This is a genomic window from Kocuria atrinae (assembly GCF_039531425.1).
GTDB lineage: Bacteria > Actinomycetota > Actinomycetes > Actinomycetales > Micrococcaceae > Kocuria > Kocuria atrinae.
Window position 1 is genome coordinate 62,309 of record NZ_BAAAQA010000015.1, and the last position, 57,671, is coordinate 119,979.

Here is a 57,671-nt window from a genome sequence, read left to right on the forward strand (position 1 = left end):
TCCGAGGGGCGCCGTTCTATCAGCGATTACTGCTCGTTGCCGCCGCCGAGCTTGTCACGCAGCGCATCCTGGCCCTTGTCGACGTGCTCCGCGTGCTGACCGCCGGTGCGGTCATCCACGGTGTCTCCGGCCTTCTCGATGCCCTGGTCAACCTTGTCCGGGTTGTCCTCAGCGAACTGCTTTGCCTTGTCTCCAAGTCCTCCGATGTCCACCATGACGGTCTCCTTTCGGTAGATCGAGCCACCCCGATCGGGGCGCTGATGTGACCATCATGACCTCACACGTGTGTATCTGAAAAGGGTTTCTTGGGAACTTCGCCGAGAGAAAACAACCCGTGACAAGGGGCGACCGGTGTGGGATTCTCCTGAGCCGTACGGGGGAACAAGACGTGCCGGTGACTTGGGCCATCGCCCGAATTGAACCGTGTGGGCTACTCTTGAAGCGCCGTCGTCCCGGCCCCACGCGAGCGTGAGGAACCCCCGGGTAGTTTGACGGCCCCCTCACTAAGCGAAGGAGCCAGCGCGCGCCATGACACCTGAAAAGGTTGAACTGCTCCGCCACCCGGCGGAGGCCATTAACTGGAACCGCATTCAGGACGACAAGGACCTTGAAGTCTGGGATCGCCTGACCTCCAACTTCTGGCTCCCCGAGAAGGTGCCGCTGTCCAACGACGTCCAGTCCTGGAAGACCCTGACCGAGCAGGAACAGGACCTCACCATGAAGGTCTTCACCGGTCTGACCCTGCTGGACACTATTCAGGGCACCGTGGGCGCCGTGTCGCTGATCCCGGACGCCAAGACCCTGCACGAGGAAGCGGTGTACACCAACATCGCGTTCATGGAGTCGGTGCACGCCAAGTCCTACTCGTCGATCTTCTCCACGTTGTCGTCCATGAAGCAGATCGACGAGGCGTTCCGCTGGTCGCGCGAGAACCCGTATCTGCAGCGCAAGGCCGAAATCATCATCAAGTACTACAAGGGTGATGACCCCCTCAAGAAGAAGGTTGCCTCCACGCTGCTGGAGTCGTTCCTGTTCTACTCGGGCTTCTACCTGCCCATGTACTTCTCCTCGCACGCCAAGCTGACCAACACCGCGGACCTGATTCGTCTGATCATCCGTGACGAGGCCGTGCACGGTTACTACATCGGCTACAAGTACCAGCGCGGTCTGGTCGAGGAGACCCCGGAGCGTCAGGAAGAGCTCAAGGCGTACACCTACGACCTGCTGGACGAGCTCTACGAGAACGAGATCGCCTACACCGAATCCCTCTACGACACGGTGGGCTGGACCGAGGACGTCAAGAAGTTCTTGCACTACAACGCCAATAAAGCCCTCAATAACCTGGGCTACGAGGCGCTGTTCCCGCGCGAGATGACCGACGTGTCCCCGGCGATCCTGTCCTCGCTGTCCCCGAACGCGGATGAGAACCACGACTTCTTCTCGGGCTCCGGTTCCTCCTACGTGATCGGCAAGGCCGTGAACACGGAAGACGAGGACTGGGACTTCTAGAGGTCTCGGTCCGTTCCTGACCGCTCAGGGGTAGTCAAGGGCCCCGGATCTGCGAGTTTTCGCAGGTCCGGGGCTTTTTTCGTGCCCTCTCTAACACAACAGGAGAGGACGACGATGAACATCAACACCCATTCACAGTGGCACGCGGGTGGCACGCACGCACCTACGACGTGGGAGCGAGGGTGTCCACTGCAGGAAATTTGGGGTGGGCATGCCGCCGAGGTCGTGCCACAACGTGCCACACGGCACCGCAACTTATGGGCGAAACCCCTGGTCAGACGCAAATTTTTCGAGTCTGGCGAGGACAATGGCACGAAGTGGCACGAGCTCCCTCTGACATCCGTTCGAGGTCATGGGAGGGCACAATGAGCGCCACGAAGAAGGCAGCCGCGGCCGCGTCGAGGCGCGAGGGATGGGGCAGCTTGCGAAAGTTGCCCTCGGGCCGCTGGCAGGCCCGCTACCCGGCCCCGGATGGCCTGATGTATACGGCACGGACTGAGGACGACAAGTCCTTGACGTTTCTCACGAAAACGGATGCCCGCACCTGGCTGGCAGGCATGCACACCAGGATCTCAAGAGGGGAGTGGGAGCCACCCGCGATCGTCGCCAAGCGGCGTCGCGCTGATGCCGCTGCCGACGAAGCACGCTCGATCGGGTTCACGACCTACGCGAAGCGCTGGATCGAGATGATCCGCACGGAACCCAACCGTTCTGGTAAACGGCGTGCGGCCGGAACGGTCCGCTCGTATACGAGCAAAGTCGACGGCTACCTGATCCCGGAGTTCGGCGACACCCCGGTGCGCGAGATCGACATCGACCGGATCAAGGTCATGACCACGCGACTGGACCAGATCCCGTCCCCGTTGAACCCGAAATCGAAGTTCAACGGCATCACACGACCGGTCTTGACTGTGCTCATGATGATCCTCAGACAAGCTGCACGAGACGGGATCATCCCGGCCGCGCCGAGCATCTCGATCCCCAAGCAGGAATCGGTGCGCCACGATGCCGAGCATGATGAAAGCGAAGACGTCGCCACTCCCGGCCAGGTCGATTCTCTGTACAAGGCGACGCCGGATCGGTATGCGATCACGATCCTGCTCGCCGCCTGGTGCCAGCTACGCCGCGGTGAGTGCCTGGGACTCCAGCGCAGGGATATCGAATGGCACCCAGACGGGGGAGCGACCCTGCACGTGCGCAGACAACTCAACGTGAACACAGGCGATTTCTCCGAACCGAAGAGCGAAGCGGGGAAGAGAGCGCTGAGCGTGCCACGGATCATGCTGGAGCCGTTGAGGAAGCATTTGGAGGACTACGTGGCGCCAGAAGCGAAGGCGCCAGTGGTGCCGGTCAGCACGCGGGGGAGCGTGCCGCTGTCGCACACGCGGTGGGGGTACATCTGGGGCGAGGCTCGCGAGGCGGTTGAGAGCGTGCCGAACGAATTCCGATTCCACGACCTGCGACATACCGGCTTGACGATCTTCGCCCAGGAAGGCGCAACCTTGGCCGAGCTGATGCGACGCGGCGGGCACTCCGACATGCGCGTCGTGCTGCGATACCAGCACTCCACGATGACCCGCGATCGCGAACTCGCCGACCGTCTCAGCGCTCGCGTGGAAACCGAACTCGGGGCCGCCTAGAACCCTGCCATCAAGTCAGTACGGGAATGCGGCACGCACCTGAGAATCAGTAACCGTTGACTGAGGGAGGGGACCAGGATGACAAACCAGAGTCGCGCCGGTACTACGGCACGAAACCTTGTATCACTGGCGGAGGCTGCGTCGAGATTCGGAGTGTCAACCAAGACACTTCGCCGCAGGATCGCGGACGGAACGATCCACGGCTACAAGGTCGGACGTCTTGTCCGGGTCGACCTCGACGAGCTCGATCAGAGACTCATCGTCGAGATGCCGACCACGAGGTGAGAGACGTGCGGTGGGCGGGTCCTGGAGGACCCGCCCATCGTGACTGACGCCGGTGTCAGCTCGAAGACAGCCGCGTCATCCCTGCACCGTTCCAGCGCCTACGGCTCGCGCGGTCGACCGTGGGCAGTGCCAACTGGTGTCGCGCGTGCTCGATCATCGGGACGAGCTTTTTCTCGATACCGCTGAGCAGTCCGAGACTGACATCGCCATTCGCACAACCGTCTATTGCCTCCTGGAGTCTCGTCTCCAGTTCTGCGAGATGCTCGCGTGCTTCGACAGACTGCGAGACCCATTCGTCGTCTTCGCCGACCAGCAATGCGGCGTTCGCAGGTTGCGAAATCCAAGCGAGCACGTAGTCGACAACGTACTCCTCGACCGGTGTGGCGACGATGGATATCTTGTAACAGCTGCGGAAACGGCACTGGTATCGCACCCTTCGCGGGGCATCGCCGTGGGGTCTGTCGAGGACGCGACGAAGCGGATGCCCGCAACAATCGCATATCGCGATGTGTGACAGCAACGATTTGGGGGTTACCGTCCCGGACTCGTGCACTCGCCCTGATGGGTCGGACAGGAGCCGCTGGATCCGTGTGAAATCCTCGATGGAGATCAGGGGCTCCCACGCGGCGTCACCTATGATCTCTCCGCGGTAGACGCGTTTCCCCGCGATCGTGGGATTCTGCATGATCTGCTTCACCGTCATCGATGTCCACGCTGAGGTGGTTTTCCCGTCGTGGGATTTCTGCGGTGTTGGCTCTCCCCGGTCTTGAAGATCGTTCGCGATCGTTCCGACTGGCGTGCCGGAGATAATCCGCCGTGCCATCAGCCTTACGAGCTCGCCGGTGTGCGGATCCGGCTCTTGGCCGAGGAGTCGGCCTGTGCTCGTGTCGTAAACGCGTCGATAGCCATAAGGTATTCGCCCATGCGGGCGTCCCTTCTCTGCCAGGAGGCGTACGGTGCGGATCTGCCGTTCGCGCATCGTGTGTGCGTCGGCTTCGGCTCGAAGGAACTCGAATCCGAGCATGAAGCTATCGTCGGAGCGAGTGAAGTCGAAGACCCGGCCTTGCGTCAGGTAGAGAACTCCTGCTGCTTGGCAGGCGGCGCGTAGCTGGAGGTAGATCTCGAGATCCCGGCCGGCTCTGGACGGCTCCCAGGTGACGAAACCATCGACCTTCCCTGACTGGATGAGTTGCAGGGCTTCCTCAAAGCCTTCTCGATCCTTCGCCCGCCACTGGGAAGCGGAACGGTCAGCGTCTCTCAGGACGCGGGCGACCGTCCACCCCCCCAGTGGTTGGCACGACGACCGAGAATCACTGATCTGATCGCCGATTGACCGCATCAGTTTGAGCCGGTCCTGCGACGCTCGCGCATCTATCAACGCTTTGACGGGTGTTATTGCTGAGGGCTTGTTCTTGTCCATAACGAACAGGTGCGTCAGTGATCCCATGACAGGTTCCTCTCGACATGATGAGGCTCCTTGTCTCATCAACCCGGCATAGCGTGACGAGAAGCCACCGGTCGAAAACCGCGGAATCACGGGGATGTTCACAGCGGGGTACATCCCATTGTTCGACTCACTGAGGAATAGGGGGGTATGAGGAGTCTCACGACGAAGTATTGGGGCTCGGACTCCGATGGCTCAGCCCCCTCTGGATTAGAGTTCGTTGACGCGGGAACACTCGTGAGCATCACATTTGTCGTAGCGAGGCCGTGAACCCCTATCGAGGCAAGGTTTGCTTGAGCCGACTTTCGGGATGAAGGTCTACGGCCTCACATGGTGCGCCAGACCCCATTGAGTTGGCTGCCGCGCAGAACGAGGCTCCCAGTCAATGGCTCGATCGGGGGTCCAGGTACGGGTACGGTTGAAACCTATGAGTAGTGAACGCTCTCCTGAACTGTACCCACTCGCCATCTCCGAGCGACCGTCCTTTGAAGCGTTTGTGGACCCGTTGACGGTCGTGGATCTCTTCGCGGGATGCGGAGGGTTATCGCTAGGGGTCGCGCAGGCCGCTCAAGACCTCGGTCGTGGCTTCGATGTGCGTCTGGCAGTGGAGTTCAATGAGTCTCCTGCTGCAGTTTATCGAGCAAACTTCCCACATGCGCGCGCCCTCATGGTAGAAGACATCACCACCCTTTTCTCATCGGATCTCGATCAGCCACTGAGTAAAGCGGAGAAGGAGATGCGTAATAGCGTTGGCAAGCTCGACGTGCTCGTCGGTGGTCCTCCTTGTCAGGGCCACAGCAACCTCAACAACCACACGCGGCGAGACGATCCCAAGAATGCCTTGTACGCAATTATGGCCAGGGCCGCTCAGGTATTCTCCCCGGGCGTGATCGTGGTAGAGAACGTGCCGGCTGTCCTGAACGACAGGCACAAGGGTACGAACACAGTATCGGTTGTTCGAGAGCGACTCACAACGCTGGGCTATGACGTGAGCGATCGGGTAGTTTCGCTCTACGAACTCGGAGTACCGCAGAAGCGAAAGCGCCACATTCTCCTTGCGACATTCAGTGGGCAGAGCACGCCACACGAGATCCTCGATCACCTCGCCACGAGCACGGCCAAGACTGTCGATCTCGAATGGGCAATCGGTGATCTAGTAGAGGTGGCGGGCGATGGCTTGTTCGACCGCGCACCGACGCCGTCGGCAGACAACGTCAAGCGGATGCAGTATCTCCTGAGGAAAGGCGAGTATAATCTCCCCAATCATTTCCGTCCGAGGTGCCATCAGGGAAACCATTCGTATAATTCCATGTACGGACGACTCGCATGGAATCAGCCGGCGCAGACGATCACTAGTGGCTTCGGGAGTATCGGCCAAGGCCGATATATGCACCCAGACCTGCCGCGGGCACTGACCCCGCATGAGGCGGCTCGCATACAAGGATTCCCCGACTACTTCGATTTTGCCATGGCCACAACGCGCAGCGCCCTCGCAACGATGATCGGCAACGCTGTCCCGCCCCAATTAGCGCGGCAGCTGCTCCTCGAAGTTCTCAACCCGGCGCCCGCAGACTGAACAGTTGCAAGGGGCGTCGAAGAGCATCGTCGGTACGAAACTCTAGACGGTATGTAGTGACCGCCCGGGTGTCCTGGGGATTGCGGGCCGGGGCCTCTCTCACAGATATTCGTGGGTTACCGGACAAGATGTCCCTTGCCCGGTCTATCCAACAGTTGTGGGAGGCCCCGGTGTTTACGCAAGCGTACGAGCGTGGGCCTGGATGTGCACGCCCGATCGGTGGCGGCAGTGTCAATCGATGGTGTCCCCGGCGAATTACTCCAGGCCCGGCTGTCCCCAGATCATGACCACATCCGATCCTGGATCCGCCAGCTACCCAGCCCCGTGGCGGTGACTTATGAGGCCGGCCCGACAGGCTTTGGCCTGGCCCGGATATTAAACGCAGACGGGATCCGGTGCGTGGTCGCGGCCCCGTCAAAACTGCAACGACCCGCCGGTGACCGGGTGAAAACCGATGCAAAGGACGCGGTGCACCCGGCCAGGTTACTGCGTTTGGACGAGGTCACCGGCGTGGTGGTGCCCTCGGTGGAACAAGAAGCCGCCCGGGATCTAGTACGGGCCAGAGAGGACTGCCGCGGAGATCTGATGCGCGCCCGCCACCGGCTTTCCAAATTGCTGCTGCGCCACGGGATCGTCTATAACGGTGGGCAAGCTTGAACCGGGGCCCATCACGCGTGGCTGGCCCGACAGTACTTGGAATCCCCCGCGACTCGGATGGCTTTTGACGCCGAGCACGAGACGGTGCTGGCCACTCTGGCCCGCCGTGACCGGCTGGATCAAGCGATCAATAAAATGGCCGCCCAGCCCCAGTTCTCCGAGGTGGTGCACCGATTGGGGTGCTTACGTGGGGTCTCCACCCTGACCGGGTTCGGGCTGGCCGTGGAGATCGGGGACTGGCACCGTTTCACCGGTAACACCATCGGGGCCTTCGTCGGGTTGGTGCCTTCCGAGCACTCCTCCGGGGCCAGCAGGGCGCAGGGGCCGGACACCCAAGACCGGTAACACCCATGACCGGCGGCTGCTGGTCGAAGCTGCCTGGCACCACCGCCGGGCATACCGCATCGGCAAGACCATGCGCGATCGCTGGGACTTGGCCCCGGCCGCCGCCCGGGCCCGAGGCGATGCGGACAACCGCAGGTTGCACGAACGCTAGGTGCGGATGCTCGAACGCAAAAAGCGTTCCACCATCGCCAATGTGGCCATCGCCCGGGAGCTGGCTGGATGGTGCTGGTCGTAGGCCGTGATGGACGAGGTCACCACCGAATAGGCCCCCGCCCCACAAGCTGGCCCGCCGGTGGTCCCGGGAGGCAATGCGTGGATCGATCCGAGAAACATCAATGAGCACCACCGTGGTGTTCTTCAACCCGGTGTCACGCTCGATCCTAGACACGCGGTCCGCTCCAGCCGAACACCGTCCTGCGGTACCCAACCCGCGCATATCTTCTCTGACCGCGCGTCGCTACCTGACACGCTCCCCGGTCAGCACCAGCCAGGCCAAAAGCGGCGCCGCCCGGATAGCTTCCGGACGGCGCCTCACCCTGCCCTCTTGACAGAACTCCCCTACATATCAGATGTAGAGTAAATATATGAGTCCCGATAAGGTTGCCGAATGTGTTGAAGACGCGTTCGCTGATCTTGAGCGGCAGGGACATCTGCAGCTGACAGACGTCCAGCGTCTCGTCGACCTCCATGGGCTCGACGGCGTCGAAACGGCCGCAGTGTTCGCGGCGCTCCGCGGAAGCGGCATCCACCTCGACACAAGCGCGTCTGGCGACCCCGCGGTTCTCTTGGAGCCGCCAGAAGTCAACAAGGCTGCACTGGACACGCTGGGCTTAATACTTCGTGCTGCCGGCCGCGCCAAATTGCTCACTGCGGAGGAAGAGGTGCTCCTGGGGCGGCGCATCCGTATTGGCCAGAATCTCACAGCGGCAGATCCGTACCCGCCTGACGGAAGTGACGAGGCGAACCAGATTGCCGATGGCAAGAGTGCTCACGATCAGTTGGTCCTCGCAAACCTTCGGTTGGTCGTATCAATCGCCCGTCGCTATCGGCCCGCCGGGATGGATCTCGCCGATCTCGTTCAAGAGGGAACCATTGGGTTGATGCGAGCTGCCGACAAGTTCGACCACACACTCGGCTACAAGTTTTCCACGTACGCCACCTGGTGGATACGTCAAGCCATCCAACGTGGAATTGCGGACAAAGGTCGCCTCATCCGACTTCCTGTCTACGTCATGGAGAAGCTGCACCGGATCACCAGTACCCAAAGCCGACTCCGAGCGTCACTGGACCGCGAACCCAGCATGCATGAGCTCGCTACCGAGCTTGACGCAGACTCAGCAGATATCCGCGCCATTCTCGATCTCGTCCACGATCCGATCAGCATCGACCAGCCTATCGGCGAGGACGGCGACAGCGACCTCGGCGTCGTCCTCGATCTCTACGCAGCCGACGTCGCAGAAGAAGTCGTTAACTCGCTTACGAACGCCCACATTAGGGGCATTCTCGATGATGTCGCCGAACACCAGACCAAGACCGGTAAAGGCGCTACTACGCACGCCGTCGACATGCTGAAGTTGCGCTATGGGCTCGATGACGACCGTGAGCGCACTCTTGGCGAGATCGGCGCCGTATACGGAATTACGCGAGAACGCGCACGCCAGATCCTGAACAAGATCCTCGCATCTTCACAGCTGCGCACGCCACTAGCCCAATTCATCGACATCGACTGAGGAGGATCCACTGCATGACCTACGACAACGATCCTGACGGACTGTACGACTCGTCCTGGCGGTTCCTCGACTGGATGCACCGACGTGTCGTCGAGGATGCCCGCGGAGACCACCTCGACGTTAGCCACACGGCACCGAGAAACCGCTTCTGGCTCGGCCGCCTCGCATCGGAGTCGGCTGTCATCAACAGCCCGCTCGGACACCGTGCGGAGAAACTCGACCCCTGCGCGATCGGTATCCGTCTGCGACCGGCAACTGCAGGACCATGGACACTCAAGCTCGCCGTCCGATTCCACTGCTGGGAGCCGCAGCCGGACGGCACCTTCAGCAAGTCTTCCCTCGTTTCTGCGATGATTAACGCCACCGTTGCTCAAGACGGTACTCTCTCGGACAACGGTGCCAACTCGATCGCTACCCAACTGGGCGTTCTCGGACTCGCAGGCAGAAGCGCGGAGATCCGCGTCGACCTCGAAACATGGCGCGAACACGATGAGCTTGTCGTGTCCTTCGTCAACACGAGTGACGAGCCAGACAAGAACACGCCCGACACTCACCTGTATGAAGTAGCGCTCAAGGTTTCAGGCCTGGCCACCACTGACTTCCAGCTCGAATCGTTGCCGGACTCGTTCCGCTACGACCGCAGCGTCGCCGCAATCGGGATCAACTGCGGCGTGGAAAAGACAAACAGCGGATTCAGGACCAGTGACACCATCACGGTCGACAAGAACCGTCCGCGCTACTGGAATCACTCCGCCCCCCAGCCCGACTTCACGTTCGACACGCTCTCTATCGACCCTCTCCCGCAACTACGGCAGCTCATCGAATCCGCACGAGAATGGGGCGACGAACACTGGGGGAGTGAGGCGCTCGCCGCCCGATCGACCGGCTGGACGGCGGCCATGCACGCCGAAGCAGAAAAGGCCTCCGCAGCGTACACGGCCGAGGTCGAAAGGCTTGAGCGTGGATACGACGCTCTCGTCACAGATCCGCAACTACTGCAGGCGCTCAAGCTCGCTTCAGCGGCCATCCGCCACGCCGCGGCGGGGAAGTACGACGCGTGGAGGCCATTCCAAATCGGATTCCTCATCTCGGCGCTTCCCGGCGTCATCGATCCGGACGATGCTCAGACGGTCGACACCGTGTGGTTCGCGACTGGCGGGGGAAAGACCGAAACCTACCTCGGCCTACTTGTCACCGCGATCATCTACGACCGCCTCACCGGCAAGTCCGAGGGCATCACCGCATGGACCCGGTTTCCGCTCCGCATGCTCTCGCTCCAACAGACCCAACGGTTCGCGGACGCTCTCGCCGGCGCCGAACTGGAACGTCGCAAACACGGAATCGGCGGCGCCCCGATCTCACTCGGCTTCTACGTCGGCCAGGGAGGAACACCCAACAGCATCCCCCTTGAGGGTGAACCCAACGCCGTCGATCGCTCCATGCCCGTCCGATACCAGGTGCTATTGCGCTGCCCGTTCTGTCGAAACGAGCAGATCACCATGCGCTTCGACCGCGCGAGATGGACTCTCGAACATGTATGCGGAAAGGCAGCCTGCCCGTGGGGCGACAATCCGCTGCCGTTCTATATCGTCGATCAAGAGATCTATCGTTTCCTACCGACTGTCGTGGTCGGCACACTTGATAAGGCTGCCCTCGTCTCGATGCAGACTGCCATGCGGGGATTCTTCGGACCTCCCGCAGGAGTGTGCAGTAAGCCAGAACACGGCTACACCTTTGCCAGCCGCAGCAAGTCCCCTTCCGGTTGTCTCGTCCCAGGCTGCAACGGCACCCGTAGACCCCTCGGTATGGACGCTTCGAGGTGGGCGCCGAGCTTCCGCCTTCAGGACGAGCTCCACCTGCTGCGCGACTCGTTGGGCGCCGTCGACTCGCACTACGAATCCCTTTTGGATCACCTGCAAAACGCCCTCACCGGAACCCGCGCAAAGATCGTCGCCTCCTCGGCGACCCTCAGCGGGGTGGAACGCCAGGTCGACGTTCTCTACCGACGCGATGTCCGGGTCTTCCCGCAACCAGGACCAGCGCTCAATGAGTCATTCTGGTCCGAATCAAACACCGTCCCCGCGCGACGATACGTTGCGGTCGCACCCCGGGGCGTCACTCTCGAATTCGTGTCGGATCGGGCTCTGAACACGCTCCAATCCTGCGTTCGAGAACTCGTCGACAACCCGGCCGGTGTCTGCGGATCGCTCGGGATCCCGGTTCAACATGCGGCACACCTGATCAGCCAGTATGGAGTCGACCTCGTCTACGGAAACACCGTCCGAGACGTTGAGGCAGCCCGCCGTTCCGCCGAGACCGAGTTTCCGTACTCTGTCAACGCCGAATCCCTAACCGGCGGCACCCCCTTCGAAGACGTCCGCCGGATCCTCGAACGACTCGACACCCCAGAGTCCGACTTCGCGTCCCGCATCCACCTCATCGCGGCCTCCAGCATGATCTCGCACGGAGTCGACATCGACCGATTCAACATCATGGTCATGAAAGGGCTCCCGCTAACCACCGCGGAATTCATTCAAACCTCGGCACGCGTAGGACGGCGATGGCCAGGCATCGTCTACGTACTCCACCGCATCACACGAGAGCGCGAAGTCGCGACCTATGCCCAGTTCGACAAGTTCATCACGCAAGGAGACAGATTCGTCGAGCCCATCCCTATCACCCGCGCAAGCCGTCGCGTGCTCGCACTCACTGCCATCGGAGCCGAAGAAGCCCGTCGCCTCGCGGTCCACGAATACACCGCAGGAACCGCCTTGACCACCATCACCAAACTCCGGAACCACTACCGTGACGCCGGTGTCACAGCGAAGACAGAGACTGACGCGCTGACCGACGCGCTGGGTTTGGACGGTCCACTCGACGAACTGCTGCGAAGAGACATCAACGAGTGGGCCATCAGCTACTTCGACAACCTCACCGACCCCGCCACACAAGCAAAGTGGCCAAGCGACCTCTCGCCCAGCGGACAGCCCATGAGATCCCTACGAGACGTCGAAGAGGGCGTCCCGATCACCGGAGAAGAATGACCATGAGAGAAACTCGCAGTCCCAGCCAAGTCCTTTTCTCCCACCTGCCCGCGCAGACCACCGACATCAAGAGCCGGATCTGGAAAGTGCAGTCATGGCTGAACCCCCTCACCCTCCGAGTCGACACTGACGGAGTCAGACAGCGCCTCCTGTCGGCGATCGACCCCTGGCGTTCCCACGGAAACGACAACGGGCTCGCCAACCAACTCCACCAAGGAAAGACCGTCGAGGTCGTCGGCGTGAACCCCGAACAGGGCGTCAAAGTCGACGCATGGCCAAACGTCTGGCGCTGCCAGAGCTGCCGGCGGGTGACGAATTTCAAGGGTCGATGTGTATGCGGCAACAAGACCTGGGTGCAACTGCATTTCGTGGGATTCCACGAATGCGGCTATCTGGGCGAGCCCTTCATCCCGAAGTGTCCCGAACACAGTCAGGTCTTTGTAAAGCACTCCAGCAGCAGCAGCGTGCGAGATCTGGAGTTCGCATGCCCCATATGCCACCGCGCCCTCCAACGAGGACTCGGAGCCGGACGGCCCTGCCCCGGATGTAAACAGCCGGGGCTCACCTTCAACGTCCACCGCGCAGCGTCGGTCTACACACCGCACACCTTCACGATGGTCAACCCTGCACGCCCCGAACACCTGCAAGCACTCCTCGCCGACGGGGGACGGGAGAAAAGCCTGCGGTGGGTGCTGAGTGAAATGCAAACCGGCCGTCCTGAGAAGCTGGCACCCACAAGACAGTCGATGATCGACAGCTTCGTGCAGCAAGGTCTTCCACTCGCGGCGGCAGAAGCCGCCGTGCAGTCCGCGATCGACGCCGGCGCTGGCCACCTCGACAAACCTGTCGATGTCCTCGACATCTCGCCCCTTCGCCGAGAAGAAGCTGAAGCCACGGCGCTTGAGGTTGCCCTGGCCACATATGAAGGGCGACGCACCGCGAGCCAGCTCCCCGGCGATCCCGTTGGCGCCAACCTTCGAGCGATCTACGAAGACAAGTACGTTCCGGCAGTCCTTCGTGCCGGCCTCATCGACGTCGACCACGTGGATCGGTTCCCGATCCTGCGTGGCGTCTTCGGATATACCCGCGGAGGAAAGCCCGTGGGTGAGAGTCGGCTGGTTGCATATCAAGGACGCCAGCAGTCTATTCGGGTCTACGCCGACACGAACGAGACCGAGGCGTTGTATCTGCGACTGGATCCGTTGCGAGTCGCTGCATGGCTGCACCGGCGCGGGCTCCTAAAGGAGGCGCCGACGGATCCCACCAAGGCGAGGATCGCGATCATCAACGCCGCCGAGTTCCCGGGCCGCGGTGATGATGTCGCCGTCCCGACCGCTGGGAGCGCGGTTCTCTCGCTACTGCACACGTATGCACACCGGTTTATCCGCCAGCTGGCCGTACTTGCTGGTGTCGACCGCGAGTCTCTCGCCGAGTACCTAGTACCCCATCATCTAGGCGTCTTCATTTACGCCACACCACGTGGACAGTTCGTTCTCGGTGGGCTCCAGTCCGTGTTTGAAACAGACCTAGATCGTCTCCTTGACCTGCAGGTCGACGCGGAGACCCGGTGTCCCCTCGACCCGGGATGCGATCGCTCGACCGGTGCCTGCCTGGCTTGTCTGCACGTCGGCGAACCATCGTGCTCGCACTACAACAAGTTCCTGGACCGCAAGACGCTCTTCGGAAGCAACGGGTACCTGCGAAAGGAACTCTCGTGACCTACGGAGCCGTCCACGGGGTACCTATCGGAGCGCGCTTCCAAAACCGCAAATCGCTCTACGACGCGAAGATCCACCGCGACATACGTCGCAGCATCTGCGGCGGACCCGACAAGAAGAGAGGCGCCGAGAGCGTCGTCCTGTCCGGAGGATATGAAGACGATATCGATCTCGGCCAGCTCGTCTACTACACGGGGATCGGCAAACGCGACGGCAGCGGGCGCTTAATAGCCGATCAAGAATTCCGCGGTCTCAACCGCTCCCTCGCTGTGAACGCCCAGACCGCCCAGCCCATAAGGCTGATCCGAGCCATGGCAGGTGAGTTCGAATACTCCGGTCAGTATGTGATCGAAGACTCCTTTCTGCGGCTCGGGGCGAGCGGGTTCCAGATCTGTCAGTACCGCCTGAGATCTCTGCAATCAGCCGGAGAGTCTGACAGCGGCGACATCAAGCATGCGGAAGCGAACCGAGTCCTCACTACCCACTATCGAATCGTGCGAGACGCCGGAGTCCCCACGCGAGTCAAGGAGCTCTACGACTACCGTTGCCAGGTCTGCGACATCCGAATCGAAACCCTTGCCGGGCCGTATAGCGAAGGTGCCCACCTCGTGCCGCTCGGCGGCGGCGCCGACGGACCTGACATCGATGCCAATGTGCTATCGCTCTGCCCCAACCACCACGTGATGCTCGACCACGGTGCTATCTGCTTCGCAGACGACTGGAGAGTCCTCGATCGCCAGGGGAACCAGCTGGGCTCACTGACGGTGCACCCGGACCACCGACTCGACGTCGCTTACGCGCGAACACATCGCCGACTTATGGGATTCGACGAACTCGTCGTCTCTATGATCGCTCCGACGGTGGAAGACCGGGTACGACAGATTCCCTAATCTCTTCAGCGATCTGGACAGGGTCCTGATGCGTCCAGAATCGCAACACTGTCCAGCCGAGCTCTGTGAGCGCTTCCGTCGTCCGAGCATCCCGCTCACGATTCGCAACGACCTTTGACGACCAATACTCCGTGTTCGACTTGGGCAATGTGTAGTGCAGAGAACAGCCGTGCCAGTAACAGCCATCGATGAACACGATGACACGGCGGCGTGGAAACACCAGATCCCCTCGAACCCGCAGTTGAAGAGTGGGCCGGTAGTCGACCCGGTAACGCAGTCCCATGCCATGAACGAGCTTACGGACTGCCAGCTCGGGCCGCGTGTCTCGAGCCTTATTGCCGAGCATTGAACGCCGCACGCCGGGAGAGGTTGCCCATGACCCGGTGTCGGTTGCGAGTCGCTTGGATTTCCCTTTGAGAAAATGTTGCGATTCTGTCATCGGATTGTCACCTATGAGCAGAGTTTCATGTGCCGCAACCAGACTTCGTACGGCCGGTTGATCAGGTGCGGCCCATTTGAGATGGTTGAGGTCCGCGACGGGTAGCCATAGAAGTCGGTCATGATCGGTGCTGCGGACTGGGCGGGCATCTTCGAGATGTGCACGCAGACAAACGAGTTCGATTGATCTGCTCGCGGCCGTCGTTGTATTCGTCGCCAGCTCGCCGTCGACAATAACTGACACGTTGAGCTCTTCGCGCATCTCTCGGACGAGTGCAGATCGGGGCGTCTCACCCGGCTCGATCTTCCCGCTGGGGAACTCCCAGAGCCTGCCCAGCTTTTTGTATCAGGTTTGCGCCGGCAAGCGAGGACCTCTTCGCGGTCGAGCAAGATTGCTGCGACCACACGAAGCGGTGGCTCCTGCGTGGCTGGCTTACGTTTGCTACCGCCCACCCTGATCATGGTAGCCCGCCTGTGCGGCTACATCCGCGTGATTTCATACTTTTCAAGGCGGGGCCTTCTCTTGGACCGTCAGCGACCAATAGAGGCTTCCTGGGGCCTAAAGGAAGGTGAAAGCCCTGTACTATGAGGGAGCTTCAAGGAAGTCCCTGGTGTCATGATGGGCAGCTTGAGTGCTATGAGCTGATAGGAATCGCGGCGTACCTCTTTGTTTTGAGCGAGATGCGCGTGCACGCCATCATTGAGTGTAGTGCTAACGGGCTGCCGGTCCCCATTGCTGGGGACTGTCGCGGTTACCCGATCAATCAACCCAGGCTAGAGGTTGGGCCTGAAGAGTCTCATTGATGTGATAAGCGCTGGGGGTGAGCGCGCTGTAGACCTCACGCCATGCTTTCGGGTTTCGTATGAACAGCTACGGCGCGCAGTTTGCCGGCTCTTCACAATCGAGGGTGTAGATCTGTCAGCGCGTCGCTCACCGGGTAGGGGTCGAGGTCTTCCGAGGATGAAGGTTCCTACACGCCTCATCTGGAAGACCTCGACGTGCCCAACGCTACTGCCGAGGACGGCTTCAGCTGTCCTGACCTGACCTCGTTCTGCGGTCTCGACGAACTTGGCCTCATCACCGTTGGGCAACGTCTCGAACCCGACCGGGCCGTGCTGGCGTGCAGGGTCGTTGACGATGACCGGTGGTGCCACCGGTGTGGCTGCCAAGGAATCCCGCGGGGCAGCGTGGTTCGCCGGTTGTCGCATGAACCGTTGGGCTGGCGACCAACGACGCTGCGCGTCACGGTGCGGCGGTACCGGTGTACCAACTGCGGACATGTGTGGCGTCAAGATACCAGTCGCGCGGCCGAGCCGCGGGCCAGGGTGTCGCGGCGTGCGATGGCGTGGGCGCTGACCGCGATCGTGTGTCAGCACCTCACGATCGCCCGAGTCGCTGAAGGGCTCGGCGTCGCGTGGAACACCGCAAACGACGCCGTGCTCGCCGAGGGGCATCGGGTGTTGATCAACAACCCGGGCCGGTTCGAGGGTGTCACCGCGATCGGTGTGGATGAGCACGTGTGGCGGCACACCCGCCGCGGCGACAAATACGTGACGGTCATCATCGACCTGACCCCGATCCGGGACGGCACCGGTCCAGCACGTCTGTTGGACATGGTTCCCGGACGGTCCAAGCAGGTCTTCAAGGCCTGGCTCGCCGACCGTGAACCAGCGTGGCGCACTGCGGTCGACGTCGTCGCGATGGATGGCTTCACCGGATTCAAAACCGCTGCTACCGAAGAGATCCCGGAAGCGACCACAGTGATGGACCCGTTCCACGTCGTCCGGTTGGCCGGTGACGCGCTGGACAAGTGTCGGCGCCGGGTCCAGCAGGACCTGCACGGCCACCGCGGCCGCACCACGGATCCGCTGTACCGGGCCCGGCGAACCCTGCACACCGGCGCGGACCTGCTCACCGACCGACAGCACGAACGCCTCACCGCACTGTTCGCTGTCGATGAGCACGTGCAAGTCGAGTGCACCTGGGGCATCTACCAGCGGATGATCGCCGCGTACCGGCATCCCGACCGCACCCAAGGCCACGATCTGATGAGCGCGGTGATCGCCTCGATCAGTACCGGCGTGCCGAAGGCCCTAACCGAGATCACCACGCTGGGTCGAACCCTGGCCAAACGATCTGCCGACGTGCTCGCCTACTTCGACCGACCCGGCACCAGCAACGGCCCCACCGAGGCCATCAACGGCCGCCTGGAACACCTCCGCGGATCCGCTCTCGGCTTCCGCAACCTCACCAACTACATCGCCCGCAGCCTGCTCGAGGCCGGCGGCTTCAGACCGCAACTACACCCTCGATTGTGAAGAGCCAGTTTGCCGCGCTTCGAATCTCGGAGCGACTCCCTAAACATGGCCAACTCGAAGGCCTGCGAGACCCAGACGCCAATTGTTATCCGCCATTTAGTTGCCCTGAAAACCGTAGAGTCGCGCGGATTTCAAACGTATTGGCGCCGTCGCGTCACTTCGGACGGGGCCCGTCTGTTGTTTCTGGGTTAGAGTCTTACGCTCGTTTCATCAGAAACCCACCTAAATCACCCGCCAAGACCCGCCACTAACCGGTTACTCTGAGATCATGCGAGCTACTTAGATCCCTGTAAACACATGAGAATCCGCGTGTTCTTGAGACAATCGGCGGGGATCGGAAAATTCCCAAACCCGTCAAGTGGTCGTAGATTCAATTGCTTCCAATATGACGGCTTGCCTCATAAGCTGGTGTCATCGGTTCCGTATGAATTCCGAAGCGTGCGGCTTCGCTGCTGCCGCCCGACTGCGTTCGACGCGGGGGAGTGGCACGTAGAGGGCACGAGTCCGACCTAGCCACCGAAAAGCCGCAAGATTCCGGGGAACCTGACTAGGACTGGGACTTCTAAGTCCACGGCCGCGATCGAACCCCGCGCCCACCTGGGCTCCCAGGTCGGGGTGCGGGGTTTGTCAGTTAATGACCAGCTCCTCTCATAATGACCAGCTCCTCTCAACCCGCTATCAGTGATCGCGGTGCATGATCGATACACACCGGCACGCACACCGCGAGCCTCGATCCATTGATCGTCGAGAGGATGACATGTTGACGTTCACTTCCCCGCGGACCCCGTCCGCCCTCACGTCCCATGAACTGTCCGCACTTGGTTCCGTCATGCGCGGTGGTGGCACCGTGGCAGAGTTTCACGTATCACTGTTGACCCGTGTGCTGCGCGGAGCACAAGCGTGGTACCTGACCCACCCCGACACCTCCCTCCTGTCTCGAAAGGCGAAGAAGCGGCTGGCGCGGGAGCAGTATCGCGTCCACCGGTTCGTGCCCGTGAGACAGACCGCCGACCCCCGCGAGAAGATCCTGTCCCTGAAGGACTCGCGCGAACTCCTGGACGATTACGCGTTGCTCGCAGCCGCCACGGCCGCCGCGCAGGCGTACGGTCCGTTGGAACCGGATATTACCGTCCGAGCGATTCGCCGTGGCATCGGGGCCAACGAACACCGGCTCGCGCCGCGGTGGCGCAGCGGATCCACGGCGGCTTTAGCCGCGTAGGGCGACGCAGCGGCGTCGTCGACCGTGCGCGCCCGGCCGAGCAACTACAGTGGGGCGCAGCATGAAACTTATACGCCAGCGCGAGTCCCTAGGTGCCGAGCAGGACTACCGCCGTTCCCTGTCGATTCTCGACGCCGCTCGGTCGTCGAACACCGGGCCCATCCTGCGGATCTACCAGCCCCGCCCCACGGTCGCCTTCGGTCGCCGCGACGAACTCAACCCGGGCTTCGGCCGCGCACGGCAGTCCGCGCTCGACGCCGGGTTCGCACCCTTGGTGCGCCGGGTCGGTGGGCGCGCGGCCGCCTATCACGGCGGGTGCCTGATCGTGGACCACGTCGAATCGGATCCGGACCCCAAGACCGGAATCCAGGACCGTTACCGGTTGTTCGGTGACATGATCGTGGCCGCCCTCGAACACCTGGACATTCCCGCCGACGTGGGCGAGATCCCCGGCGAATACTGCGCGGGGGAGTATAGCGTGCACGCGCCGCGCACCGCCCAGGACCCGGACCGGCCGGTGAAACTCGCGGGCACCGCCCAACGGGTCGTGGCCGGCGCCTGGTATTTCTCCAGCGTGATCGTGGTGGAACATTCCGACCCGATTCGTTCGGTCCTCACCGACGTCTACTCGGCGTTGGGCGTGGAATGGGATCCGGGAACCGCCGGCGCCGTGGATGATGTCCGCCCCGGAACCACAGTTTCGCAGGTCGAAGACGCGTTGTTGCAGGTCTACACCATGTACTCCCGGTACATGGGCTACGGAGCCATTCAGAACAGTTAGGGGCACCCCATGTGCGGCCGTTACGTCATTGCCAGGACCCCGGGCCAGCTCGCCCTGGAATTCGACGCCGAGGTGGACGAGACCCTCACCGGGGACCACGTGCGTGCCAATTGGAACACCGCGCCCACCCAGACCGTGCCCATTCTGCTGGAACGACTGGATGACCAGGGCACCCTGCACCGTGAACTCCACGCGGCACGCTGGGGTTTGGTCCCGTCGTGGTCGAAAGACATTGCCATGGGGTCCAAGATGTTCAACGCTCGGTCGGAAACTGTGTTGGAGAAGCCATCGTTCCGATCCGCCATCAAGTCCCGGCGCTGCGCAATTCCCGCGGACGGTTACTACGAATGGCTGGCCCCGACCGATGGCAGCAAAGGCAAGGGGAAAAAGCAGCCGTACTTCGTGCACCCGCCGGAAGATCAGATGATCTGGTTCGCCGGTATCTACGAGTGGTGGAAGGTCCCGGAGACTCAGCTGGAGGGCACCCGTGAGGGGCAAACCCGCTCCGGCAAAGAGGGTGAGAGCCAGTGGTTGTTGTCGTGTTCGATCCTGACGTGCGAAGCCCCGGACCCGGACTCCGAGAACGAGCACCTGGCCGCCCTGGGTAACCTCCATAATCGGCTGCCCATGGGCATGAGCTCAGATCTCGTACAGGAGTGGATTTCGCCGGACAAGGACCGCACCCGAGACGTGGTGGCCCGGGCGATCTCCGAGGCGTACGACGTGGCCGCCCAATGGCGGATGCACCCGGTCACCAAGGACGTAGGTTCCGTGGCCGTACAGGGCCCCCATCTGGTGGAGCCGCTTAACACTCTGCTCTAAAGACCCCCGCTGGAGCGCCACACCCGTAACCGAGGCGGTCGATGCCTACAGTGGACCTTGTCAGGTACAGGCACAATCCGGTAGGAGACGTCATGGTGGAACTGGGCAAGAACATCTCGGAAGACAGCCGTTGGTTGGTCGATTTCGTGCGCCGCGCGGGGGCCGGTGTGATCGCGAGCAACAGCGGAACCGGTTACCCCGAATCCGCATACGTTCACGTGGCCGCCAGCGACGCCGGCCGCATCATCTTCGGAACGAATGCGCTGTCCCGTAAATTCACGAACATTACCTCGGACCCTCGGGTATCCCTGGTGGTAGTCACCGACGGTGCCGAGGAGGTTCAGCTCGAAGGCGAGGCGACCGTTCTGGACGAGACTCAGGTGGCCGCTGCGGCTGAAGTTCTTTCCGCTCAGCACCCGGGCTCGGCAGAGACCAGTGACCCCGAGAACATGCGTCTTCTCGAGGTCACCGTTCGTTGGGCCAGCTACACGGATGCGCGAGAGGTCCCGCCCGCGCAGCGTGAACTGGAGCTCTAGCTCACTGGCTCAGACATCGTCGTTGTACGGAACCCAACGGTTGAAGTCGAGCGTCAGGTAGAGGGCCAGGGCTGCGGAGTTGTCTTCTGCGATGCGCAGGCTGACTTCTTCGTAGCCCTGGTTGTACAGCTTGGTCATGGCCTCACGGACCAGTTGCTCCGCCAGCCCGCGGCGGCGGTGCGACGACGCCGTGAACAACTCGAACAGGTACGGTGCCTTGGGCAGGTCGTCACCCTTGCGTTGCTCCAGCACGATGGCAGCAGCAACCACGTGGCCGTCCTCGTCCTCGATCACGGGGGAGGCCTCCGGCAAGAGCGGCCCGAACTCGCCGTCGAAAACGCCCTGGATGATCTGCTGGGCATCTTCCTTGGACGTCGCGGCTGAGGATGCGTCGTAGGCCTGGAAGAACAGTTCCGACAGTGCCGGGATATCGTCCGCGGTCACTTGTCGACTGGGCGCCGGATTAGTGCTGGTGGTCTCCGAAGTTTGGGCGATCAGGGTGATGGTTCCACTCATCTTGGCCTCCGTATGGGTCAAGGGCCGGTGCGGCCTGTCATTCGTCACACCAGAGTAACGGAGAACACGAAAGCCGTGATCCGTCTCGCCACGTGGTCAGTGAATTGTTGACGAATCTTTATCTACTCGGGTGTCCCCTTCGGGAATCGAATGGGTGTCGGCGAGTAGTTCACTCATCCCCTAGTGCTTGGCCCAGTAGGCCAAGGACCAGGTCTTGGCCAGGTGGAGCGCGGCATCAAATGTGCGTGCATAACCCGTGCGCGGGCACGACAAAGAGGAATCGATGTACGAGACGGTCCATTTCAGAGTGCGCCAGCGGTGAAAAGCAACGGCTCGGATATCAACCAGGGGCAACTCGTCATGCGGAAAATTGGGGGATGAATCTGGGGGCAGGGATTTCATGAGGCGTGAGACCTTGGGGGATTTGGGGGGAATCTCAAAGCAACCGAGGCTGATACTACTGCTAAGTAGTGTCGGAACGAAATAAGTCACCTCTTTTTCAAATCGCCGTTCACAATGTGAACAGAGACGCCGCGAAACCATCGCGGTGCTACACCGTGCAGTGCATCGGGGACTACCGTTGACAGCGGAAGTACGACACCGGGTGGTATCCACTCGCGTGACACCAGTAGAAGGAGACCTCATGCCGGCATCGGAAGCCACGCCCTCGGGACACTCGGTCCCGGAACTCGAGACCGCCGAGATCTGCCAGAAACTGATCCGCTTCGACACGACCAACTACTCCCGGGGCAACGCCAAGGGGGAGCGGGCTGCCGGCGAGTACGTGGCGGAACTCATCACCGAGGCGGGGCTGGAACCGCAGTACTTCGAATCCGCGCCAGGGCGAGCCAACGTGTTCACACGGATCGAGGGCACAGACCCCTCCGCCGATGCGCTTCTGGTCCACGGTCACCTGGACGTGGTCCCGGCGCTGGCCGATGAATGGTCCGTGGATCCGTTCGCGGGCGAAGTCAAGGACGGCATGATCTGGGGCCGCGGTGCCGTGGACATGAAGGACATGGACGCCATGATGCTCTCCGTCATGCGACACATGGCCCGCACCGGGGAACGACCCAAGCGAGACATCGTGTTCGGGTTCTTCGCGGACGAGGAAGCCGGCATGAGCTACGGCTCCAAATGGATCACGCAGAATCACCCGGAACTTTTTGACGGCGTGACCGATGCGCTCAGCGAAGTGGGGGGCTACTCGGCCAACATCGGGGGTCAGCGCGCCTATCTGCTGCAAACCGCGGAAAAGGGCCTGATGTGGCTCAACCTCATCGCCAAGGGCGAGGCCGGCCACGGTTCCGGGCTGCACGAGAACAACGCGGTGACTCGGTTGTCCCGTGCCATGGCAAACATCGGTGAGTACACATGGCCGATCGAGCTGACCAAGACAACGCGCGCCTTCCTGGACGAGGTCACGGAACTGACCGGGGTGGAATTCGATCCGGAAAACCCCAAGCGGCTTCTCGACGAGCTCGGTCATGTGGCGCGCTTCGTGGGTTCCACTCTGCAGACCACCTCCAATCCCACGATGCTCGAGGGCGGTTACAAGACCAACGTGATCCCCGGCTCTGCGCAGGGCACCATTGACGTGCGCTACTTACCTGAACAGCGAGACATCGTCATGGAGAAGTTGAAGGAACTGGCCGGTGAAGGTGTCACCTTCGAAACCGAGTTCGAGGACATCGGCCTGGAAGTCCCGTTCTCGGGCAACGTGGTCGACGCCATGGTGGACTCGCTCAAGGCCGAGGATCCGGATGCGGTTGTGCTGCCGTACATGCTTGGCGGTGGCACGGACAACAAGTCCCTGTCGCAGCTCGGGATCACCGGTTACGGCTTTGTGCCGCTGCAGCTGCCGGACGAATTGGACTTCACGGGGATGTTTCACGGCGTGGACGAGCGGGTACCGGTCGCGTCCTTGGAGTTCGGTTCGCGGGTCCTGCACCGTTTGCTCACCAACTACTAGGAGCGCCACGTGGGGGAGAGTCCCGGAAGCACCGACCCTGAAGCGGGAGCGAACCAGGGTGGTGGCCTGACACGTCGTCGGGTGATCGTCACCGCGGCTGGATTGGTGGTGGCCGCCACGGCCGTGGGGGTGGCCACCCAGATCCCCGGCTGGCTTGATGACGAACCGACCGAGGAGGAACTTGCCGCGGACCGGATCTTTGATGCCAACATCAACGAGCAGGGCCTGAGCGGTTACGCAAAGCTGATCCCGGATGACAACCGTCAAGGACTGGGCTACCACCTGGTGCCGGATCCGGTGGGTGGGGGACGTCAGGTCGCCCGTTTCACTTCCCGGCCGGGACTGACGCTGGGCAACGAGTTTCCGCGCTCCATGGTGGAAACCGAGCCGATCATCAAGGCGGCCGCGCACGGCAACGACAACGATGTGTATTTCAACGGTTTCTCCTTCTACGTACTGGACGGCGAATTCGACCGGGACACCTGGATCACGCTGTACACCGGCGGATACGGTCCACCGTCCAACGGCCCGTCCCTGCTCGGTCTGATGCTGGTGCAACATCCGGAGGGCGGTCTGATGTTCCGCATGGGTGATGATCCGCAACTGCTCGGAAACGACGTGCGAGTACCCACCGGTCGTTGGGTGGGAGTGATCCAGGCCTATAAGTACGCGTACGCGAGTAACGGCGGTTGGGTCGAGATGTGGGTTAACACCGACGGGCCGTGGCAACAGGTGCAGATCAACGGGGAGAACCAACCCACCCTGGACGTCATGCGACCCAACGTCACGGACGGCTGGTATCGGAACCCGTCCGTACCGGCCTCGTTCTCGCGCATCGGCGTGTACGGCAACAGAACCTACGAGGCATTTTTCGCAACCCATCGCATTGCGCGCAGTTTCGACGCCGCCGATCCGCTGCGCTGACCACGACAATCACGACTCAATCTTTCGAACACAAGGAGACCACGTGACCACGATCCAGGACGTGCTTCCCGACAGCATGCTCGTCACCTTCCGCCACCGCGCGGCCGGCTACGACGAGCGCAATGAATTCTTCACCGAGGATCTCGAAGATCTTCGCTCGGCCGGTTACCTGCGGCTGCTGGTGCCCAAGGAGTTCGGCGGCCTGGGTTTCACGCTCGCCGACGCCGCTCAGGCCCAGCGCCGCTTGGCCGCCGCGGCGCCGTCGACCGCTCTGGGCATCAATATGCACCATGTGATCGTGGGGATCGCCCGCACGCTATGGCAGCGCGGGGATGACCGCGCTCGCGAGATCTTCGATCAGGTCGTGGCCGGTGAGGTCTTCGCGTTCGGGATTTCGGAGGCGGGTAATGACTCCGTCCTTTTCGATGCAACCACCACCGCGGAGCCGGTGGACGGCGGCCTGAGCCTGCGGGGCACCAAGATCTTCACGTCGCTCTCACCCGCGTGGACCCGGTTGCTCGTCCACGCCCGCCGAACGGACCGCGACGACGACGCCCCGGACGCGCTCGTTTTCGGCATCCTCGAGCGCGGGGCCGAGGGCATCGAGATCAAGCAGGATTGGGACGCACTGGGTATGCGTGCCTCGCAGTCGTGCACCACAGTGCTCGACGGCGCCGTCCTGGCGCCCGAGCGTGTGCTCACCGAAATTCCCGTGGGCCCCTCGCCCGATCCGGTCGTCTGGGGCATCTTCGGCTGCTTCGAACTGCTGCTGGCCTCCGTGTACACGGGAATCGCGGATCGGGCCATCGAGGTGGCCGCGGACATCGTGAACAAGCGCATGTCGCACGCCCGCGGGGCCAGCTACGCGACCGACCCGGACATTCGCTGGCACATTGCGGAGGCCGGGATCCTGCGTGACGGTGTGGAATTGCAGCTGCGCCAACTTGGTTCTGATGTGAACTCGGTGGGTACCGATCACGAAGTGCAGCACGGGGCCCGCTGGTTCATCCTGTTCTCCGGCCTCAAACACCGTGCCACCGAAACCGCGCGGCAGGTCGTGGATCTTGCGTTGCGCTCGACGGGGGGCTCGCAGTTCCGCCGTGGCAGCGAGCTGGAACGGCTCTACCGTGATGTGCTGGCCGGGATGTACCACCCCTCGGACAACGAGTCCGTGCACGCAGCCACCGCCAAATCATTGCTCGGCCCGATCCCGACCGACTGAGCGAGCAAGGGGAAGCGGCACGAGGACTGGCTCGAGCGGCGTCGTCGACGGGGCGGCTCGACTCAGAACGTGCGTGAGACGCGAATGATGCGCCGCCGCATGACGTAGCGGCGGGCACCGCCGTACAGAACCGCAGAACGCATGAGTTCCCATTTGCCGTATTCCGCGTGCTCGCGAACCCTGGCCCGCGCATCGGCGATGTGTTCGCGGGGGGCCACAGTCAGCGTGAGGTATTCGTACCTGTCGTCCCTGCTGGCCACGGGGAGTTGGCGCGCGGACGAGATCTCGGACAGACGTTGTTCTTTCATTGCTCCCATTCTGCCTCGATAACGACTAACGTCTACCCCATGAGCAATGATCCTCGCGCCGCCCTGCAAACACTGGTCAACGCGTTCGAAGAACACTTGGCCGCCGCCGCAAATCGACGTTCGGACAACGACCCCGCTGTGGACGGGGCGTACCTGTCGATTGCCGATGCCTTCGACGCCTACGAAGAGGCTCTTTACGATGCCTATGACGAAGTCACCCCCCTCACCGTGTTCGCGGAGGACGAGGATGACTCGGACGATGACAACGACGATGATGATGACGACGATTACGACGAAGATCTGCTCGAGGACAACGAGATGATGGACGAAGATCTCGTGGACGAGGACGACTACGACGATGATGACGACAACGATTCATCGAATTCTTCCCGCCGCTAGGGCATAACCGGCGGTCGCGCCCCGGTCTGTGGGCGGAAGAGGGCTCACGTGTTATAGAACACGTGGGCCCTTTATTCACCCATTTTTCAGCTCCGGGTGCCGTACAGTTGTCGCGTGAACTGGATCGAAGCAATCATTCTGGGAATTGTCCAGGGCCTGACTGAATTCTTGCCCGTATCCTCGTCGGCGCATCTGCGCATTGTGGGTGAGTTCCTGCCCAACAGTGCAGATCCGGGGGCTGCCTTCACCGCGATCACCCAGTTGGGCACGGAAACCGCTGTGGTGATCTTCTTCTGGCGAGACATCGTGCGGATCATCAAGCACTGGTCGTTGTCGCTGGTCGGAAAGGTCTCACGCAAAGACCCCGATGCCCGCATGGGCTGGTTCATCATCCTGGGCTCGGTTCCGATTGCGATCCTGGGTCTTCTGCTCGAGGACTACATCGACAGCCAGTTCCGTTCGTTGTGGATCACCGCGTCCATGCTCGTGATCTTCGGTTTGTTCCTGGCCATCGCGGACCACGTGGGTAAACAGGAACGGGTGCTGCAAGACCTGACGATCAAGCACGCCATTGGTTACGGCCTGGCGCAGGCTCTTGCTCTGATTCCGGGTGTCTCCCGCTCCGGTGGCACCATCACCGCTGGTCTTCTCATGGGTTATACTCGCGCGGCCGCCGCTCGTTACGCGTTCCTGCTGGCCATTCCCGCGGTCTTCGCTTCCGGGCTGTACAAGCTCTACAAGGCCATGACGGGTCAGGAGCCGGAAGGTATCTATACCATGGGCCAGACCCTGGTGGCCACGGGTATTGCTTTCGTCATTGCGTACGTGATCATTGGCTGGTTCATGCGCTACATCTCCGAGCGCAGCTACAACCTGTTCGTCTGGTACCGGATTCTGCTGGGCGCAGGTATTTTCGTCCTCCTGGGAACCGGTGTGATCAACGCTTGATCAGCGATCCCGCACAACCGGGGGAATAGGGTGCCGGGGGCACCCGTTGAAGTCATGAGTGACCGATGTCCGTGAACAAAAGGTGAGTATGAAGTCCTGGTCTGCCCGTCCCGTTCCTGAATTGCCCGGAACAGCCCCCACCCCCTCGGTCTATGACTCGCGGCAGCAGCGCATGGTGCAGCTGCCCTCGGGTCCCGAGGCGAGTCTGTACGTCTGCGGCATCACCCCCTACGACGCGACCCATATGGGTCACGCCGCCACTTACGTGGCCTTCGATCTCCTGCATCGTGCCTGGAACGACGCCGCTCAACACGTGACGTACGTGCAGAACGTCACTGACGTGGACGACCCCCTGCTGGAACGTGCCGAGGCCACGGGGATCGACTGGCGGGATCTGGCCGAGGAGCAGACCGAGTTGTTCCGCACGGACATGAGCGCGTTGAACGTGGTTCCCCCGGCCCACTACGTGGGCGCCACGGAATCGGTCGAAGGGATCGTGCCCGCGGTGGAGCGGCTCATCGAGCGAGGTCTGGCCTACCGGGTGCCCGGAGGCGTGGACGAGAACGGTGTGGAACAACCGGATGGCGACGTGTACTTCGACATCAACGCCGCAGCGCAGCTCAAGGAAACCGACCCGGATGCCTGGGTGGTTGGTGACGTGTGCGGTCTGTCCCGCGAAGAAATGCTTCCGCTGTTCGCCGAGCGAGGGGGAGACCCCGAGCGCGAAGGCAAACACGATGTCCTGGACCCCCTGCTGTGGCGGGTCAACCGTCCGGGTGAACCCGAATGGGACGGCGCCTCGTTGGGTGCCGGCCGCCCCGGGTGGCATATCGAATGTTCCCTGATTTCTCTGAAGTACCTGCCCACCCCGTTCACGGTGCAGGGCGGCGGTTCGGACCTGGCGTTCCCGCACCACGACATGGGTGCCGGGCACTCCTACGCACTGTCCGGTAAGCCCATGGCCGAGCACTTCGTGCACACCTCCATGGTGGGGCTCGAGGGCGAGAAGATGTCCAAGTCCAAGGGCAATCTCGTGTTGGTCTCCAAGCTGCGCGAACAGGGCGAAGACCCCGCCGCGATCCGGTTGGCAATCCTGGCCAATCACTACCGCACCGATTGGTTCTGGACCGACGAGTTGCTCTCGGACTCCAAGCGCCGATTGGCTTCGTGGCGCGAGGCCGCAGCCAAGCCGGAGACCGCCGGCGCAGACGATCTGCTCAAGGCGGTACGGGCCGCACTGGCCGAGGACCTCAACGCCCCGGCCGCACTGGTTGCGGTCGATGCGTGGGCGGCCCGCAATAAGGGCGGTGCCGCTGCCCGCGGCTCGGCCGCCTCAGCCGAGGACCGTCAGCTGGCCGTGGATCTCATCGAATCCCGCCTGGGCGTGGTGCTCTAGCCGGTAGGCGCACCCGCAGGACATAACAGCAGCGGCGGTTCCCTCCGAAGGGAACCGCCGCTGCTGTGCTCCGACCGGATTCTCACCCGGTCGGCACATGAGGTTGGTCAGCCGCGGTCGTCGCGGCGCCGCAGGTAGCGTTCGAACTCGCGGGCAATGGCGTCACCGGTGGCCTCGGGGAGGTCCACGGTGTCTTTGGCTTCCTCCAGCTGGCGGACGTAAGCGGCGACCTCGGGATCTTCCTCGGACAGCTCGTTGACGCCGCGTTCCCACGCCTCGGAATCCTCGACGATCGGTTCCACGGGTAGCGAGATGCGCAGGAGTTCCTCCAGCTGGCGCAGCAGCGCGAGTTCGGCTTTGGGGGACGGCGATTGGGCCACGTAGTGCGGGACGGCCGCCCACATGCTGATGGTCGGGAATCCCGCGAGCGCGGCCATATGCGACAGGACACCCACAATTCCGGTGGGGCCCTCGTACTGGGGCGCCTCGATATTGAGCTCGTCGCGCAGTTCCTCGGTGTCCGAGGTCAGAGTGACCGGAATAGGTCGTGTGTGGGGGACATCGGCCAGCAGGGCACCGATCATGACCACGAAATCCACGTCCAGGGTGGTGGCCTGTTCGAGCAGCTCCGCGGTGAACGTGCGCCACTTGTAGGAGGGCTCCCAGCCGTGGAGCAGTACCAGTTCCAAGTTCGTTCCGGGGACCGAGGCCTTGGAGAGCTTGGTAGTGGGCCACTGAAGTTTGGGCTCACCGCTCAGGCCCCGGCGGACCACGGGCCGAGAGTACTGGTAGTCGTAGAAATCATCGGGGGAGACCTCGAAGACCTCGCGCGCGCCGTAATGCTCACTCATGAGCTTGAGGGCGTCGGTGGCTGCGTCACCGGCATCGTTCCAGCCCTCGAAGGCCGCGATCATCACGGTGACCTTCTCGGTGTCGTCGCCGTCGCGAACCACCCCGAAGGGGCCGACCTGCGGTTGCGAATTCTTCTCGTCAAACGTACTCACCGTTCCACTGTACGGCCAGCGGGGATGCAGTACCACGAGTGGTGATCCAGGAGCTTCCCCGGGCACACGTTTAACATGGGCTCATGCCTGTTGAACGTCCCGGAGACCACGCCCGCCCTACCGAGCGGGCGTTCGCATGAGCGGCGGTTCGGCGGCCCCGCGAGGGCTCCGCCTGGGGCGTATCGGCGGCGTGGATATCCACCTGGACCGTTCCTGGTTCGTGATCGCCGTCCTGACCGTCATTCTTTACGGTCCCATTCTGTGGCGGCTGTATCCCGGGCTGGGGTGGCTGAATCTGATCATCGCCTTCGGATTTGCCGTGGGATTGGCGTTCAGCGTTCTCGTCCACGAGATTGCACATGCCCTCGTGGGCCGGGCCGCTGGCTGGCCGGTGGGGCGCATTGTGCTCACGATCATGGGTGGCCACACCACCTTCGGGGCGGTGCGTGCGTCGCCGGGTTCCACCGCGTTGGTCTCCCTGGTGGGCCCGATCGCGAACATCATTCTGGCCGGGATCGGTACTGCCTTCATGCTCCTGGCACCCGCACAGAACGCTGGACCCGGGTGGGCTTTATTGCAGCTGCTGGTGTTCGCCAACTGGATTCTGGGCCTGTTCAATCTACTGCCCGGTCTGCCCCTCGATGGTGGCCGCGTGGTCGAGGCACTCGTGTGGCGGCTGACGGGTTCGGAGAGCAAGGGCACCACCGTGGCGGCGTGGTGCGGTCGAGGCCTGGCCATCCTGATCGTGGTGTGGATCCTCTGGCAGGGACTGTGGCGCTCGCCGATCACCCTGCTCATCATGCTCATGATTGCGGCCTTCATTTTCATGGGCGCGACCCAGGCCCTCAAACAGGCCAAGGTGTTGGGACGGGTCCACCCCTTACGCGCAGGCTCAATTGCCCGCCCCGCCCTCGAGTTCTCTCCTGACACGCCGCTCTCACTGGTGGACGCCTCCGTTCTGGCTGCCACGAGTCAGGGCTACAGCGGGTGGACTCCGGACGTCGTGGCGCGCAATGCCGCCTCGGGGTACCTCGGAGTGCTCAGCCCCCAGAGAGCCTTGACCGTGCCGGCCGAGCTGCGCGGAAGTACACCCGTGGGTAACGTCATGGAATGGGCTCCCGCAGAAGCATCCGCACCCACCGAGGAGCGGGGCGATGACCTGCTGCGCCACCTGGAAGCCAATGGATTCCCATGGCTGCTCATCCTTGACGCGGATCGCGCGGTGGTGGGCGTGGTGCACCACATGGATATCGCCCGCCACATCATGGGGCGATGAGGACTCCCACGCGCCACGGTGAGACAATGACAGATAGTGACCGGAGCGCCACGCGCGCCACCCCCTGATGAACGACACATCACACCTTTGTGAAAGCGAGCACATGACCGAGCAGTCGCACGAAAGTCCAGTAGCCGCCCAGACCGCAGCGCCCGTACGCGGTGCCGCCAACCGGAGGGGCCCTTTCCGCGTGGGCGAACGAGTGCAGCTCACCGACGACAGCGGCCGCATCACCACCATTACCCTGGCCGAGGGCGGCGAGTACCACACCCACCGTGGCGTGCTGGCTCACCACGAGTTGATCGGGGCTCCTGAAGGAACTGTGGTGACCAACTCCGGCGGCATCCAGTTCCAGGCCCTGCGCCCGCTGCTCAAAGACTTCGTGCTGTCGATGCCTCGCGGTGCCGCGGTGGTCTACCCCAAGGACGCCGGGCAGATCGTGACCATGGCTGACATCTTCCCCGGCGCTCGGGTGGTCGAGGCCGGAGTCGGTTCCGGTGCGCTCTCCATTTCTCTGTTGCGCGCGGTGGGCGATGAAGGCACGGTGCACTCTTTCGAACGTCGTGAGGAATTCGCGGACATCGCCCGCGGGAACATTGAAACCATGTTCGGCGGCCCGCACCCCGCGTGGAAGCTGACCCTCGGAGACCTCGCTGAGCAATTGCCGGAGGTCGAAGAAGCCGGTTCGGTGGACCGCGTGGCGCTCGACATGCTGGCGCCGTGGGAATGTCTCGATGCCGTGGCCCACGTACTGGCCCCGGGCGGCGTCGTCATGTGTTATGTCGCGACCGTGACCCAGTTGTCGCGGGTGGCCGAGGCGATGCGTGCGGACGGGCGCTACACCGAGCCCGAGGCCTCCGAGACCATGGTGCGCGGCTGGCACGTGGAAGGCCTGGCCGTGCGCCCCGATCACCGCATGGTGGCCCACACCGGATTCTTGATCCAGTCACGCAAGCTCGCCGAAGGTGCGGTGCGTTTGGCGCCCAAGCGCCGCGCGTCCAAGAGCGATTACACCGAAGAGGACCTGCAAGCGTGGACGCCCGTGGCCCTGGGCGAGCGAATCGTCTCCGACCGCAAGCTGCGTCGCGCCGGCCGCGATGCGACCAACCTGGCCGAACAGGCCGCCAAGGCCACGGCCCAGATCGATCCCGACTCGCGGCGGGAGAATACGCCGCAGAGCACGGAGGACACCAACCATGAGTGATGCCACCCCGCAGAACCGCGCCGCCGATAACACGCAGCGTCAGATCAACATGCTGCGCGACCAGAAGCGCAATCTGGACAAGCAACTCGCCAGCGTGGGTTCGCAGAATCAGAAACTTGTGCGGTTGCTGGACGCCTCGCGGCAGGAGATCGTCAAGCTCAAGCAAACGCTTGCCGCGGAGGCGGTGCCACCCATGAGCTTCGGTGTGGTGCAGCAGGTCAACCCCGGGCACCAGCCCGTGGGCAACGCCACCGGCGACGGCCCGGTGATTACCGTGGCCAGCCTGGACGTGCTGGTCTCCGGGCGGAAGATGCGCGTGTCCGTGAGCCCGCTCGTGTCGTTGAGCTCGTGCGAACCGGGGATCGGGGTGCTGCTCAACGAGAACTACGTGGTGGCCGCGGTCCTCGACTACGACCGCGTGGGCGAAGTGGCCACGGTCAAGGAAATCATCGACCACGACCGCGTGCTAACCGTGGGGCGCTCGGACGAGGAACGCGTCATGCTGCTCTCCGGAGCGCTGCGCCGCAACCGCCCCAAGCCCGGTGACGCAGTGACCGTGGACCACCGCACCGGTTTTGCCCTGGAGCACGTGGAACGAACGGACGTGGAACAGCTGGTCCTGGAAGAGGTCCCGGAGGTCAGCTACGCGGACATCGGCGGCCTGGGCGCCCAGATCGAAGCCATCCGCGATGCCGTGGAACTGCCCTACGTGCACCCGGACATGTACCGCGAACACGGACTGCGCCCGCCCAAGGGCATCCTGCTGTACGGCCCTCCCGGCAACGGCAAGACGCTGATCGCCAAGGCCGTGGCGCGCTCGCTGGCCGAACGCAGCGCTGCCAAGGCCGGACGGGAACGCGCCCTGGGGTACTTCCTGAACATCAAGGGTCCCGAGCTGCTGGACAAGTACGTGGGCGAAACCGAGCGCCAGATCCGCTCGATTTTCGCCAACGCCCGCGAACAAGCCGCCCGCGGTGTGCCCGTGGTCGTGTTCTTCGACGAGATGGACTCGCTGTTCCGTGTGCGCGGCTCGGGTCTGTCCTCGGACGTGGAAACCACCATCGTGCCGCAGCTGCTCACCGAGATCGACGGCGTGGAGAAGCTCGACAACGTGATCGTGATCGGCGCGACCAACCGCGAGGACATGATTGACCCCGCCGTGCTGCGCCCCGGCCGTTTGGACGTCAAGATTCGCATCGATCGTCCCGATCGCGACGGCGCTCGAGAGATCTTCAAGCTCTACGTCACCCCGGAATTGCCGTTGCGCGAGGCGGACGTCGCCGCGGCGGGTTCCCGCGAAGCTGCCGCCGATCAGCTCATCGACGCCGCGATCGCCCATATGTACGACCGCACCTCCGCCACGGAGTTCCTGACCATTACCTATCGAGGTGGTGGCCAGGAGACCCTGTACTTTGCCGATTACGCCTCCGGCGCGGTGATCCGCAACGTGGTGGATCGCGCCAAGAAGCAGGCCATCAAGACCTTGCTGACCACGGGGGAGCGCGGTCTCACGCGCGAGCACCTGGTGGACGCGGTGGATGAGGAATTCTACGAACAGCAGGATCTGCCCAACACCGCGGATTCGGAGGACTGGGCGCGTCTGACGGGTCGGCGGGCCAACACGATCCAGGACGTGCGGATGGCGTTGCACCGCGGCGCCTCCACCCCGGACGAAGGGGATCGTTCATGAGCATCCGCAGGGTCATGGGTAGTGAGACCGAGTTCGGTGTCCTGGCCGTGGGGGAACCCCACGCCAACGCCACCGTGCTGTCCACTCGCGTGGTGACCGGTTACGCGTTGCGGGTTGCCCGCGAGCTGTCCCGGGAACACTCCAACGAGAACGGTGCGGGCGGCCGGACCCACGTGGGCACCGGCTGGGACTACGGCTCGGAGGCTCCGCTGTCCGACGCCCGCGGGTACACGATGAGCCGCGAACAGGCCCACCCGTCGCAGCTGACCGATGAAGCACCGGTACTCACCGCCGAGGAGATTGCTGCTGAAGCCATCACGGAGTCCGCGATGTACACGGAGGACATGGACTGGCGGGAGGTCATCATGAACACCGTGATCCCCAACGGGGCGCGCGTGTACGTGGACCACTCCCACCCGGAATACTCCTCGCCGGAGGTCACCACCCCGCTGGACGCCCTTACGTGGGATGCCGCCGGCGATGTGGTGGCCGCCCGCGCCGTCGAGGATCTTGCTCTGGGAGCGGAGAAAACCGGGACCCCGGCCGTGAACCTGTATAAGAACAACACGGACAACAAGTCCGTGTCCTACGGCGCTCACGAGAACTACGTGGTGGACCGTGCAGTTCCATTCGATCGCATCACCGCTGCTCTGTTGCCGTTTTTCGCAACGCGCCAGATCATGTGCGGCGCGGGCCGAGTGGGGTTGGGCATGGACGGCTCCGAACCGGGCTTCCAGCTGAGCCAGCGCGCGGACTTCTTCGAGCGCACCGTGGGCCTGGAAACCACGATTCACCGCCCCATCGTCAATACTCGCGACGAACCACACGCCGACGACACCAAATACCGACGACTGCACGTGATCATCGGGGACGCCAATCTGTCCCACACCGCAACGCTGCTGAAGTTCGGCACCACCTCATTGGTGCTGAACCTGATCGAACACGACTGCGTGCCCGCCCTTGATTTGGTGGACCCGGTGACGGCATTGCAGACGATCAGCCACGACCCAGCCGTCAGAGCCACCGTGGCCTTGCGCGACGGCCGCGAGCTGAGCGCCGTCGACATCCAGCGTGAGTACTACCGCGCGGCGCTGGAACTGGAACAGGAACTGGCCCCGGACGGACTGGATTCCGACACTCGGCAGGTGCTGGAGCTGTGGGACGAGGTACTGACCGACCTCGCAGAGGATCCGTCGCGGTTGGCCGACCGGCTCGACTGGGCCGCCAAGTACGCACTGCTCAACGCCTACCGGCAGCGCGACGGCATGGCCTGGGACGACCCCCGGTTGATCGCGATCGACCTGCAGTACGCGGATGTTCGCCCCCAGAAGGGCCTGTACCATCGGCTGGCAGCGGCCGGGCGGATCCGCACCCTGGTGGACGCGGCCACCATTGAACTCGCGGCGGACCAGCCGCCCGAGGACACCCGCGCGTGGTTCCGCGGAACGGCCGTGCGTCGCTACCCGTCCGCGATGGTGAGCGTGGGCTGGGACAGCGTGAACGTGGAATTCCCCGGGATCCGCAGGGGCGCACGCATCGGCATGCCCGAACCCCTGGACCTGACCCGCGAGACCGCGGGGGAATGGTTCGAGGCCACGGACGTTGAACAGTGGGTGCACCGAGTGGCCGAAGAACGCCCCGGCACGGTGACCGGAACCGGCGTGAACTGAGCACCCGAGATTTGAACCGCTGAGAGATCAGGAGACACACATGGCACAGGAACGCATTTTCGGCTCGGGCCAGCGCCGCGAGGAAGAAACCGACCTGCCCGACAACGGCACCCCGGCACCTTCGCAGGGCGCGGGTCAGGCCCAACGCGACACCCAGGGCACCGATGACCTACTCGCCGAAATCGACGGCGTGCTCGAGACCAACGCAGAGGCCTTCGTGAAGGGCTTCGTCCAGAAGGGCGGCCAGTAAACTCGTGGACCGCAGAATCTACGGTATCGAGACCGAGTTCGGCATTACCCACAGCGTGTCCCAGGGACACAGCCTGGGGGCCGACGAGACCGCGCGTCGCCTGTTCGCGCCCGTGCTCGCGTGGGGAAGAGCCTCCAACGTGTTCCTCCCCAACGGCGGTCGGCTCTACCTCGACGTGGGTTCGCACCCCGAGTACGCCAGCGCCGAGGCAGCGTCTCTCGAAGACGTGGTCGCGCAGGACGTGGCCGGTGAGTTGATCGTGGACGACCTGCGCCAACAGCTCCAGCAAGAACTGGACGAGGAGGGCACCGGAGGTACGGTGCACCTGTTCAAGAACAACGTGGACTCCGCCGGGAACTCCTACGGTTCCCACGAGAACTACATGATCTCCCGGCGCACCGAATACGCGCGCTTGGTGCAGGTGTTGATCCCGTTCCTGGTCAGCCGTCAGATCCTGGTGGGTGCCGGCCGCGTGCACCCCAACGGTCCCGCGGAATTCGGAGGTCGGACCCTGGGCGACGGTTCCCACGGACCCAGCTATTCGTTCTCGCAGCGCGCTGACCACATTTGGGAGGGTTCCTCATCCGCCACCACGCGCTCGCGGCCCATGATCAACACGCGCGACGAGCCCCACGCGGATGCCGAGCACTACCGCCGGTTGCACGTGATCAATGGCGATTCGTCCATGTCTCAAACCACCACGGCGCTCAAGATGGGCACCACGGATCTCATGCTGCGCATGATCGAGGCGGGCAAAATCTTGCCGGACCGCACGCTTGCCGATCCCGCCGCGGCGCTGCGCTTAATTTCCCACGATCTCACCGGCCGCGTACAGGTCGAGCTCGCTGCGGGCGAGAAAATGTCCGCCCTGGACCTGCAACGGGAGTACTTGCAGGCGGTCACGCACTTCGTGGATCGTCACGGGGCCCACCACGACCGCGTGGACTGGGTTCTGGAGTTGTGGGAACGGGGTCTGCGTGCGGTGGCCGAACAGCGCTTCGACCTGGTGGACACCGAGCTCGACTGGGCCATCAAGAAGAAGCTCCTGGATTCCTACGCTTCCTCCCACGGCATGGATTACTCCAACCCGCGGTTGTTGCAGTTGGATTTCGCATACCACGACACCTCACCCACGCACGGGCTGTTCCGCATGCTCAGTCGCCGGGGCGCGGTCGCATCCTTCATTTCCGACGACGCCGCTCGGGCGGCCGTCACGCATCCTCCGGCCACGCGCGCGAGCCTGCGCGGTAAATTCATCCAAGCCGTCCTGGACGCGGGGGAGAACTACACGGTGGACTGGGTGCACCTCAAGCTCAACGGTTCCCAGAACCAGCGCACCGTGATGTGCAAGGACCCGTTCGCCACGTCCCAACCGGACGCGGACGAACTGATTGCCGAGGTCCAGGCCATGTCCACCCGCTGAAAGTTCACGGGGAACCCCCACGGGGGAGTTCACCGAGTATCAGCGGATGCTCAAGCGCGTCCTCTAGATTGGTGGGCGAATTCCCACAGTGCTCATTCGTGTTGAAAGGTGAATCCTCCTTTGCGAAAGATTGTTCCGGCCGCGGGTACCGCCCTGGCCCTGTCCCTGATGTTGACCGCGTGCGGCGGCGCCGAAATGGATTCGGTAGAACTCGCCAAGGACCCGTCCGAAGGTACGGCGCCGTCGGTCACTTTCGAGACACCGCTGCAGGTGAGCGATGCGGAAACCAAGGTGCTGCGCGAAGGTGACGGTGCAGAGCTGGACGAGGGCGACAATATCCTGCTGCAGGCCGCACTGTTCAAGGGCTCGGACGGTTCGTCCCTGGGCGATACGTACAGCCAGGGCGCCGGCCAGGTGCTCAAGCTGGATGATCAGCTCAAGGAAGCCATCCCGGAAATGCACGAAGCCCTGATCGACGCCAAGGAAGGCGCGATCATCGCCTACAGCTCGCCGGACACGAGTGGCGCCGCAGGCGACGAGTCCACCTCGGTGGAGGTGTACCAGGTCGCCAAGAAGATCCTGGCTCCCCTCAACGAGGACATGAAGGACACCTCCGACAAGATGCCCAACGTCACCCAGGACGATCAGGGCACCCCCACCATCGAGAAGCCTTCCGGCAAGGAGCCCAAGGACCTCCAGACGGATGTGCTCATTGAGGGCGACGGTGAGGAAGTCTCGGACACGGACACCGTGGTTGCCAACTACGTGGGCGTGCGCTGGGAGGACGGCGAGGTCTTCGATTCCTCCTACGACAAGAACGCTCCCGCGTCCTTCCCGCTCGACAACGTGATCGAAGGGTGGAAGGAAGGTCTCAAGGGCCAGAAGGTGGGCTCCCGCGTGTTGCTCGCTGTGCCGACCGACCAGGCCTACGGCACCGATAAGCAGCTGGGCGAGGATTCGCAGTACCCGTCCGGCTCGCTCGTGTTCGTGGTGGACATCCTGGGTTCGGTCCCCACTCCCGAGCCCGCGCCGAGTGAGTCCGCCGCGCCGTCTGAGAGCGCTGCTCCTCAGCCCTCGGAGGAAGCCGAGGGTTCTGAAGCGCCTGAGCCAGCGCCGTCCGAGTCGGATCAGTAAACTAGTCGATCGGACAGGTCCCGTTACCGGGACGGTTTCTACGAAAGGCCATGACCGTGTCATTTGGACAGCGCAATTTGGATCGCTCCAAGCCGGAGATCGATTTCCCACAGGATCCGGTTCCCACGGAACTGCGCATCACTGACGTGATTCCGGGCACCGGCCGCGAGGCCAAGGCCGGGGACAGCATTTCCTGCCACTACGTGGGTGTGACCTACTCGGGTGGCGAGGAATTCGATGCTTCCTGGAACCGCAACCAGCCCCTGGACTTCACCGTGGGGATTGGTCAGGTCATCCAGGGCTGGGACCAGGGTCTGCTCGGCATGAAGGTAGGTGGCCGCCGCCGTCTGGAAATCCCTTCGGAGATGGCCTACGGCAAGCGCGGCGCTCCCGGCGCCATCGGCCCGGACGAGGCTCTGATCTTCGTGGTCGATCTGGTCGACGTCCGCTAAATGCCCCCATCCTCGGGTTCGGGTTCGGGCCGCTCCACCGCAGCGTCGGCGGAGCGGCTCCTCAACCTGCTCATTGCGCTGTTGGACCGCGAGAGCGGGTACACACGTGATCAGTTGCGGGACATCGTTCCCGGGTACCACAAGGCCGGTAGCCATGACGCGTTCGAGCGGATGTTCGAGCGCGACAAGTCGCACCTGCGCTCCCTGGGCTACCCGGTCGAGGAAATCCCGGATGATGATCCATGGGCCTCGGACGCGCAATTGGCACCGCGCTATCGCGTGTCCCGCGGCTCGTACCGCCTTCCTCAGGTCCAGTTCAGCGCGGAGGAGTCGGCGGTGCTCGCGGTCGCCGCGGACGCCTGGAACGACGCCGCCCAGGATCGTTTGGCGCGTCGCGCCCTGGACAAGCTCGAGCCCGCACTCTCCCACGAGGCGGCGCCGGGCCGGGACGTCCAGCCCACCGTGGCCGTGGCCGACCCCGCGTTCGAACCGTTACTCTCTGCGGTCCTGAGCCATCGGACGGTGCGCTTCGACTATGTGGACCGAACCGGCGCGTACAGTCGCCGCACGGTCCAGCCCTGGGGTGTCGGTTCGCGCTTCGGCGCGTGGTATCTGGCCGGCTGGGATGAGGACCGGCAAGCCGAACGCACGTTTCGGCTGTCCAGAATAATTTCTGAGGTGGCCATCACCCGGGACAGTTTCCAACCTCCCGAAGATTTCTCCATGGGCGGCCAGCTTGCGCGCATGGTTCACCCGCCCACGCGCGTGCGAGTCACGGTGTACGTCCGCCAGGGCGCGGCGCAACTGCTGCGCCAGATTGCCACCCCGCTCACGGCAGAGGATCCGCACCTACCCGCGGGCTTCGATGCCGTGCTGCTGGCAGTCCCTGACACCGAGGGCGCGGCAGAGCACGTGTGCGCTGCGGGACCGGACGCCGTGGTGGCCACGGCTGCGGGCGCCGATCTGGACACCCAACTGGCGGTGGCCCGAGCGGTGGAACGCCGGCTGGCCGAGGCCCGGAAGTTCCAGGAACGCGTGGGCGGTGTGCAGGTTGCCTGGGGTAAACAACGCCGTAATGGAGCCGCCAAGGCCAGTACCGAACAACACCTGGCCAGGCTCCTGCACATCGTGCGTCACGTGTACTCCCACCAGGGAGCGGAACTGGAGGAGACGGCGCGGCACTTCGGCATCACCGACCAGGAACTGGTGGCAGATCTGCAGACATTATTCGTGTGCGGACGGCCCGGTCACATGCCCGATCAGCTGATCGACGCGTCCTGGGACGACGGCCACATCTACCTGGGCAACGCACAGGAACTCTCCGAACCCGTGCGGCTCACGGTGCCAGAGGCCAGCGCTTTGCTCATGGGGCTACAAACTCTCCAGGCGCTGCCCGGCGGCAACAGCGACGTCGTTCGCTCCACCATGCGCAAAGTGGCGACCGCCGCCGATGCCCTGCCGCTCGCCGACGCGCTGGCTGCCCCGGACCAACCCGCCGAGCCCGTGCCCGAGGACACCGAACTGGTGGGCCGGGTGCGCGAGGCCATCGCAAACAACCGGCGCGTGAAGATCCGCTACGTGGTGGCCTCACGGGACGAGGTCACCGAACGCCTTGTGGATCCGGTGCGTATCGTCTCTTCCGACGGTCACCAGTACGTGCGCGGCTGGTGTCTCAACGCCAAGGGGCCCAGGACGTTCCGCGCGGACTGCATTCTCAGCTCCGAGGACATCGGGGAGGCCCAGGCGCACCCGCGCATGGACTCGGAAACCCGCACCAGTCTGTATCCAGAGAAGCGCAGGCCAGTGCAAGCCGTCCTCGTGACCGACCGCCGTGGCCGCTGGATCGTGGAGCACTATCACGCCAAGCGCGCGGCCACCGTGGAACTGCCGCCCGGCGATGAGCCACCCATCCCCGCGGCCACCGGACCCGCCGGGACCCGGGGACCCAAGCAACTGCCGGAGTACGTGGCTGCGGAAGTTGATTTCCCCACGGTGGAAGCGCTGAGTTCGCTCGTGACCAGGCATGCGGGGCACGTGGCCGTGGCCTCGCCGCCCGAGGTGGTCCACGCAGTTGAACAGTGGATAAATAACAGCCTCTTCACGGACGGAACTCGGACTTAGGGGACCGACTCGGCCCTATACTGGGGTCCATGCTGTGGTGGATGTGGATTGTGCTGTGGACCGTTCTGGTCCTGGTCAGTCTTGCGTTCATCGTGGGCGCGGTGTGGGGATTGGTCACCAAGAAGGCCTTACCCGCATTGCGTGAGGTCGAGGCCTTCGCCGATGACCTCACGGTGCGGTGGAACGCCACAGCCCAGGGAGCGTCACAACCACTGCGCACACCCGCTGAACCTGCCGTGTTCACCCCGGTGAACTCGGCCCGCGCCGCCTACTCGAGCGGCCGCGATCAACGACAAACAGCCCGGCTCATCCGCCGCATGAACCGCAAGGACGCCAAGGGCCAGCCCCAACGGCTGTCCGACCTCCGCCGGGCTGAACGGAAAGGACTCCACCATGGGCCGCTTGTTTGACAGCCCCCTCACCATCATCCTCATCCTCGTGGTGATCCTGCTGCTGTTCGGTGCCCCCAAGCTTCCGGGCATGGCTCGCAGCCTGGGCCAGTCCATGCGGATCTTCAAGTCCGAGGTCAAGGAGATGAAGAAGGACGGCGATGACGATAACGTCACCGTGAACGGCCAGCCGGTTTCGGACGGTCAGAACATCTCGCAGCCGCAGAACCCTGCCACGACCAACACCGTGAACAACGGGCCGGTCGCTCCTGGCCAATCAGCCGGTCAGGCGACTGCTCAGCCGAATAACCAGGTTGATCCCAACCAGCGCCCCAGCGCTTAGTCCGCGGGGAACTGCTCAGTACACAGCGCTCGGGCCGAACCGTTTGGTTCGGCCCGGTTGTGCACCTCGGTGCGGCCCAACTCAACGCATAGGTTCGTATGTCTGCCACTGATTCCAAGTCGCTGCGGGGTTCCTCGCGCCGCCAAGAGCGCCGGTCCCGCAAGAAGAGCACCGCACGCAGGAACAATCCCCAGGCCCAGATGGCCCTGAAGGAACACCTGCGGGAGATGCGCAACCGCTTGATCAAGTCCGCCATTGCGGCGGTCATCGGTGCGGTGGCGGGGTTCATGGTCTACAACCCGTTCATGCAGTACATCACCGAGCCGCTGCAACGGCTCGCGGATTCGGGACGAACCGCCACCATCAACTACTCATCGGTGGGTGGCTCTTTCAACATCATGGTCGAGGTGGCCCTGGTGCTGGGTGTCATCTTCGCCTCTCCCGTGTGGCTGTACCAGTTGTGGGCGTTCATCACCCCGGCCCTCCACAAGCACGAACGCCGTTACGCCATGGGCTTCCTGGCCGCGGCCATACCGCTGTTCATCGGCGGTTGCGTCCTGGCCATCACGGCATTGCCCGCGGCGGTGTATGCCCTGACCGCGTTCACGCCCGAGGGCGGCGCAAACTTCGTGGAGGCCAACCAGTACCTGCGGTTCTTCCTCCAACTGATCCTCACTTTCGGCGTGGCCTGTGTGATTCCGGTGTTTTTGGTGGGCCTCAACATGCTGGGCCTGCTTTCCGGGCGCACTGTCCTGAAATCTTGGCGCGTAGTGGTCGTGATCGTACTGGTCATCTCCGCCATGGCCGCACCCGGTCCGGACCCGATCACCATGTTGTACTTGGCCATTCCGCTGCTCGTACTCTTCTTCGTGGCCGTGGGGCTCTGCCTGTTCCTGGACCGCAGGCGTGCCAAGAAGGCCGCCAAGCGGGAAGCCGCCACGGGAATGACGGCTGACAGCGCCACCTCCGCAGACGACCTCCGCAAGATGGGCTAGCAGCGGAACCACGTTCCAACGTTTTATGGGTGTCGGCGCTACGCCGTAGGCTAGTTCCATGTCTTCCTACGCCGACCGTTTCATGGCCGCCAAGGCTCGTGCAGCCCACGCGAGCACCGAACTCGCGGCGTTTGAACAGCTGCTGGATTTCGAACTCGACCCTTTCCAGACGGAGGGTTGTAGGGCGCTTGAACAGGGGCACGGCGTGCTGGTGGCTGCCCCCACGGGTGCCGGTAAGACCGTGGTGGGGGAGTTCGCGATCCACCTGGCCCTGGCCCAGGGCCGCAAAGCGTTCTACACCACCCCCATCAAGGCGCTGAGCAATCAGAAGTTCCACGAGTTCTCCCGCCGCTGGGGCAGTCACCGAGTGGGACTGCTGACCGGCGACACATCGGTCAATTCCGAGGCGGAGATCGTGGTGATGACCACCGAGGTCCTGCGCAACATGCTGTACGCGGATTCCTCGACCCTCACCAACCTCGGGTACGTGATCATGGACGAGGTGCACTACCTCGCCGATCGCTTCCGGGGCGCCGTATGGGAAGAAGTCATCATTCATTTGCCGGAACACGTCCAGCTGGCGTCCTTGTCGGCCACGGTGTCCAATGCCGAGGAATTCGGTGCGTGGCTACATCAAGTCCGCGGTCACACGGACGTGGTGGTGTCCGAACACCGACCGGTTCCGTTGTGGCAACACGTTCAGGTGGGTTCGCAGCTGCTGGACCTGTTCGTCGAGGACACGGTGGAAGAAGCCGCCGAGCGCCAGGCCCAACCGCACGCGGACGAGCCCGCGGTGAATCCGGAACTGCTGCGACTCTTCCGCGCTCAGCATCCGCGCGGTGGTCGCGGGGGAGGCCGCGGCCCCAATCATCGCGGTCGACGCCGCCGCGGACCGCATCATTCCGAGCCCCGCGTGGCGCGCCAGGATCGGATCTCCCGCCCCCATCTGCTCCGCCGGCTGGACGCAGAGGCACTTCTTCCGGCTATCACCTTCATCTTTTCCCGCGCCGGTTGCGACGCCGCCGTGGCCCAGTGCGTAGCCGCAGACCTGTGGCTGACCACTCCCGAGGAACAGAAGACGGTTCGCGCTTATGTCGCTGAAGCGACCTCACACATGACCGCTGCCGACCTGGCGGCCTTGAACTACCACGACTGGTACGACGGCCTGGTGCGCGGTATCTCCGCCCACCACGCGGGCATGCTGCCGGTGTTCAAGGAAGTGGTCGAGCAACTGTTCGCCCAGGGTCTCGTGAAGGCCGTCTTCGCTACGGAAACCCTGGCGTTGGGCATTAACATGCCCGCCCGTTCGGTGGTGCTGGAACGTCTGGACAAGTTCAACGGTGAGTCGAGGGTTGATATCACCCCGGGTGAGTACACGCAGCTCACGGGCCGCGCAGGCCGTCGAGGAATCGACGTGGAAGGCCATGCCGTGGTGCTGTGGCGCGACGGCATGAACCCGCAGGCAGTGGCCGGTCTGGCCTCTAAACGCACCTATCCGCTGAATTCAAGTTTCAGCCCCACCTACAACATGTCGACCAACCTGATCGCCCGCTACGGCGCCAAGCGATCTCGGTCAATCCTGGAAACCTCCTTCGCGCAGTTCCAGGCGGACCGATCCGTGGTGGGGATTGCCAAGCGCGTTCGGTCACAGGAAAAGACCCTGGAGGCCTACCGGGAGGCCATGTCCTGTCACCTGGGCGATTTCACGGAGTACGCGAGGCTGCGGCGTGAGCTCAACGGGCTCGAGAAATCGGCGACCAAGTCCCGTTCCGCACGGCAACGCAACGATGCCGCGGTGTCGCTCCAGGATCTCTTGCCCGGTGATGTCATCGACATTCCGCAAGGACGCAACGCGGGATACGCCGTGGTGGTCAAGGCGGACGAGCATCCGTTCGATCCACGGCCCCATATCCTCACCCTGGACGGGAAATTGCGGCGCGTGGGGGTCAATGATCTGGACGGTTCACTGGAACCCGAGTCCAAGGTCAAGATCCCCAAGCGGTTCTCGGGCCGTTCGCCGCAAGAACGTAAGGATTTGGCCTCCACGGTGCGTGCGGCACTGCGTGAACACCGCCCAGCGCGCGAACGCAGTGGCGGTCACACCATTCGCTTCGACCGCGGGACCTCGGCAAGGGACCGGAAGATCGAGGATCTGCGCCGCGCCCTGCGCTCCCACCCGTGCCACGGATGTTCGGACCGCGAGCACCATGCTCGCTGGGCCGAAAGGGCCTGGAAGCTCGAGAAGGAAACCGACGGACTGCGCAAGCAGATTGCCGGACGCACAGGCAGCATTGCCGCCACTTTCGATCGCGTATGTGCGGTGCTCACGCACTTCGAGTACTTGCGACAGGACGAGTCCGGGAGCCTTAAACCCACGCCGGCCGGTGAACAGTTGCGCCGGATCTACGGTGAACGGGATCTCCTACTCGCGCTGACCTTGCGGGACGGGTTCCTGGACGGCCTCGACACAGCCGGACTGGCTGGTGTCGTCACGGCGCTCGTGTATCAGCCCCGCCGGGACGATCAGGGGTCCCGTCCCAAGATGCCCACGGCTCACATGGAAGCGTCCGTGCAGACCTTGATTCACAATTGGGCGGTGCTCACTGATGTGGAGGCACAGCATCGGCTTCCGCAAACTGCACAGCCGGAACTCGGCCTGGTGGACCCTATGTACCGCTGGGCCCGGGGCGCGAGCCTGACCAAGACCCTGACTGGCACGGACCTGGCCGCTGGCGACTTCGTCCGGTGGGCCAAGCAAACCATCGATCTGCTGGACCAACTGGCGGGAGTGGAGCACGTGGATCCGGCCATTCGTGCCACCGCGCTCGATGCCATCAAGGCGGTGCGCCGCGGTGTGGTCGAATACAGCGTCTTTGAACAGTGAACAACCCCATGATCTTCCGGAGGCAAGCGTGACCCAACAAACGACAACCACCGCGATGTATGTGAACGCCTCGGTGTATTCACCGGTGGATCCGTTCGCCACGGCCATCCTGGTGGACGGGCCCACGGTCGCGTGGTTGGGTTCCGACAGCGCCGCACAGGCCATGGCGGGAGAACAGACCAGCGTGGTGGACGTGGCAGGCGCCGTGATCACCCCCACATTCGTGGCACATCAGCGGATCACCGGTGAGGAACACCTCGTCACCGTCGCTCAGGGGTACGGTGCCGTAGAACTGCTCTCCGACAACGCAGATGTCTTGACCGACGCCGTAGCTCGCGCCAAGAATTCGGGGCTCGTCCCCTTGCCGGTCCTGATCCACCCGGTCACGGACGCCGCGGACATCACTGCGGCCGAGGCACCGCGTCCCTGTCTCGGGATTGAGATCGCCCCCGACCTGGATCACGCAGCATTGGTGGAGACGCTGACGGGCCACCTCGTAGCGTGCTCCGAGGCGCGCTACCAGGCCGTCATGGTGTGCAACGGTGGAGTCGTGGACTCCCCGGAAGGAGCGTCGGGGGCCACTATCGACGCCGTTCTCGAGGCGGCCCAACGGGCCACCGACACGTTGGGGGAGCGGGCGTTCCGTTCTCACGGTCACCGACTCGTGGGAGTGGGCGAACTCAGCGAGGAACAAAGCGAGTCCCTCGCTCGACATGCCTTGTCCGTGAGTTCGCGACCCGGCGTCGCCCCGCTGACGGCCCTGGCCCGAGCGGGTGTCCCCGTGACGCTCATGACGGCGGACGAGAACCCCTGGCAGGCCGTGAAGGACGCTCTCGAGGCTCGGGAACCGAGTCACCGAACTTCGGCACGCGCGGCATTCCTAGCCCTCACACGGGGTGTGTGGCGCGCGCAGCGCGACGCTCAGCCGCTCGCCGGCCAGTTGGCACCCGGTGCGGAAGCAAGCTTGGCCATGTGGGACGCGGAGTCACTCATGGTGCAGCAAGCGCAGGGGACCGGCGCCTCCTGGAGTACGGACCCTCGCGCGCGCACCCCAGCGCTGCCTGCCTTGGACGACCCCCGGTTGCCCGCGTGTGAACGCACCGTGGTCGCGGGAAAAATTGTCTTCGAATGATTGACAACGGGTCATCTTGGTGCTGACCAAAGTTGACCGTTAGACTGAATTCTTACTGCCGGGTGGGTTCATCCGTCCTTAGAAAACAGCGCTGCGGAGCGATCCGCACCTGGTCCGAAGGCGGATGGGCCTGCCCTGTGGTGTGTTCGGGGCGTTTATCCCCGTCCCCAGTGGCCTGAAAGGACGCCCCGTGCGAGTTCTCACCATCATTCCCACCTACAACGAACGCGAATCGCTGCCCACGGTAGTGAACCGGTTGCGGGCGGCCGTTCCGGATGCGCACGTGTTGATCACGGATGACAACAGCCCGGACGGAACCGGCCAGATGGCCGATGAAATGTCCGGCCAGGACGAGAACATCCACGTGCTTCACCGTGCCAAGAAAGAGGGCCTGGGGCCGGCCTACATTGCCGGATTCCGTTGGGGCCTCGACAACGGCTATGACGTCCTGGTTGAAATGGACGCCGACTGCTCCCACCAGCCCGAGCAGTTGCCCCTGCTCCTGGACGCTATCGAGAACGGCGCGGACCTGGCGATCGGATCCCGCTACGTGCCGGGTGGCCGTACCGAGAACTGGCCGTTGGACCGACAGCTGATCTCGCGCGGCGGCAACCTCTATTCGCGCGTGCTGCTGGGCACCAGCATCCACGACATCACCGGCGGTTACCGCGCGTACAAGCGCGCCACCCTCGAAGCGATCGATTTGGATTCCGTTCGTTCGCGCGGCTACTGCTTCCAGATCGACCTCGCATGGCGCACCGAACGCCTGGGACTGAAGATCACCGAGGTCCCCATCACCTTTGTGGAGCGCGAAGAAGGTGTCTCCAAAATGAGCAAGAACGTCACCGTGGAGGCCGCGACCAACGTGGCCAAGTGGGGCTTGACTGCTCGCGCGCAGACTCTGGCCGCCAAACTGGGCCTGGCTAAGTAGCCCGACCGGGGCGAGCCCAAGACGACCTTAAACGCCGACGCCGCGTACCAAGTCTGGTACGCGGCGTCGGCGTCTGTCTGTCGCCCCTGCCCCGGCGGTGCGTCCGTGGGGCGCTTCACCGGGCGTGACGGGATTTAGATCGCGTGGCGTTCCTTGTAGAAGTCCAGGCGCTGCTGCAAAATCTCTTCGAGCTCCTCAGCACTGCGACGCTCCATGAGCATGTCCCAGTGGGTACGCACGTGCTTCTCGTTGGGGTTCTCGGGCTTCTCGCCGTTCACCAGGATCGCCTCGTGGCCGGTCTTGGTGGTCCACACCGGGGGAATCTCCGCCTCCGCCGCAAACATCACGCTCACGGACTCACCATCCTTGGTGCGGTACTCCACGCGTTGGCGCGGGGCCGGTTCAACACCGTTCTCGGTTTCCATCGACTGGGAACCCAAGCGCATTCCACGCAGACTGCGATCGCTCACTGGACGGTCCTTCCTGAAGTCCTACTGGTACAAAGGTCGAGATCCTTGGTTCCGAACACGAGGTTCGGAACCCAGAAATCCGCATCAACCGGGTACAACCATGAACTAGCGTGTTTCATTCCCGGTATTGCCGGAACCGTCCTCACCGGGGGCCGGATCGCCGAAGGGGGCCTCCGGCATCTCGAAGTCGTTGGGGTCGGTCAACGTCAGATCCGGCTCGAGATCTTCCTCCGTGACCTTCACGGTTTCGGATTCCACGATGGGCTCCGAATACGCACTACTGGCGGTGGGCTCTTCGTCCTGATCGTCCCAGGAAGAATCGTGTGGGCCTTCGCCGCCGCCTCCCGGGGTTGCCAGGAAGTTGCCCACACCGCGCAGCGCGGTACTGAGCTCGGCGGGAATCATCCACACCTTGTTGGCGGAACCCTCCGCCACCTTGGGCAGCGTCTGAATGTACTGGTAAGCCAGCAGCTTCTGCGTGGGCTTGGCGCGGTGAATCGAATCGAACACCTTGGCGATGGCCTGGGCCTCACCATCCGCGCGGAGGATAGCGGCCTTGGCGTCACCCTCAGCGGAGAGCACCGCGGCCTGTCGTTCACCCTCGGCGGTCAGGATCTGGGACTGCTTCTCACCCTCGGCCGTGAGGATGGTTGCACGACGATCACGCTCGGCGCGCATCTGCTTCTCCATGGAGTCCTGGATGGACGGCGGGGGAGTGATCTCCTTGATGTCCACGCGGGAAATACGAATGCCCCAGCGACCGGTGGTGGAGTCCAACACACCGCGCAATTCGGCGTTGATCTTGTCGCGCGAGGTCAGGGTTTCTTCAAGGTTCAGGCCACCGACCACGTTACGCAGGGTCGCACTGGTGAGCTCGTCCACGGCCTGGATGTAGTTGGTGATCTCATAAGTCGCGGCGCGGGGGTCAGTGACCTGGAAGTACACAACGGTGTCGATGCCGACCACCAGGTTGTCTTCGGTGATCACGGACTGAGCGGGGAACGGCACAACTTGCTCACGCAGGTCGATCAGGGGAAGCAGGCGATCGACGAAGGGGATGAGGAAGTGGAGACCGGGGTTCAGGGTGGACTGGTACTTGCCGAGACGTTCCACAATGCCGGCGCGGGACTGCGGAATAATGCGAACCGCCTTGATCAAGGCGATTGCCGCAGCCAGCACCACCACTATGAGCAGTACTGTGATGACGATTTCCATGGGGTCCTCTCACATGGGTGGAGTGCGGGCCGGTCGGCCCCACTGTTGTTCTAGTACCCGGGTTGGGAAGCGGGGGAGTCGGAGAAATCCGTGGTGGCGGGGGCGGTGCCGGAAACAACCGCGGTGGCGCCGTCGATGCGGTAGACGTAGGCCTTGGTGCCGACCTCGAGGGTGCCGTGTTCGGCAGAGCGGGCGGTCCAGATATCGCCCTCGAGGCGAACCAGGCCGGTGTTCTCGCTGACGGGTTCCAAAACGGTGCAGGACAGGCCCACCAGGCGCTCGGCATTGGAACGTGTACTCGGGGTGGATCTGTTGATGCGGTTCAGCGCAACCGGGCGCAGAAGGAAGATGAGAAGCACCGCGACCACGGCAAACGTGATGACTTGCAAGGGGATGCTGTGGGTGAAGAAGCTCACTACTCCAGCGCACAGGGCCGCGATGGACATCATCAGGAACAAGAAGTCCAGAGTGAGCATCTCGATCCCAGCCAGAATCAGCATGATGATCAGCCAGAGGATCCAGGGGTTATTGACCAGTGCGTCCCACACGTGCGGCTCCATACTTGGTTGAAGTGTCGGAAGTGGCCGCCTCCGCAGGATGCGCAGCCCGCCACCTGTCGGCTCCCTCCCCATTGTGCCCTACCCCACGTGTCGGGGCCGGGAATGACCGGTTTCGGGCCCATGAGCGAGAACCGGGCGTGCGGCGGTACCCGCGGGTCACTAATTGGTAAATCCGGGTGTGGGAAGTAGTCGGAGGGCATTTCACCCGAGAGAGAAAATTGGTTGTCAGGCAACTGAAGATCAGTAAGCTGGGCGGCAAGCTAGATCACAATGCCATCGTGCAGAGTGATGGCTCGCAAGGCACAAACCGTGCTTTGACGAACGCAATAAACTTGAAGGAGTTCTTGCGATGACCACTTTCGATGTGAATGCGATTCTCTCCAGCACTGCCTACGATGCTGACGGCGACAAGGTCGGCAAGGTTGAGCAGGTGTTCCTCGACGACAACTCGGGTGAGCCCACGTTCCTGACCGTGAACACCGGTCTCTTCGGCGCGAAGGAAAGCTTCGTTCCGGTGAAGGACGTTCGCCAGGACGGCGATCGCGTTGTGCTGCCTTACCAGAAGGACGTCATCAAGGATGCTCCGAAGGTCGATGCAGACCAGCACCTCTCCCCGCAGGAAGAGGAAGAGCTCTACCGCTACTACGAGCTGAACTACGACAACGGTCGTGACGCAGATCGTGACCGCGACCTCAACGATCGCGACCGCAACGCCGCTGCCGGTACCGCTGGCACCGCCGGTGTTGCAGGCGCAGCCGCTGGCCGCGACGGCGATCGCGACCTGACCGACCGTGACCGCGACCTCAACGATCGCGACCGCGGCCTGGTGGACCAGGACCGCCGCGACGTCGCTGACCGTGACCTGACCGACCGTGACGACGCTTCCGTGGTTCGCCACGAGGAGCAGCTCAACGTTGGCACCCAGGAGCGCGAGACCGGCCGTGCACGTCTGCGCAAGTACGTGGTCACCGATCACGAGACCGTTGACGTTCCGGTGGAGCGCGAAGAGGTTTCCGTCGAGCGCACCCCGATCCGTGACGGCCAGGCACGCCCCGGCGCCGGCACCATCGGTGAGGAAGAGGTCGAGGTTTCCCTCCACGAAGAGCGCCCCGTGGTCGAGAAGGAAGCCGTGGCTGTCGAGGAGGTTGGCCTGAACAAGGAGACCGTCCGCGACACCCAGAAGGTCGAAGCTGACGTTCGCAAGGAACAGGTCGATGTCGAGACCGACGCCGATCGCAACCTGACCGATCGTGACCGCGACCTGGACGGCCGCGACGGCAACGCTCCGCGTCGCTGAAACTGATCCGCAACGCTGAGGCGTTGAATCGGTAATTGCTGCACCCCGGGCCTCACGGCTCGGGGTGCAGTTGTTTCTGGCCCAAAAACACTGATTCCGGGCGGGTTCCTGGCCCACCAACTGTGTCTGCCCCTGGTGTGGGCGGTAGCATCATCTGCGTCCCCGTTACATCGAAAGATCTGCGGGTCCCGCGCGTCCCCGGTATGGTCGCGCGTCGCCAAAATTTTAGAGGAGTTACTCATGTCTGATGCCGCTCAATTACAGCTGACCGTGGACGGCGCCCCCCGCACTGAGGCCCAGGGAACCACGGCGGCTGATCTGTACGCGGATCAGCGTGAGGTGGTGGTTGCTCGCATCAACGGTGCACTCAAGGACCTGAGCACCGAGCTGTCCGACGGCGATGTCGTGGAGCGCGTGCTCGTGAGCGACCCCGAAGGGCTGGAAGTGCTGCGTCACTCCACCGCGCACGTGATGGCGCAGGCGGTTCAGCAGCTGTGGCCGGAGGCCAAACTGGGCATCGGCCCGTACATCACGGATGGCTTCTACTTCGACTTCGACGTCGAGGAACCGTTCACGCCCGAAGATCTGAAGAAGATCGAGAAGTCCATGCTCAAGATCGTGAACAAGTCGCAGCTGTTCCAGCGGCGCGCGGTCGATGAGGACGAGGCCCGCAAGGAAATGGCGGACGAGCCCTACAAGCTCGAACTGATCGACCTGGCCAATGGCCCCGGTTCCGGCTCCATGGAGGAGTCTGCGGAAGGGGCATCGGTGGAAGTGGGCGCCGGCGAAATCACCATTTACGACAACGTGGATCGGCAGAGTCACGAGATCGTATGGCGCGATCTGTGCCGCGGTCCGCACGTGCCCAACACCAAGTTGATCGGTAACGGCTTCGCGCTCATGCGTTCGGCCGCTGCCTACTGGCGCGGTAACGAGAAGAACAAGCAGCTGCAGCGCATCTACGGCACCGCGTGGCCGTCCAAGGACGAGTTGAAGGCCTACAAGGAGCGGCTGGCGGAAGCCGAACGCCGTGATCACCGCAAGCTCGGTTCCGAACTGGACCTGTTTTCCTTCCCGGACGAGCTCGGTTCCGGGTTGCCCGTGTTCCATCCCAAAGGTGGCATCATCCGTAAGGAGATGGAGGACTACTCGCGCCAGCGCCACACCGAGGCCGGATACGAGTTCGTCTACTCACCCCACATCACCAAGGGCCACCTGTATGAGGTTTCCGGTCACTTGGACTGGTACCGGGACGGCATGTTCCCACCCATGCACGTGGACGAGGAGCGCAATGCGGAAACGGGTGAGCTGACCAAACCGGGCCAGGATTACTACCTGAAGCCCATGAACTGCCCCATGCACAACTTGATCTACCGCTCGCGCGGCCGCTCCTACCGCGAGCTGCCCCTGCGGTTATTCGAGTTCGGCGCGGTGTACCGCTACGAGAAATCCGGTGTGATTCACGGGCTGACGCGTGTGCGCGGCATGACCCAGGACGACGCTCACATCTACTGCACGCGTGAGCAGATGAAGGATGAGCTGACGGCCACCCTCAATTTCGTGCTGTCCTTGCTCAAGGACTACGGCTTGGACGACTTCTACTTGGAACTGTCCACCAGGGATCCGGAGAAGTTCGTCGGTTCGGACGAGATCTGGGAAGAGGCAACTCGCACTCTCCAGGAGGTCGCCGAGGACTCCGGCCTGCAGCTGGTCCCGGATCCCGGGGGAGCAGCCTTCTACGGCCCCAAGATTTCCGTGCAGGCCAAGGATGCGATCGGCCGCACCTGGCAGATGTCGACCATCCAGTTGGACTTCAACCTGCCGGAGCGTTTTGACCTCGAGTACCAGGCTGCGGACGGCACGCGTCAGCGCCCCGTGATGATTCACCGCGCGCTGTTCGGTTCCGTGGAGCGTTTCATGGGTGTGTTGACCGAACACTATGCCGGTGCTTTCCCCGCGTGGTTGGCTCCGGTTCAGGTGCGCGCCATTCCGGTGGCCGAGGCCTTCAACGACTACCTGGACGAGTTCGCGGCCAAGCTGCGTGCGCAGGGCATCAGGGTCGAGGTGGACACCTCTTCCGATCGTTTCCCCAAGAAGATCCGCACGGCCTCCAAGGACAAGATCCCGTTCGTGGTCATCGCGGGTGGCGACGACGCCGACGCCGGTGCCGTTTCCTTCCGCTACCGCGACGGTTCTCAGTACAACGCGGTGCCCGTGGACGATGCCGTGGAGATGATCGTTCGCCACGTGCGCGATCGCGTCAACGAGGATCCCTCGGCGCCGTCGAACGGCGACGGCGGGGAGCCGGTTGCGGAGCAGTCGTGACGGAGCCGAACCAGGACAACGAGAACAAGCACTGGGTTTCGCAGGACGAGTTCGAGATCCCGGGTGTCCCGGACAGTTTTCAACGGCTGTGGACGCCCCACCGTCTCGCTTACGTGCGGGGTGAGGATCCCTCGATCAACGAAACTCCGGGCTGCCCGTTCTGCACGGGACCGGATCGCACGGATGAGGAATCCCTGATCGTGCATCGTGGAGAGCACTGTTTCGTGGTGCTCAATCTGTTCCCCTATAACCCCGGGCACTTGCTGGTCTGCCCGTACCGTCACGTCGCGGACATCACCGAGCTGACGGACGAGGAGTTGTGGGAACTCAATGAGCTGACACGCACGGCGGTTGCCACCATTCGAGAAGTTGCCCAACCGGCCGCGTTCAACGTGGGGCTGAACCTGGGTTCGGCCGCGGGCGGTTCGTTGTCCGCGCACCTGCACCAACACGTGGTGCCGCGGTGGGGTGGAGACGCCAACTTCATGCCCGTGATTGCCCACACCAAGCCGCTCATTCAGACCCTGGGAGCCAATCGCGACGACATCGCCGCGGCCTGGCCCCGTTCCTGATTCGCACCGCCCGCGAGCGTTGACGTTCAACGCTCGCGCGTGGTGATAGCCCTGTCACTAGGATGGAATCCATGTCTCGACCATTAGTACGGCTACTTGGCCAGGGAGTTCGGTGGGCCTCGAGCCTGCGCGGCGGCGGATCCGCCTTCCCCGGCTTGGTCATGGAAAAACTGCACCCCGCCTTCGTCGCGGAAGAACTCGCCAAGCTGCCCCGTGGAGTGGTGGTCATCAGCGGCACCAACGGTAAGACCACGACCACCAAAATGGCCGTGCAGCTGTTGCGTTCGCAGGGACTGCGTGTTTTCACCAATCGCACGGGATCTAATTTCGTGCGGGGCGTGGCGGCGTCGTTGTTGGCCGAAATGGACGCGTTCGGCCGCCTTGACGCGGACGTGGCGGTGCTCGAACTCGATGAGGCGCACGCCGTTCACTTCGTCAAGCAGGTCAAACCGCGCTACGCACTGCTGCTCAACGTGATGCGTGATCAGCTGGATCGGTTCGGTGAGATCGACACCACTCGCCGCATGCTCAGCCAGGTCGCCCAGGCCACGACCGGGACGGTGGTGCTCAACCGCGAGGACCCGCGCATCGCGAGCCTCGCTGATCACGTCGCCGCCGGCGCCACCGTTGAATGGTTCGGCCTCTCCGATGCCCTGCGCCCCATGTTCCCGTCCGATGACGACATGCGCGACGTGCTGCGGCAGACCGAGGACGTGGAGCTGGATTCTGAACAGCCGTCCGTGACGCGACCGCACGCGGACGTGGTGCTCAACGCAGTCAAGGCCAACAGCGTGGAGCTGGACGTGCACGGTGAACACCACACGGCCACGATCGATCTGTACGGCGTCTACAACCAGTACAACGCCGCGGCAGCCCTGGCACTGAGCCTGCAAGTGCTCGGCGAATCTGCGGATGTCGCTTCGCTGGTCGATGAACTCTCGCGGGTGACGCCTGCTTTCGGCCGCGGCGAAACGGTGACGGTGGAGGGCAAGCCGCTTCAGCTGTTGCTGGTGAAGAACCCCGCCGGCTTCCGGCTGTCGTTGGCCTCGGCCTCCGCCGAGGACTACGCGACCATGGTTGCCATCAATGACGCCTATGCGGACGGCCGGGATGTCTCTTGGCTGTGGGACGTCGATTTCGACAGCCTGCGTGCCGGCGGCGTGGACATCGTGTCCGGTGTGCGCGCGTGGGACATGGCGCTGCGGTTGGATTACGACCTGGTGGACGTCGGTTCGGTCGAACCCGATCTGGAAGCCGCTCTTCAGCAGTTCATCGCGAACTCAGGAGACCGGCCGATGCGGATCTTCTGCACCTACACCGCCATGTTGTCCCTGCGTAAGATCCTGGGCGGCATGACCCACGTGGACGCGATCTAAGGAGCCGATCATGAATCAGGAACACTTGGGTTCCCTGGACATCGTCCAGCTGTATCCACGGGACATGAACATCTATGGGGACTGGGGTAACACCCTGACCCTCAAGCGCAGGGCCGAACGCTACGGCTACGAGGTGCGCATCCATGATTACAACCCGGGTGATCCTTGGCCGGATGACGCGGACCTCTTCGTGGGCGGTGGCGGTCAGGACTCCGGACAATTCCGTGTGGCCGAAGATCTTGCGCGCATCTCGCCCAAGCTGCACGAGGCCGCCGAGGCCGGTACGCCCATGCTCGTGATCTGTGGTCTGTACCAATTATTCGGCAAGGAGTTCCGAACCGGCGGGGGAGAGACCCTGCGCGGAATCGAGATGTTCGATCTGGAAACGATCGGTGGCCCGGAGCGGCTGATCGGCAACATCGTGACCGAGTCCCCGGATTTCGGCACGATCATCGGATACGAGAACCACTCGGGTCTGACCACGTTGGGCGCGGAACAAGCCCCGTTGGCCACCGTGGTCAGCGGCGCCGGCAACAACGGTGAAGACCGGACTGAAGGTGCCCGCACCCACAACGTGCTGGGCAGTTACCTGCACGGTTCGCTGTTGCCCAAGAACCCGGCGCTGGCCGACTTCCTGCTGCGGACCGCGGTGGAGACTCGCGGCAATCAGTTCGCGGTCACACCGCTGGACGACACGTACACCGAGCAGGCACGCGCCGTCGCTCAGACCAGACCCCGCTAGTGAACCGGGGCCCAGTTCGAAGGGTCCTGATGAATCGCTAAAATAATTGCCAAACGTAGGTCCGGTACTGCAGTACCGGATGCACACAACTTCTAGGAGGTACTCGATGTCAGGTCACTCCAAATGGGCCACGACCAAGCACAAGAAGGCTGCGATCGACGCCAAGCGCGCCAAGGCCTTCGCCAAGTACATCAAGGGCATCGAGGTGGCCGCCCGCATGGGTGGCGCGGACACCGCGGGTAACCCGGCACTGGACCTGGCCGTGTCCAAGGCCAAGAAGAACTCCGTGCCCAACGACAACATTGATCGCGCCATCAAGCGCGGTGCCGGCCTGACCGGCGAGACCATCGATTACTCGGAGATCCTGTACGAAGCTCGCGGCCCCCAGGGCACCGCGTTGTACATCGAGTGCCTGACTGACAACAAGAACCGAGCGGCCTCCGAGGTGCGCGTGGCCGTGACCCGTCACGGCGGTACGATGGCCGATTCAGGATCGGTGGCCTATCTCTTCGAGCGCAAGGGCGTGGCCGAGGTGACCAAGACCGACGGCCTCTCCGAGGACGACGTCCTGATGGCCGTGCTCGATGCGGGCGCTGACGAGGTCATCGAAGAATCCGAGGTCTTCGAAGTGGTCAGCGAGGCCACCGACCTGCCCGAGATCCGTAAGGCGCTCGAGGAAGCCGGTCTGGACTACAACAATGACGACCCGCAGTTCCGCCCCACCATGAAGGTGGACCTGGATGCCGAGGGCGCCAAGAAGTTCCTGAAGCTCGCGGACGCGATCGAAGAACTCGATGACGTGCAGAACGTCTATTCGAACGCGAACATCCCCGAGTCCGTGATCGCGGAGCTCGAAGACGAGGACTGAGCCCTTCGTGTCACTCAGCTCGACCACCGGATCGGCCCCGGGACAGCGCATTTTGGCGGTGGACCCGGGGCTGACCCGTTGCGGCTTTGCCGTGGTGGACATGTCGGCCAACCGCACGGGAACGTTTGTGCACGTGCAGGTGAGCGGGACCAAGGCACACGAGGCCCTGGAAAACCGTGTCCTGGCCATCATGGAGAGCGCCGAGGCGCTCATGGACCGGTTCTCCCCGGACGTCGTAGCGGTTGAACGCGTGTTCGCGCAGAACAACGCCCCCACGGTGGTGGGTACCGCCCAGGCCACCGGTGTGGTGATTGCCGCGGCCGCGCGGCGGAAGATCCCCGTCGCGTGGCACACCCCGTCCGAGGTCAAGGCAGCGGTAACCGGGGACGGCTCTGCGGACAAAGAATCGGTCAACCGCATGGTGGTCCGAATTCTGCGCCTGGAAGCACCACCGCGACCGGCCGACGCCGCCGATGCCCTGGCGTTGGCCGTGTGCCACGGGTGGCGAGGCGGAATGGCAGGGATGAATGCGGCGGCCAAAACCTCTACGCATTCGGGTTCACGTCCTTCCTCGGTGCGCGCCGCCGGACTCACTCCGGCTCAGGAGGCCTGGAAACAAGCAGAAGCTGCCTCGCGTCAGCCGAAGGCCCCGAGGGCCGGGCGGTTGCCTCGCCGCTGATGGCGCTGGGTACTGACTGTGCGTGTCCGCG

General features: G+C 63.3%; 51 protein-coding genes and 1 pseudogene. 42 read left to right on the top strand and 10 right to left on the bottom strand.

Translation table 11 applies throughout. The features are described 5' to 3' along the window. Window positions 1-26 precede the first annotated feature (26 nt). Complete coding sequence (locus ABD283_RS06860; protein ID WP_016996406.1) at window positions 27-215, bottom strand: antitoxin; 189 nt, start codon at window positions 213-215, stop codon at window positions 27-29. Between the two features lie 313 nt (window positions 216-528). Between ABD283_RS06860 and nrdF the strand changes: the two genes are divergently transcribed. The 3 genes from nrdF (at window position 529) to ABD283_RS06875 (ending at window position 3,434) form a co-directional block, all read left to right on the top strand. Then, window positions 529-1,509: a class 1b ribonucleoside-diphosphate reductase subunit beta gene (gene nrdF / locus ABD283_RS06865; protein WP_016996405.1), complete on the top strand. Its 981-nt coding sequence runs from the start codon at window positions 529-531 to the stop codon at window positions 1,507-1,509. A 365-nt stretch (window positions 1,510-1,874) separates the two neighbouring features. Then, the gene (locus ABD283_RS06870) at window positions 1,875-3,149 is read left to right on the top strand and encodes a tyrosine-type recombinase/integrase (RefSeq protein ID WP_344224237.1); all 1,275 of its coding nucleotides are present in this window, start codon (window positions 1,875-1,877) and stop codon (window positions 3,147-3,149) included. A 78-nt stretch (window positions 3,150-3,227) separates the two neighbouring features. After that, window positions 3,228-3,434: a helix-turn-helix domain-containing protein gene (locus ABD283_RS06875; protein ID WP_344224238.1), complete on the top strand. Its 207-nt coding sequence runs from the start codon at window positions 3,228-3,230 to the stop codon at window positions 3,432-3,434. Between the two features lie 55 nt (window positions 3,435-3,489). Here ABD283_RS06875 and ABD283_RS06880 read toward each other — a convergent pair whose 3' ends face one another. Then, window positions 3,490-4,881, bottom strand: a complete 1,392-nt coding sequence (locus tag ABD283_RS06880) for a recombinase family protein (protein WP_344224239.1) — start codon at window positions 4,879-4,881, stop codon at window positions 3,490-3,492. A gap of 424 nt (window positions 4,882-5,305) precedes the next feature. On the opposite strand from ABD283_RS06880, the gene ABD283_RS06885 reads away from it, so the two are divergent. The 6 genes and pseudogenes from ABD283_RS06885 (at window position 5,306) to ABD283_RS06915 (ending at window position 14,838) form a co-directional block, all read left to right on the top strand. Beyond that, on the top strand, window positions 5,306-6,454 hold the full coding sequence (locus ABD283_RS06885; protein ID WP_344224241.1) for a DNA cytosine methyltransferase: 1,149 nt from the start codon (window positions 5,306-5,308) through the stop codon (window positions 6,452-6,454). A 135-nt stretch (window positions 6,455-6,589) separates the two neighbouring features. Further along, window positions 6,590-7,691 (top strand): annotated as a pseudogene (locus tag ABD283_RS14410) (IS110 family RNA-guided transposase). Window positions 7,692-8,040: 349 nt separating this feature from the next. Continuing rightward, window positions 8,041-9,186 (top strand): sigma-70 family RNA polymerase sigma factor, encoded by a 1,146-nt coding sequence (locus ABD283_RS06900; protein WP_344224244.1) that lies wholly within the window; start codon window positions 8,041-8,043, stop codon window positions 9,184-9,186. A 14-nt stretch (window positions 9,187-9,200) separates the two neighbouring features. After that, window positions 9,201-12,230, top strand: coding sequence for a helicase-related protein (locus tag ABD283_RS06905; RefSeq protein WP_344224245.1), 3,030 nt, complete (start codon window positions 9,201-9,203; stop codon window positions 12,228-12,230). 2 nt (window positions 12,231-12,232) lie between these two features. After that, complete coding sequence (locus ABD283_RS06910) at window positions 12,233-13,948, top strand: hypothetical protein (protein ID WP_344224246.1); 1,716 nt, start codon at window positions 12,233-12,235, stop codon at window positions 13,946-13,948. Continuing rightward, a complete protein-coding gene (locus tag ABD283_RS06915) occupies window positions 13,945-14,838 on the top strand; it encodes a YDG/SRA domain-containing protein (RefSeq protein WP_344224247.1) in 894 nt (297 codons plus the stop codon). Before ABD283_RS06910 ends, ABD283_RS06915 begins: the two co-directional genes overlap by 4 nt. Here the strand turns inward: ABD283_RS06915 and vsr are convergent. After that, entirely contained in the window at window positions 14,792-15,613 is an 822-nt protein-coding gene (gene vsr, locus ABD283_RS06920; RefSeq protein ID WP_425552819.1) for a DNA mismatch endonuclease Vsr, read from the bottom strand. The genes ABD283_RS06915 and vsr overlap by 47 nt on opposite strands. A 662-nt stretch (window positions 15,614-16,275) precedes the next feature. On the opposite strand from vsr, the gene ABD283_RS06925 reads away from it, so the two are divergent. The 5 genes from ABD283_RS06925 (at window position 16,276) to ABD283_RS06945 (ending at window position 20,953) form a co-directional block, all read left to right on the top strand. Then, window positions 16,276-17,595 carry an ISL3 family transposase gene (locus ABD283_RS06925; RefSeq protein ID WP_031272418.1) on the top strand — a complete coding sequence of 440 codons (1,320 nt, stop codon included), beginning with the start codon at window positions 16,276-16,278 and terminating at the stop codon, window positions 17,593-17,595. A gap of 757 nt (window positions 17,596-18,352) precedes the next feature. Continuing rightward, window positions 18,353-18,814, top strand: a complete 462-nt coding sequence (locus ABD283_RS06930) for a hypothetical protein (RefSeq protein ID WP_190780500.1) — start codon at window positions 18,353-18,355, stop codon at window positions 18,812-18,814. A gap of 61 nt (window positions 18,815-18,875) precedes the next feature. Then, complete coding sequence (locus ABD283_RS06935; protein WP_344224249.1) at window positions 18,876-19,595, top strand: lipoate--protein ligase family protein; 720 nt, start codon at window positions 18,876-18,878, stop codon at window positions 19,593-19,595. A 9-nt stretch (window positions 19,596-19,604) separates the two neighbouring features. After that, on the top strand, window positions 19,605-20,417 hold the full coding sequence (locus tag ABD283_RS06940) for an SOS response-associated peptidase (RefSeq protein ID WP_344224250.1): 813 nt from the start codon (window positions 19,605-19,607) through the stop codon (window positions 20,415-20,417). A gap of 92 nt (window positions 20,418-20,509) precedes the next feature. Further along, window positions 20,510-20,953: a pyridoxamine 5'-phosphate oxidase family protein gene (locus ABD283_RS06945; RefSeq protein WP_344224251.1), complete on the top strand. Its 444-nt coding sequence runs from the start codon at window positions 20,510-20,512 to the stop codon at window positions 20,951-20,953. A 9-nt stretch (window positions 20,954-20,962) separates the two neighbouring features. On the opposite strand, the gene ABD283_RS06950 is transcribed toward ABD283_RS06945, so the two are convergent. Together ABD283_RS06950 and ABD283_RS06955 are read right to left on the bottom strand one after the other, a co-directional pair. Next, on the bottom strand, window positions 20,963-21,469 hold the full coding sequence (locus tag ABD283_RS06950) for a GNAT family N-acetyltransferase (protein ID WP_344224252.1): 507 nt from the start codon (window positions 21,467-21,469) through the stop codon (window positions 20,963-20,965). Between the two features lie 180 nt (window positions 21,470-21,649). After that, window positions 21,650-21,871, bottom strand: a complete 222-nt coding sequence (locus tag ABD283_RS06955; protein ID WP_344224253.1) for a hypothetical protein — start codon at window positions 21,869-21,871, stop codon at window positions 21,650-21,652. A gap of 241 nt (window positions 21,872-22,112) precedes the next feature. On the opposite strand from ABD283_RS06955, the gene ABD283_RS06960 reads away from it, so the two are divergent. The 3 genes from ABD283_RS06960 to ABD283_RS06970 all read left to right on the top strand — a co-directional run bounded on the left by ABD283_RS06960 (window position 22,113) and on the right by ABD283_RS06970 (window position 25,587). Beyond that, on the top strand, window positions 22,113-23,441 hold the full coding sequence (locus ABD283_RS06960) for a M20/M25/M40 family metallo-hydrolase (RefSeq protein ID WP_344224254.1): 1,329 nt from the start codon (window positions 22,113-22,115) through the stop codon (window positions 23,439-23,441). A 9-nt stretch (window positions 23,442-23,450) separates the two neighbouring features. Beyond that, window positions 23,451-24,365 carry a polysaccharide lyase family protein gene (locus ABD283_RS06965; RefSeq protein WP_344224255.1) on the top strand — a complete coding sequence of 305 codons (915 nt, stop codon included), beginning with the start codon at window positions 23,451-23,453 and terminating at the stop codon, window positions 24,363-24,365. A 76-nt stretch (window positions 24,366-24,441) separates the two neighbouring features. Further along, complete coding sequence (locus ABD283_RS06970; protein ID WP_425552820.1) at window positions 24,442-25,587, top strand: acyl-CoA dehydrogenase family protein; 1,146 nt, start codon at window positions 24,442-24,444, stop codon at window positions 25,585-25,587. Window positions 25,588-25,649: 62 nt separating this feature from the next. On the opposite strand, the gene ABD283_RS06975 is transcribed toward ABD283_RS06970, so the two are convergent. Then, window positions 25,650-25,895 carry a DUF5703 family protein gene (locus ABD283_RS06975; protein WP_344224257.1) on the bottom strand — a complete coding sequence of 82 codons (246 nt, stop codon included), beginning with the start codon at window positions 25,893-25,895 and terminating at the stop codon, window positions 25,650-25,652. A 39-nt stretch (window positions 25,896-25,934) separates the two neighbouring features. On the opposite strand from ABD283_RS06975, the gene ABD283_RS06980 reads away from it, so the two are divergent. From ABD283_RS06980 to mshC, 3 genes are all read left to right on the top strand, one after another. Beyond that, on the top strand, window positions 25,935-26,294 hold the full coding sequence (locus ABD283_RS06980; RefSeq protein WP_344224258.1) for a primosomal protein: 360 nt from the start codon (window positions 25,935-25,937) through the stop codon (window positions 26,292-26,294). Between the two features lie 114 nt (window positions 26,295-26,408). Then, window positions 26,409-27,242: an undecaprenyl-diphosphate phosphatase gene (locus ABD283_RS06985; protein ID WP_344224259.1), complete on the top strand. Its 834-nt coding sequence runs from the start codon at window positions 26,409-26,411 to the stop codon at window positions 27,240-27,242. Window positions 27,243-27,330: 88 nt separating this feature from the next. After that, complete coding sequence (mshC, locus tag ABD283_RS06990) at window positions 27,331-28,638, top strand: cysteine--1-D-myo-inosityl 2-amino-2-deoxy-alpha-D-glucopyranoside ligase (RefSeq protein ID WP_344224260.1); 1,308 nt, start codon at window positions 27,331-27,333, stop codon at window positions 28,636-28,638. 107 nt (window positions 28,639-28,745) lie between these two features. Here mshC and ABD283_RS06995 read toward each other — a convergent pair whose 3' ends face one another. Further along, window positions 28,746-29,642 carry a PAC2 family protein gene (locus ABD283_RS06995; RefSeq protein WP_344224261.1) on the bottom strand — a complete coding sequence of 299 codons (897 nt, stop codon included), beginning with the start codon at window positions 29,640-29,642 and terminating at the stop codon, window positions 28,746-28,748. Between the two features lie 136 nt (window positions 29,643-29,778). Here ABD283_RS06995 and ABD283_RS07000 point away from each other — a divergent pair, with 136 nt between their 5' ends. From ABD283_RS07000 to ABD283_RS07070, 15 genes are all read left to right on the top strand, one after another. Then, the gene (locus ABD283_RS07000; protein WP_344224262.1) at window positions 29,779-30,918 is read left to right on the top strand and encodes a site-2 protease family protein; all 1,140 of its coding nucleotides are present in this window, start codon (window positions 29,779-29,781) and stop codon (window positions 30,916-30,918) included. 103 nt (window positions 30,919-31,021) lie between these two features. Beyond that, window positions 31,022-32,122 (top strand): tRNA (adenine-N1)-methyltransferase, encoded by a 1,101-nt coding sequence (locus ABD283_RS07005; RefSeq protein ID WP_344224263.1) that lies wholly within the window; start codon window positions 31,022-31,024, stop codon window positions 32,120-32,122. Continuing rightward, window positions 32,115-33,812, top strand: coding sequence for a proteasome ATPase (arc, locus tag ABD283_RS07010; RefSeq protein WP_344224264.1), 1,698 nt, complete (start codon window positions 32,115-32,117; stop codon window positions 33,810-33,812). The genes ABD283_RS07005 and arc overlap by 8 nt, the downstream gene beginning before the upstream one ends. Further along, window positions 33,809-35,482 (top strand): depupylase/deamidase Dop, encoded by a 1,674-nt coding sequence (gene dop, locus ABD283_RS07015; protein WP_344224265.1) that lies wholly within the window; start codon window positions 33,809-33,811, stop codon window positions 35,480-35,482. Before arc ends, dop begins: the two co-directional genes overlap by 4 nt. 40 nt (window positions 35,483-35,522) lie before the next feature. Then, window positions 35,523-35,732, top strand: a complete 210-nt coding sequence (locus tag ABD283_RS07020; RefSeq protein WP_344224266.1) for a ubiquitin-like protein Pup — start codon at window positions 35,523-35,525, stop codon at window positions 35,730-35,732. 4 nt (window positions 35,733-35,736) lie between these two features. Next, a complete protein-coding gene (gene pafA, locus ABD283_RS07025) occupies window positions 35,737-37,155 on the top strand; it encodes a Pup--protein ligase (protein ID WP_344224267.1) in 1,419 nt (472 codons plus the stop codon). A 120-nt stretch (window positions 37,156-37,275) separates the two neighbouring features. Continuing rightward, window positions 37,276-38,289, top strand: coding sequence for an FKBP-type peptidyl-prolyl cis-trans isomerase (locus ABD283_RS07030; protein WP_344224268.1), 1,014 nt, complete (start codon window positions 37,276-37,278; stop codon window positions 38,287-38,289). 56 nt (window positions 38,290-38,345) lie between these two features. Beyond that, entirely contained in the window at window positions 38,346-38,741 is a 396-nt protein-coding gene (locus ABD283_RS07035) for an FKBP-type peptidyl-prolyl cis-trans isomerase (protein WP_344224518.1), read from the top strand. After that, entirely contained in the window at window positions 38,742-40,862 is a 2,121-nt protein-coding gene (locus tag ABD283_RS07040) for a WYL domain-containing transcriptional regulator (protein ID WP_344224269.1), read from the top strand. Window positions 40,863-40,891: 29 nt separating this feature from the next. Further along, on the top strand, window positions 40,892-41,272 hold the full coding sequence (locus ABD283_RS07045) for a hypothetical protein (protein WP_344224270.1): 381 nt from the start codon (window positions 40,892-40,894) through the stop codon (window positions 41,270-41,272). After that, the gene (gene tatA / locus ABD283_RS07050; protein ID WP_344224271.1) at window positions 41,256-41,594 is read left to right on the top strand and encodes a Sec-independent protein translocase subunit TatA; all 339 of its coding nucleotides are present in this window, start codon (window positions 41,256-41,258) and stop codon (window positions 41,592-41,594) included. Before ABD283_RS07045 ends, tatA begins: the two co-directional genes overlap by 17 nt. A gap of 200 nt (window positions 41,595-41,794) precedes the next feature. Further along, entirely contained in the window at window positions 41,795-42,589 is a 795-nt protein-coding gene (gene tatC, locus ABD283_RS07055; protein WP_344224519.1) for a twin-arginine translocase subunit TatC, read from the top strand. Between the two features lie 58 nt (window positions 42,590-42,647). Next, the gene (locus tag ABD283_RS07060) at window positions 42,648-45,473 is read left to right on the top strand and encodes a DEAD/DEAH box helicase (protein WP_344224272.1); all 2,826 of its coding nucleotides are present in this window, start codon (window positions 42,648-42,650) and stop codon (window positions 45,471-45,473) included. A gap of 28 nt (window positions 45,474-45,501) precedes the next feature. After that, window positions 45,502-46,605 carry an amidohydrolase family protein gene (locus ABD283_RS07065; protein WP_344224273.1) on the top strand — a complete coding sequence of 368 codons (1,104 nt, stop codon included), beginning with the start codon at window positions 45,502-45,504 and terminating at the stop codon, window positions 46,603-46,605. Window positions 46,606-46,795: 190 nt separating this feature from the next. Continuing rightward, window positions 46,796-47,536: a polyprenol monophosphomannose synthase gene (locus tag ABD283_RS07070; protein WP_344224274.1), complete on the top strand. Its 741-nt coding sequence runs from the start codon at window positions 46,796-46,798 to the stop codon at window positions 47,534-47,536. A gap of 134 nt (window positions 47,537-47,670) precedes the next feature. On the opposite strand, the gene ABD283_RS07075 is transcribed toward ABD283_RS07070, so the two are convergent. The 3 genes from ABD283_RS07075 to ABD283_RS07085 form a co-directional block, all read right to left on the bottom strand. After that, on the bottom strand, window positions 47,671-48,006 hold the full coding sequence (locus tag ABD283_RS07075; protein ID WP_344224275.1) for an RNA polymerase-binding protein RbpA: 336 nt from the start codon (window positions 48,004-48,006) through the stop codon (window positions 47,671-47,673). A gap of 105 nt (window positions 48,007-48,111) precedes the next feature. Continuing rightward, on the bottom strand, window positions 48,112-49,221 hold the full coding sequence (locus ABD283_RS07080; protein WP_344224276.1) for an SPFH domain-containing protein: 1,110 nt from the start codon (window positions 49,219-49,221) through the stop codon (window positions 48,112-48,114). Window positions 49,222-49,271: 50 nt separating this feature from the next. Then, complete coding sequence (locus tag ABD283_RS07085; RefSeq protein ID WP_344224277.1) at window positions 49,272-49,781, bottom strand: NfeD family protein; 510 nt, start codon at window positions 49,779-49,781, stop codon at window positions 49,272-49,274. A gap of 349 nt (window positions 49,782-50,130) precedes the next feature. Here ABD283_RS07085 and ABD283_RS07090 point away from each other — a divergent pair, with 349 nt between their 5' ends. The 7 genes from ABD283_RS07090 to ruvC all read left to right on the top strand — a co-directional run bounded on the left by ABD283_RS07090 (window position 50,131) and on the right by ruvC (window position 57,640). Next, the gene (locus ABD283_RS07090) at window positions 50,131-51,078 is read left to right on the top strand and encodes a DUF2382 domain-containing protein (protein WP_344224279.1); all 948 of its coding nucleotides are present in this window, start codon (window positions 50,131-50,133) and stop codon (window positions 51,076-51,078) included. 240 nt (window positions 51,079-51,318) lie between these two features. Next, window positions 51,319-53,403, top strand: coding sequence for a threonine--tRNA ligase (gene thrS / locus ABD283_RS07095; RefSeq protein ID WP_344224280.1), 2,085 nt, complete (start codon window positions 51,319-51,321; stop codon window positions 53,401-53,403). Next, complete coding sequence (locus tag ABD283_RS07100) at window positions 53,400-53,975, top strand: HIT family protein (protein ID WP_344224281.1); 576 nt, start codon at window positions 53,400-53,402, stop codon at window positions 53,973-53,975. The genes thrS and ABD283_RS07100 overlap by 4 nt, the downstream gene beginning before the upstream one ends. Window positions 53,976-54,037: 62 nt before the next feature. Next, complete coding sequence (locus ABD283_RS07105) at window positions 54,038-55,351, top strand: MurT ligase domain-containing protein (protein ID WP_344224282.1); 1,314 nt, start codon at window positions 54,038-54,040, stop codon at window positions 55,349-55,351. A gap of 10 nt (window positions 55,352-55,361) precedes the next feature. Further along, window positions 55,362-56,093, top strand: a complete 732-nt coding sequence (locus ABD283_RS07110; RefSeq protein WP_344224283.1) for a type 1 glutamine amidotransferase — start codon at window positions 55,362-55,364, stop codon at window positions 56,091-56,093. 106 nt (window positions 56,094-56,199) lie between these two features. Continuing rightward, window positions 56,200-56,961 (top strand): YebC/PmpR family DNA-binding transcriptional regulator, encoded by a 762-nt coding sequence (locus tag ABD283_RS07115; protein ID WP_344224284.1) that lies wholly within the window; start codon window positions 56,200-56,202, stop codon window positions 56,959-56,961. Window positions 56,962-56,968: 7 nt separating this feature from the next. Beyond that, the gene (gene ruvC / locus ABD283_RS07120) at window positions 56,969-57,640 is read left to right on the top strand and encodes a crossover junction endodeoxyribonuclease RuvC (RefSeq protein ID WP_344224285.1); all 672 of its coding nucleotides are present in this window, start codon (window positions 56,969-56,971) and stop codon (window positions 57,638-57,640) included. Window positions 57,641-57,671: the final 31 nt, after the last annotated feature.

Bases quoted from the DNA above. Each gene is read 5' to 3' on its own strand.
- ABD283_RS06900 (WP_344224244.1), top strand. From the start codon at position 8,041: ATGAGTCCCGATAAGGTTGCCGAATGTGTTGAAGACGCGTTCGCTGAT.
- ABD283_RS06945 (WP_344224251.1), top strand. From the start codon at position 20,510: ATGGTGGAACTGGGCAAGAACATCTCGGAAGACAGCCGTTGGTTGGTC.
- ABD283_RS06950 (WP_344224252.1), bottom strand. From the start codon at position 21,469: ATGAGTGGAACCATCACCCTGATCGCCCAAACTTCGGAGACCACCAGC.
- ABD283_RS06940 (WP_344224250.1), top strand. From the start codon at position 19,605: ATGTGCGGCCGTTACGTCATTGCCAGGACCCCGGGCCAGCTCGCCCTG.
- ABD283_RS06970 (WP_425552820.1), top strand. From the start codon at position 24,442: ATGCTCGTCACCTTCCGCCACCGCGCGGCCGGCTACGACGAGCGCAAT.
- mshC (WP_344224260.1), top strand. From the start codon at position 27,331: ATGAAGTCCTGGTCTGCCCGTCCCGTTCCTGAATTGCCCGGAACAGCC.
- ABD283_RS07115 (WP_344224284.1), top strand. From the start codon at position 56,200: ATGTCAGGTCACTCCAAATGGGCCACGACCAAGCACAAGAAGGCTGCG.
- ABD283_RS06930 (WP_190780500.1), top strand. From the start codon at position 18,353: ATGTTGACGTTCACTTCCCCGCGGACCCCGTCCGCCCTCACGTCCCAT.
- ABD283_RS06860 (WP_016996406.1), bottom strand. From the start codon at position 215: ATGGTGGACATCGGAGGACTTGGAGACAAGGCAAAGCAGTTCGCTGAG.
- ABD283_RS07060 (WP_344224272.1), top strand. From the start codon at position 42,648: ATGTCTTCCTACGCCGACCGTTTCATGGCCGCCAAGGCTCGTGCAGCC.
- ABD283_RS07000 (WP_344224262.1), top strand. From the start codon at position 29,779: ATGAGCGGCGGTTCGGCGGCCCCGCGAGGGCTCCGCCTGGGGCGTATC.
- ABD283_RS06960 (WP_344224254.1), top strand. From the start codon at position 22,113: ATGCCGGCATCGGAAGCCACGCCCTCGGGACACTCGGTCCCGGAACTC.
- ABD283_RS07110 (WP_344224283.1), top strand. From the start codon at position 55,362: ATGAATCAGGAACACTTGGGTTCCCTGGACATCGTCCAGCTGTATCCA.
- ABD283_RS06975 (WP_344224257.1), bottom strand. From the start codon at position 25,895: ATGAAAGAACAACGTCTGTCCGAGATCTCGTCCGCGCGCCAACTCCCC.
- ABD283_RS07090 (WP_344224279.1), top strand. From the start codon at position 50,131: ATGACCACTTTCGATGTGAATGCGATTCTCTCCAGCACTGCCTACGAT.
- dop (WP_344224265.1), top strand. From the start codon at position 33,809: ATGAGCATCCGCAGGGTCATGGGTAGTGAGACCGAGTTCGGTGTCCTG.
- ABD283_RS06870 (WP_344224237.1), top strand. From the start codon at position 1,875: ATGAGCGCCACGAAGAAGGCAGCCGCGGCCGCGTCGAGGCGCGAGGGA.
- ABD283_RS07040 (WP_344224269.1), top strand. From the start codon at position 38,742: ATGCCCCCATCCTCGGGTTCGGGTTCGGGCCGCTCCACCGCAGCGTCG.
- ABD283_RS07105 (WP_344224282.1), top strand. From the start codon at position 54,038: ATGGAATCCATGTCTCGACCATTAGTACGGCTACTTGGCCAGGGAGTT.
- ABD283_RS06880 (WP_344224239.1), bottom strand. From the start codon at position 4,881: ATGGGATCACTGACGCACCTGTTCGTTATGGACAAGAACAAGCCCTCA.
- ABD283_RS06910 (WP_344224246.1), top strand. From the start codon at position 12,233: ATGAGAGAAACTCGCAGTCCCAGCCAAGTCCTTTTCTCCCACCTGCCC.
- ABD283_RS06935 (WP_344224249.1), top strand. From the start codon at position 18,876: ATGAAACTTATACGCCAGCGCGAGTCCCTAGGTGCCGAGCAGGACTAC.
- ABD283_RS06980 (WP_344224258.1), top strand. From the start codon at position 25,935: ATGAGCAATGATCCTCGCGCCGCCCTGCAAACACTGGTCAACGCGTTC.
- ABD283_RS07020 (WP_344224266.1), top strand. From the start codon at position 35,523: ATGGCACAGGAACGCATTTTCGGCTCGGGCCAGCGCCGCGAGGAAGAA.
- ABD283_RS07045 (WP_344224270.1), top strand. From the start codon at position 40,892: ATGCTGTGGTGGATGTGGATTGTGCTGTGGACCGTTCTGGTCCTGGTC.
- ABD283_RS07080 (WP_344224276.1), bottom strand. From the start codon at position 49,221: ATGGAAATCGTCATCACAGTACTGCTCATAGTGGTGGTGCTGGCTGCG.
- thrS (WP_344224280.1), top strand. From the start codon at position 51,319: ATGTCTGATGCCGCTCAATTACAGCTGACCGTGGACGGCGCCCCCCGC.
- ABD283_RS07085 (WP_344224277.1), bottom strand. From the start codon at position 49,781: ATGGAGCCGCACGTGTGGGACGCACTGGTCAATAACCCCTGGATCCTC.
- tatA (WP_344224271.1), top strand. From the start codon at position 41,256: ATGGGCCGCTTGTTTGACAGCCCCCTCACCATCATCCTCATCCTCGTG.
- nrdF (WP_016996405.1), top strand. From the start codon at position 529: ATGACACCTGAAAAGGTTGAACTGCTCCGCCACCCGGCGGAGGCCATT.
- ABD283_RS06885 (WP_344224241.1), top strand. From the start codon at position 5,306: ATGAGTAGTGAACGCTCTCCTGAACTGTACCCACTCGCCATCTCCGAG.
- tatC (WP_344224519.1), top strand. From the start codon at position 41,795: ATGGCCCTGAAGGAACACCTGCGGGAGATGCGCAACCGCTTGATCAAG.
- ABD283_RS06875 (WP_344224238.1), top strand. From the start codon at position 3,228: ATGACAAACCAGAGTCGCGCCGGTACTACGGCACGAAACCTTGTATCA.
- ABD283_RS06905 (WP_344224245.1), top strand. From the start codon at position 9,201: ATGACCTACGACAACGATCCTGACGGACTGTACGACTCGTCCTGGCGG.
- arc (WP_344224264.1), top strand. From the start codon at position 32,115: ATGAGTGATGCCACCCCGCAGAACCGCGCCGCCGATAACACGCAGCGT.
- ABD283_RS07005 (WP_344224263.1), top strand. From the start codon at position 31,022: ATGACCGAGCAGTCGCACGAAAGTCCAGTAGCCGCCCAGACCGCAGCG.
- ABD283_RS06955 (WP_344224253.1), bottom strand. From the start codon at position 21,871: ATGAAATCCCTGCCCCCAGATTCATCCCCCAATTTTCCGCATGACGAG.